55 protein-coding genes and 1 CRISPR repeat array (2 of these 56 running past the window's edge) are annotated in these 57,671 nt (G+C 47.1%); of the genes, 11 read left to right on the forward strand and 44 right to left on the reverse strand.

The features are described 5' to 3' along the window. The 5 genes from AC0THY_RS16850 to AC0THY_RS16870 all read right to left on the reverse strand — a co-directional run. Window positions 1-890 carry the 5' portion of a branched-chain amino acid aminotransferase gene (locus AC0THY_RS16850; RefSeq protein ID WP_489991751.1) on the reverse strand. It extends 136 nt beyond the left edge of the window, so only the first 890 of its 1,026 coding nucleotides appear in the window; it begins with the start codon at window positions 888-890; its stop codon lies off the left edge, out of view. Between the two features lie 149 nt (window positions 891-1,039). Further along, window positions 1,040-1,534 carry a dihydrofolate reductase gene (locus tag AC0THY_RS16855; protein WP_489991752.1) on the reverse strand — a complete coding sequence of 165 codons (495 nt, stop codon included), beginning with the start codon at window positions 1,532-1,534 and terminating at the stop codon, window positions 1,040-1,042. Window positions 1,535-1,545: 11 nt separating this feature from the next. Continuing rightward, entirely contained in the window at window positions 1,546-2,397 is an 852-nt protein-coding gene (gene thyA / locus AC0THY_RS16860) for a thymidylate synthase (protein WP_489991753.1), read from the reverse strand. 66 nt (window positions 2,398-2,463) lie between these two features. Next, the gene (locus AC0THY_RS16865) at window positions 2,464-3,603 is read right to left on the reverse strand and encodes a DHHW family protein (protein ID WP_489991754.1); all 1,140 of its coding nucleotides are present in this window, start codon (window positions 3,601-3,603) and stop codon (window positions 2,464-2,466) included. A gap of 17 nt (window positions 3,604-3,620) precedes the next feature. Further along, window positions 3,621-5,042, reverse strand: coding sequence for an MBOAT family O-acyltransferase (locus AC0THY_RS16870; RefSeq protein WP_489991755.1), 1,422 nt, complete (start codon window positions 5,040-5,042; stop codon window positions 3,621-3,623). Window positions 5,043-5,170: 128 nt separating this feature from the next. Here AC0THY_RS16870 and AC0THY_RS16875 point away from each other — a divergent pair, with 128 nt between their 5' ends. Both AC0THY_RS16875 and AC0THY_RS16880 read left to right on the forward strand, forming a co-directional pair. After that, window positions 5,171-6,157, forward strand: coding sequence for a GDSL-type esterase/lipase family protein (locus AC0THY_RS16875; RefSeq protein ID WP_489991756.1), 987 nt, complete (start codon window positions 5,171-5,173; stop codon window positions 6,155-6,157). 28 nt (window positions 6,158-6,185) lie between these two features. Next, the gene (locus tag AC0THY_RS16880) at window positions 6,186-6,662 is read left to right on the forward strand and encodes a DUF4358 domain-containing protein (RefSeq protein ID WP_489991757.1); all 477 of its coding nucleotides are present in this window, start codon (window positions 6,186-6,188) and stop codon (window positions 6,660-6,662) included. A gap of 99 nt (window positions 6,663-6,761) precedes the next feature. Here the strand turns inward: AC0THY_RS16880 and AC0THY_RS16885 are convergent, their stop codons facing one another. From AC0THY_RS16885 to AC0THY_RS16930, 10 genes are all read right to left on the reverse strand, one after another. Further along, window positions 6,762-7,370, reverse strand: coding sequence for an ABC transporter ATP-binding protein (locus tag AC0THY_RS16885; RefSeq protein WP_489991758.1), 609 nt, complete (start codon window positions 7,368-7,370; stop codon window positions 6,762-6,764). Then, the gene (locus AC0THY_RS16890) at window positions 7,367-8,362 is read right to left on the reverse strand and encodes an ABC transporter ATP-binding protein (protein WP_489991759.1); all 996 of its coding nucleotides are present in this window, start codon (window positions 8,360-8,362) and stop codon (window positions 7,367-7,369) included. The genes AC0THY_RS16885 and AC0THY_RS16890 overlap by 4 nt, the downstream gene beginning before the upstream one ends. A 17-nt stretch (window positions 8,363-8,379) precedes the next feature. Beyond that, on the reverse strand, window positions 8,380-9,195 hold the full coding sequence (locus AC0THY_RS16895; protein WP_489991760.1) for an ABC transporter permease: 816 nt from the start codon (window positions 9,193-9,195) through the stop codon (window positions 8,380-8,382). Next, window positions 9,192-10,184: an ABC transporter permease gene (locus tag AC0THY_RS16900; RefSeq protein ID WP_489991761.1), complete on the reverse strand. Its 993-nt coding sequence runs from the start codon at window positions 10,182-10,184 to the stop codon at window positions 9,192-9,194. Before AC0THY_RS16900 ends, AC0THY_RS16895 begins: the two co-directional genes overlap by 4 nt. 10 nt (window positions 10,185-10,194) lie before the next feature. After that, the gene (locus tag AC0THY_RS16905; protein WP_489991762.1) at window positions 10,195-11,832 is read right to left on the reverse strand and encodes an ABC transporter substrate-binding protein; all 1,638 of its coding nucleotides are present in this window, start codon (window positions 11,830-11,832) and stop codon (window positions 10,195-10,197) included. Between the two features lie 121 nt (window positions 11,833-11,953). Next, window positions 11,954-13,153, reverse strand: coding sequence for a [FeFe] hydrogenase H-cluster maturation GTPase HydF (gene hydF, locus AC0THY_RS16910; RefSeq protein WP_489991763.1), 1,200 nt, complete (start codon window positions 13,151-13,153; stop codon window positions 11,954-11,956). A 17-nt stretch (window positions 13,154-13,170) separates the two neighbouring features. After that, on the reverse strand, window positions 13,171-14,589 hold the full coding sequence (gene hydG, locus AC0THY_RS16915) for a [FeFe] hydrogenase H-cluster radical SAM maturase HydG (RefSeq protein WP_489991764.1): 1,419 nt from the start codon (window positions 14,587-14,589) through the stop codon (window positions 13,171-13,173). A 62-nt stretch (window positions 14,590-14,651) separates the two neighbouring features. Then, window positions 14,652-15,752: a [FeFe] hydrogenase H-cluster radical SAM maturase HydE gene (hydE, locus tag AC0THY_RS16920; protein ID WP_489991765.1), complete on the reverse strand. Its 1,101-nt coding sequence runs from the start codon at window positions 15,750-15,752 to the stop codon at window positions 14,652-14,654. Window positions 15,753-15,774: 22 nt separating this feature from the next. After that, window positions 15,775-16,032, reverse strand: a complete 258-nt coding sequence (locus AC0THY_RS16925) for a TM1266 family iron-only hydrogenase system putative regulator (RefSeq protein ID WP_489991766.1) — start codon at window positions 16,030-16,032, stop codon at window positions 15,775-15,777. A 306-nt stretch (window positions 16,033-16,338) separates the two neighbouring features. Further along, on the reverse strand, window positions 16,339-17,277 hold the full coding sequence (locus AC0THY_RS16930; RefSeq protein WP_489991767.1) for a carbohydrate kinase family protein: 939 nt from the start codon (window positions 17,275-17,277) through the stop codon (window positions 16,339-16,341). A 482-nt stretch (window positions 17,278-17,759) separates the two neighbouring features. On the opposite strand from AC0THY_RS16930, the gene AC0THY_RS16935 reads away from it, so the two are divergent. The 5 genes from AC0THY_RS16935 (at window position 17,760) to AC0THY_RS16955 (ending at window position 21,041) form a co-directional block, all read left to right on the forward strand. Next, window positions 17,760-18,494, forward strand: a complete 735-nt coding sequence (locus AC0THY_RS16935) for a tRNA lysidine(34) synthetase (protein WP_489991768.1) — start codon at window positions 17,760-17,762, stop codon at window positions 18,492-18,494. A gap of 104 nt (window positions 18,495-18,598) precedes the next feature. Then, on the forward strand, window positions 18,599-19,120 hold the full coding sequence (bilS, locus tag AC0THY_RS16940; protein WP_489991769.1) for a flavodoxin family protein BilS: 522 nt from the start codon (window positions 18,599-18,601) through the stop codon (window positions 19,118-19,120). A 55-nt stretch (window positions 19,121-19,175) separates the two neighbouring features. Beyond that, window positions 19,176-19,571 (forward strand): hypothetical protein, encoded by a 396-nt coding sequence (locus AC0THY_RS16945; protein WP_489991770.1) that lies wholly within the window; start codon window positions 19,176-19,178, stop codon window positions 19,569-19,571. Between the two features lie 8 nt (window positions 19,572-19,579). Further along, a complete protein-coding gene (locus AC0THY_RS16950) occupies window positions 19,580-20,422 on the forward strand; it encodes a DUF5685 family protein (protein WP_489991771.1) in 843 nt (280 codons plus the stop codon). 1 nt (window position 20,423) lies between these two features. Beyond that, window positions 20,424-21,041 (forward strand): DnaJ domain-containing protein, encoded by a 618-nt coding sequence (locus AC0THY_RS16955; protein WP_489991772.1) that lies wholly within the window; start codon window positions 20,424-20,426, stop codon window positions 21,039-21,041. Here AC0THY_RS16955 and AC0THY_RS16960 read toward each other — a convergent pair. The 6 genes from AC0THY_RS16960 to AC0THY_RS16985 form a co-directional block, all read right to left on the reverse strand. Next, complete coding sequence (locus AC0THY_RS16960) at window positions 21,007-21,813, reverse strand: PHP domain-containing protein (RefSeq protein ID WP_489991773.1); 807 nt, start codon at window positions 21,811-21,813, stop codon at window positions 21,007-21,009. The genes AC0THY_RS16955 and AC0THY_RS16960 overlap by 35 nt on opposite strands. Before the next feature lie 25 nt (window positions 21,814-21,838). Next, complete coding sequence (locus AC0THY_RS16965) at window positions 21,839-23,653, reverse strand: DUF6320 domain-containing protein (RefSeq protein ID WP_489991774.1); 1,815 nt, start codon at window positions 23,651-23,653, stop codon at window positions 21,839-21,841. Window positions 23,654-23,656: 3 nt separating this feature from the next. Next, a complete protein-coding gene (locus AC0THY_RS16970; RefSeq protein WP_489991775.1) occupies window positions 23,657-24,589 on the reverse strand; it encodes an alpha/beta hydrolase in 933 nt (310 codons plus the stop codon). Window positions 24,590-24,596: 7 nt separating this feature from the next. Then, window positions 24,597-25,391: an SseB family protein gene (locus tag AC0THY_RS16975; protein WP_489991776.1), complete on the reverse strand. Its 795-nt coding sequence runs from the start codon at window positions 25,389-25,391 to the stop codon at window positions 24,597-24,599. Continuing rightward, complete coding sequence (locus AC0THY_RS16980; protein WP_489991777.1) at window positions 25,388-25,984, reverse strand: hypothetical protein; 597 nt, start codon at window positions 25,982-25,984, stop codon at window positions 25,388-25,390. The genes AC0THY_RS16975 and AC0THY_RS16980 overlap by 4 nt, the downstream gene beginning before the upstream one ends. Before the next feature lie 69 nt (window positions 25,985-26,053). Further along, complete coding sequence (locus tag AC0THY_RS16985; RefSeq protein WP_489991778.1) at window positions 26,054-27,409, reverse strand: MATE family efflux transporter; 1,356 nt, start codon at window positions 27,407-27,409, stop codon at window positions 26,054-26,056. Window positions 27,410-27,674: 265 nt separating this feature from the next. Between AC0THY_RS16985 and AC0THY_RS16990 the strand changes: the two genes are divergently transcribed. Then, complete coding sequence (locus AC0THY_RS16990) at window positions 27,675-28,523, forward strand: AraC family transcriptional regulator (protein WP_489991779.1); 849 nt, start codon at window positions 27,675-27,677, stop codon at window positions 28,521-28,523. Window positions 28,524-28,562: 39 nt separating this feature from the next. Here the strand turns inward: AC0THY_RS16990 and AC0THY_RS16995 are convergent, their stop codons facing one another. From AC0THY_RS16995 to AC0THY_RS17005, 3 genes are read right to left on the reverse strand one after another with little or no spacing between them, the layout of a single operon-like run. Further along, window positions 28,563-29,735: an NAD(P)-dependent malic enzyme gene (locus AC0THY_RS16995; RefSeq protein ID WP_489991780.1), complete on the reverse strand. Its 1,173-nt coding sequence runs from the start codon at window positions 29,733-29,735 to the stop codon at window positions 28,563-28,565. After that, the gene (locus tag AC0THY_RS17000) at window positions 29,732-30,700 is read right to left on the reverse strand and encodes an L-lactate dehydrogenase (protein ID WP_489991781.1); all 969 of its coding nucleotides are present in this window, start codon (window positions 30,698-30,700) and stop codon (window positions 29,732-29,734) included. Before AC0THY_RS17000 ends, AC0THY_RS16995 begins: the two co-directional genes overlap by 4 nt. A 39-nt stretch (window positions 30,701-30,739) precedes the next feature. Beyond that, window positions 30,740-31,135 (reverse strand): hypothetical protein, encoded by a 396-nt coding sequence (locus AC0THY_RS17005; protein ID WP_489991782.1) that lies wholly within the window; start codon window positions 31,133-31,135, stop codon window positions 30,740-30,742. Between the two features lie 190 nt (window positions 31,136-31,325). On the opposite strand from AC0THY_RS17005, the gene AC0THY_RS17010 reads away from it, so the two are divergent. The 3 genes from AC0THY_RS17010 to AC0THY_RS17020 are packed head-to-tail and all read left to right on the forward strand — an operon-like array spanning window position 31,326 to window position 32,584. After that, window positions 31,326-31,625 carry a BMC domain-containing protein gene (locus tag AC0THY_RS17010; RefSeq protein WP_489991783.1) on the forward strand — a complete coding sequence of 100 codons (300 nt, stop codon included), beginning with the start codon at window positions 31,326-31,328 and terminating at the stop codon, window positions 31,623-31,625. 21 nt (window positions 31,626-31,646) lie between these two features. Continuing rightward, complete coding sequence (locus tag AC0THY_RS17015; protein ID WP_489991784.1) at window positions 31,647-31,937, forward strand: BMC domain-containing protein; 291 nt, start codon at window positions 31,647-31,649, stop codon at window positions 31,935-31,937. Window positions 31,938-31,993: 56 nt separating this feature from the next. Beyond that, a complete protein-coding gene (locus AC0THY_RS17020) occupies window positions 31,994-32,584 on the forward strand; it encodes a cytidylate kinase-like family protein (protein ID WP_489991785.1) in 591 nt (196 codons plus the stop codon). Between the two features lie 159 nt (window positions 32,585-32,743). Here the strand turns inward: AC0THY_RS17020 and AC0THY_RS17025 are convergent, their stop codons facing one another. The 20 genes from AC0THY_RS17025 to recO all read right to left on the reverse strand — a co-directional run. After that, window positions 32,744-33,040: a DUF6465 family protein gene (locus AC0THY_RS17025; RefSeq protein ID WP_489991786.1), complete on the reverse strand. Its 297-nt coding sequence runs from the start codon at window positions 33,038-33,040 to the stop codon at window positions 32,744-32,746. Between the two features lie 287 nt (window positions 33,041-33,327). Next, window positions 33,328-33,963, reverse strand: coding sequence for a bifunctional 4-hydroxy-2-oxoglutarate aldolase/2-dehydro-3-deoxy-phosphogluconate aldolase (locus tag AC0THY_RS17030; RefSeq protein ID WP_489991787.1), 636 nt, complete (start codon window positions 33,961-33,963; stop codon window positions 33,328-33,330). Further along, window positions 33,960-35,363, reverse strand: a complete 1,404-nt coding sequence (gene uxaC / locus AC0THY_RS17035) for a glucuronate isomerase (protein WP_489991788.1) — start codon at window positions 35,361-35,363, stop codon at window positions 33,960-33,962. Before uxaC ends, AC0THY_RS17030 begins: the two co-directional genes overlap by 4 nt. Before the next feature lie 20 nt (window positions 35,364-35,383). After that, on the reverse strand, window positions 35,384-37,012 hold the full coding sequence (locus AC0THY_RS17040; protein WP_489991789.1) for a mannitol dehydrogenase family protein: 1,629 nt from the start codon (window positions 37,010-37,012) through the stop codon (window positions 35,384-35,386). A 328-nt stretch (window positions 37,013-37,340) separates the two neighbouring features. Next, window positions 37,341-38,063, reverse strand: coding sequence for a peptidylprolyl isomerase (locus tag AC0THY_RS17045; protein WP_489991790.1), 723 nt, complete (start codon window positions 38,061-38,063; stop codon window positions 37,341-37,343). A gap of 155 nt (window positions 38,064-38,218) precedes the next feature. Continuing rightward, a complete protein-coding gene (gene nudC / locus AC0THY_RS17050; protein ID WP_489991791.1) occupies window positions 38,219-38,956 on the reverse strand; it encodes an NAD(+) diphosphatase in 738 nt (245 codons plus the stop codon). A 261-nt stretch (window positions 38,957-39,217) separates the two neighbouring features. Further along, window positions 39,218-41,169: direct repeats of the CRISPR family, unit length 32 nt; unit sequence ATTTCAATCCACACTCCCGCGAAGGGAGTGAC. A gap of 170 nt (window positions 41,170-41,339) precedes the next feature. Then, window positions 41,340-41,630 (reverse strand): CRISPR-associated endonuclease Cas2, encoded by a 291-nt coding sequence (gene cas2, locus AC0THY_RS17055; protein ID WP_489994214.1) that lies wholly within the window; start codon window positions 41,628-41,630, stop codon window positions 41,340-41,342. Between the two features lie 9 nt (window positions 41,631-41,639). Next, window positions 41,640-42,671, reverse strand: coding sequence for a type I-C CRISPR-associated endonuclease Cas1c (cas1c, locus tag AC0THY_RS17060; RefSeq protein ID WP_489991792.1), 1,032 nt, complete (start codon window positions 42,669-42,671; stop codon window positions 41,640-41,642). 85 nt (window positions 42,672-42,756) lie between these two features. Continuing rightward, window positions 42,757-43,416, reverse strand: coding sequence for a CRISPR-associated protein Cas4 (gene cas4 / locus AC0THY_RS17065; RefSeq protein WP_489991793.1), 660 nt, complete (start codon window positions 43,414-43,416; stop codon window positions 42,757-42,759). Beyond that, window positions 43,416-44,306: a type I-C CRISPR-associated protein Cas7/Csd2 gene (cas7c, locus tag AC0THY_RS17070; RefSeq protein ID WP_489991794.1), complete on the reverse strand. Its 891-nt coding sequence runs from the start codon at window positions 44,304-44,306 to the stop codon at window positions 43,416-43,418. The genes cas4 and cas7c overlap by 1 nt, the downstream gene beginning before the upstream one ends. Further along, the gene (cas8c, locus tag AC0THY_RS17075; RefSeq protein WP_489991795.1) at window positions 44,307-46,028 is read right to left on the reverse strand and encodes a type I-C CRISPR-associated protein Cas8c/Csd1; all 1,722 of its coding nucleotides are present in this window, start codon (window positions 46,026-46,028) and stop codon (window positions 44,307-44,309) included. Beyond that, on the reverse strand, window positions 46,025-46,687 hold the full coding sequence (cas5c, locus tag AC0THY_RS17080) for a type I-C CRISPR-associated protein Cas5c (RefSeq protein WP_489991796.1): 663 nt from the start codon (window positions 46,685-46,687) through the stop codon (window positions 46,025-46,027). Before cas5c ends, cas8c begins: the two co-directional genes overlap by 4 nt. A 356-nt stretch (window positions 46,688-47,043) precedes the next feature. Next, on the reverse strand, window positions 47,044-49,179 hold the full coding sequence (cas3, locus tag AC0THY_RS17085; RefSeq protein ID WP_489991797.1) for a CRISPR-associated helicase Cas3': 2,136 nt from the start codon (window positions 49,177-49,179) through the stop codon (window positions 47,044-47,046). Between the two features lie 400 nt (window positions 49,180-49,579). Continuing rightward, window positions 49,580-52,204, reverse strand: coding sequence for a pyruvate, phosphate dikinase (gene ppdK, locus AC0THY_RS17090; RefSeq protein WP_489991798.1), 2,625 nt, complete (start codon window positions 52,202-52,204; stop codon window positions 49,580-49,582). A 159-nt stretch (window positions 52,205-52,363) separates the two neighbouring features. Then, window positions 52,364-52,837, reverse strand: coding sequence for an acyl-CoA thioesterase (locus AC0THY_RS17095; protein ID WP_489991799.1), 474 nt, complete (start codon window positions 52,835-52,837; stop codon window positions 52,364-52,366). Window positions 52,838-52,997: 160 nt separating this feature from the next. Continuing rightward, a complete protein-coding gene (locus AC0THY_RS17100; protein WP_489991800.1) occupies window positions 52,998-54,239 on the reverse strand; it encodes a 6-phosphofructokinase in 1,242 nt (413 codons plus the stop codon). 93 nt (window positions 54,240-54,332) lie between these two features. Next, the gene (locus AC0THY_RS17105; protein WP_489991801.1) at window positions 54,333-55,112 is read right to left on the reverse strand and encodes a transposase; all 780 of its coding nucleotides are present in this window, start codon (window positions 55,110-55,112) and stop codon (window positions 54,333-54,335) included. A 163-nt stretch (window positions 55,113-55,275) separates the two neighbouring features. Further along, window positions 55,276-56,667: a glycine--tRNA ligase gene (locus AC0THY_RS17110; RefSeq protein WP_489991802.1), complete on the reverse strand. Its 1,392-nt coding sequence runs from the start codon at window positions 56,665-56,667 to the stop codon at window positions 55,276-55,278. Between the two features lie 28 nt (window positions 56,668-56,695). Beyond that, the gene (locus AC0THY_RS17115) at window positions 56,696-57,421 is read right to left on the reverse strand and encodes a hypothetical protein (RefSeq protein WP_489991803.1); all 726 of its coding nucleotides are present in this window, start codon (window positions 57,419-57,421) and stop codon (window positions 56,696-56,698) included. Between the two features lie 97 nt (window positions 57,422-57,518). Further along, on the reverse strand, window positions 57,519-57,671 hold the final stretch of the coding sequence (gene recO, locus AC0THY_RS17120) for a DNA repair protein RecO (RefSeq protein WP_489991804.1). Its footprint extends 597 nt past the window's final position; 153 of the gene's 750 nt are visible here — the last part of the coding sequence; the start codon falls outside the window, past its right edge; the stop codon is at window positions 57,519-57,521.

Consider the following 57,671-nt stretch of genomic DNA (forward strand, 5'->3'; position numbering starts at 1 on the left):
TCTACAATCTTTCCCACAGGAGAAATAACCGCCGCTGTCCCGCACAGACCGCACTCCGCAAAGTCTTGTACCTCCTCAAAGAGCACTTCCCGCTCTTCCACTTCCAGACCCAGATACTCTTTTGCCACATACATCAGGGATCTTCTGGTGATAGAAGGCAGAATGCTGTCCGACTTGGGGGTAACCACTTTGTTGTCCCTGGTTACAAAGATAAAGTTGGCTCCTCCGGTCTCCTCCACCTTTGTTCTGGTTCCGGCATCCAGGTACATGTTCTCATCAAATCCCTCCTGGTGGGCATTCACGATGGCATACAGACTCATGGCATAGTTGAGTCCTGCCTTGATGTGGCCTGTTCCGTGTGGCGCTGCCCGGTCAAAATCACTCACCCGGATAGTCAGGGGCTTTACGCCGCCCTTAAAGTATGGGCCCACCGGAGTGGTAAACACGCGGAACTGATACTCATCCGCAGGCTTCACGCCAATGACGGGATTGCTTCCGAACATGTATGGACGGATGTATAAGGTTGCCCCTGAGCCATACGGCGGCACATAGTCAGTGTTGGCCGCTACGGTTCGATTGATGGATTCCACAAAACGCTCCTTTGGAAACACCGGCATCTCCAGACGTTTTGCGGAATCCATCATACGCTCTGCGTTCAGGTCCGGGCGGAAGGTGACAATGCGGCCATCTTCTGTGGTGTATGCCTTTAAGCCCTCAAAAATCGTCTGGGCATACTGCAGAACGCCTGCGCACTCGTTCAGGATTACATTCGCATCCTCTGTGAGGATGCCGTCGTCCCAACTTCCCTTTTTATAGTTAGATACGTATCTCTTGTCTGTCTGCACATAGGCAAAGCCCAGATTTGCCCAGTCAATGTCTTTCTTAGCCATGTCTCATTCCTCCATATTCCCTAGATTTACGGCTGCTCGGGCCGATTCACATACACTTCAGCGTATGTGCGGCGAAGCGCGCTTCTGCCGAGATAAATTTTTTCATATATCTCATTATACAACAATTTTTTATTCGTGCACAAAAAATTTCAACCTTTTTTTCTCTCATAGCGCACAAAGGTGTATTCCAAGTCAAAATACGTCTGCTCTTCGCTCTCCCCGGTAATCTCCCACTCCCCGGATTCATCCAGGTTGGCAAAATAGGTATCCGCCTCATAGGCATGCCGGATCTTTGTCACATGGGCCAGATCGCAGTACGGCAGCAGCAGCTGATATACACTGTCCCCGCCAATCACATAGATCTCCTGGCTTTCGTACTTTTTCAGCTCCTTCAAAAGCTCCTCCACTGTATGAACCACCACAGCATCCCTGACCTGATAATCCGGATTTCTGCTTAGCACAATGTTTGTCCTGTTCTTTAAAGGTAACCCATTTGGAAAACTCTCCAGAGTCTTCCTCCCCATAACCACCACATTTCCGGTGGTGGTCTGCCTGAAAAACTTCATATCCGCCGGAATGCTCACCAAAAGCTGGTTGTCCTTTCCAATGGCCCAGTTTTCATCAACTGCAACAATTACATTCATAGTAAATCCTCCTAAACCGCAATGGGTATATTTTTCATCTGTGGGCCTGTATGGTAATCCTCCACATGCAGATCATCCACTGTAAATTCATAGAAGTCTGTAATCTCCGGGTTCAGCCATACTCTGGGCGCCGGATAGGATTCCCTGCCTATGAGTTCCTCAATGAGCGGAATATGCCTGTCATAGATGTGGGCATCTGCGATCACATGTACCAGCTCTCCCACCTGCATCCCGCACACCTGGGCCATCATATGAACCAGAAGAGCATACTGGCATACGTTCCAGTTGTTGGCCGCGAGCACATCCTGAGACCTCTGATTCAAAATAGCGTTCAGAGTCAGCCTGCTGCTCCCCTTCTCCTGTGTCACATTAAAGGTCATACTGTAGGCGCAGGGATAGAGATGCATCTCGCTTAAATCAGCGTGAACGTAGATATTGGTCATGATCCTGCGGCTGTAGGGGTTATTCTTCAGGTCATAGAGCACCCGGTCCACTTGGTCCATCATCCCCTCTTTGTACTTGTGCTTGACTCCCAGCTGATAGCCGTAAGCCTTTCCAATGGACCCGCTTTCATCTGCCCAGGCATCCCATATGTGACTGTTCAGATCTTTTATATTGTTAGACTTTTTCTGCCAGATCCACAGAAGCTCGTCAAAGGCGCTCTTGATTCCGGTTCTGCGCAGTGTCAGCGCTGGAAACTCTTTTCTCAAATCATAACGGTTCACCACCCCAAACCGTTTGACGGTGTAAGCAGATTCCCCGGTATCTTCCCAGACAGGGCGCACCTTCTCCCCCTCTGTGCTCACTCCGTTCTCCAGAATATCCCTGCACATTCCTATAAAAATCTCATCTGCATAGCTCATTGCATCAACCTCCGTTTTCTAAGTTAATCACTGTGTCGTATACGCACAGACCTACTGAATATTTGCCTAATGATTCAGCTTCGCCACACTCGGGTCCTCGGCAAACCCGGATGCATTGTACAAGAACAGGATATCCGTATACTCCTTGGACTCCAAAAGCTCTTTTAAGCTCTCATTAAAATATCTCAAGTCCACAAAATCCACCTCTCCGAAATCATGAAAAGTAAAAGGAAGAAAACAGTGGGCATAAGAATCCTTGATCACCAGCAATCTGCGCTCATTTTCGTTTTGAATGTCCGCCTCCACAATCGGCTGGTTTCCGCCAAAGTACACGTTGTATTTTTCTCTGGTATCCAGCGCCTCCCTGTGGTAGAGATCATCGGTAGTGTCCTCCTGACGGTTATAGCGCAGCGTGTAGGGCGCCTCCTCCTTCAGACGAAGCGTCTGAATCGAATCCCTGACGGTTTCTCCCCCTACCTTAGCCTCAATGGTTCCCTGAAAGTCCTCCGTCACGGTCTCCACCTGATATTCCGTGACAGCGGGTGGTGTAAGTCCCACACTCTTTGCCCATGCCTCGTAGACATAGAAGGCAGCCAGGGTTTTCCAGTGATGGTCCGTCCGGTAATAAAGCTCTTCCTGGCTGTGTTTTTCCAGCACAGACAGGCTGTCAAACCAGGTTCCCCGGGGCAGAGCATCTCGAATCTCCCCCATATACGCCGCCTCATCAAAGGGGGAGGCAAAGGGCGGCAACTTGTCCTCTAAAACCTTTACCGCATTGGGCACCACCATGGCGGTGACATGTCCCTCGCCGTACTTCTCTTCACAGAACTGCATAAACTGCGCCAAGCTGGAGATATTGCGCTTTGCTGTATCTGTCGTAAAGCTGCCTGTGTGCTTTTCGATGAGATAATTGTCTTTTGCAAAATAGATGTCATTGATTTCCTGTTTCCCCACGGCCCGCTCCACCTTTGTCTTCATTCCGATCCATTCATCTCTCAGAATGAACTGGTCCGTAATGTAGGCTTCATAGTCCTTGGCAAAAGCACCGCTAAAGTAGTCCTCCACCGAGAGCATTGGACTCTGAGCCAGGGATCTGTTTTCTTTCTCCGAAAATTCCCTGTCCGGTTTTAGCAGGCTTACGCCTGTCATTCCAAAAATCAGGACCAGGAATAAGATAATGATTACCCAATTTTGTTTTTTATTCATAGTCTCCCCACATTTCATTAAAATCTAAAGTATAAGAATGGATTGTAAGTGGCATCCACCAAATAGGCGACTGAAATCACAAAGATACCTGCGTAGAATACGCACTGCAGAAAGGTCCAAACCCAGGTTTGCCTCTGGGCAGCTTCCTTTGCACGCTGTGCCAGCTTCCTGGGAAGCATGGTGGAGCCCAGAATCAGCACCACAAACAGCACGGCGTTGTTGTAGAGCAAATAGACGGTTTCGCTGTTGGCAAAACCCGCGCCAAAGCCGCCAAACATTGCCCTGAGATAGGAAATACAGAGACTTAAATCCTCGCACTTGAACAACACCCATCCAATCACTACAATAAACATGGTATAAAAGTTCTGGAAAAAGCCCGGCAGCTTCTGAATCCATTTCCCCACCACAAACTTTTCCAATATCAGGAAAATCCCATAGTAGATTCCCCAGAGTACATAGTTCCAATGTGCACCGTGCCAGATTCCGGTGAGCATCCACACAACAAGGATATTTCGGATCTGCTTTGCCATTCCCCTGCGGTTTCCTCCCAGTGGAATATACACGTACTCCCGGAACCAGGAGCTTAATGAGATATGCCATCTGCGCCAGAATTCCGTAATGCTTTTGGAAATGTATGGGTAGTTGAAGTTTTCCAAAAAGTGGAATCCAAACATTTTTCCCAAACCGATAGCCATATCTGAATAACCGGAGAAATCAAAATAAATCTGAAAGGTAAATGCCAGCGCTCCCAGCCAGGCGGTTGCCGCAGGCATCTGCTCCACAGGCATAGCCAGGATATAGTCGCAGAGGGCCCCAATGTTGTTGGCCAACAGCACCTTTTTCCCCACTCCGATCATAAAGCGGTGGATACCGGCCACAAAGTCATCCGCATTCTCCCGCCTCTCTTGCATCTGTTTCGCAATGGTCTTATACTGGACAATGGGTCCTGCGATCAGCTGTGGAAACATGGACACATAGGTTCCATAGTTGATCCAGTTTTTCTGGACTTTCGTAGCCCCCCGGTAAACATCTATTGCATAGGACATGGTCTGGAAGGTAAAAAAGGAGATTCCAATGGGAAGGGGAATTCCAAGAAGAGGAATATTGCTCCCCAGCACACCGTTGACGGAGGTGATGATAAAGTCCGCATATTTAAAAAATCCCAGGACGCTCAAGTTTACCACAACGGATACCATGAGGGCCCTCTTTGCCTTCTTTTGCTCGCCCGCGGCCTTATATCTATCGATAAAGCGCCCAACAGTGTAGTCCATGGTGATGGAAAAGAGCATCAAAAACACATATCTGGGTTCCCCCCAGGCGTAAAAAAAGAGACTGAACAAAAATAGAATGATATTCCGGATTTTTCTAGGTGCCAGGAAGTAAAGAACCAGCACTGCCGGAAGAAAACGAAATAAAAACAATAAACTACTGAATACCATAAACGTATACTCCCCTGTGATTCTTTAAGTTTTCTTTACGATTTCAAAAAACTATTTACAATTATCGCGTTTATTATATAATAGAGAGGAAGAAAAGACAAATTAATTTTTAAGTCAGGGGAGAACTTATGCCACAGCAGAAGAAACGGAAGCGACAGAAACCCGGCCGTTTCCTGAATATACTGATTTTGATCATCGCGGTATTGGTAGTATTTGAGGGGAAGCTGCTGATCAATATCTTTAAAGAGGAGAACATACAGACACAGGTAAATTCACAAGTGAGTGAACTTCTTGCCGAATCGATCACAGAGCCAGAAACAGAACCATCTACCAGCGCCGTTCCTGTAGAGACAGAACCGCAGACGGAGACTTCTCAACCGGAAACACAGCCCGCCAGCAAGGCGATTGTGCCGGAACAGTCTGTGCCCGTAGATGATTCTTATTTTTCAGACGCAGTATTTATTGGTGATTCCCGAATGCAGGGCTTCTACAACCAGTCAGGCATTTCTCAGGGAACTTTTTTAACGGGTGTGGGTATGAATGCCGCAAATATTTTTGACACTCCGTATATCACCATGTACGAGGAACAGATCACGGTCTTCCAGGCCCTGTACAATACCGATTATAAAAAAATGTACGTTCTAATCGGTACTAACGACCTGGGCGAACCGGATTTTGAAGATTTCAAGGAGCAGTACCGGATCTGTCTTGCGGAACTGCAGAAACAGGCTCCCAATGCCATCATGTATGTACTCAGTGTTCCCTATGTGGAGGAATCCAAGGTTACCACCGGAGACTATGTGAATAATACAAATATTGAGATTGTAAATGAAAAAATCCTGGAAATCTGCGAGGAGTACAACTATAATTATATAAATCTAAATGAAGTTCTCTCAGACGGCAACCAGTCTCTAATAGAGGGGAGCACTGCAGACGGAATTCATATGTATGACACCTACTTAAAAATATGGCTGGACTACTTGAAGACTCACTATGTGGAGCCAGACTCCACATCCGGCAGTACAGACAGCAAAGGAAACACCCAGGGACAGACCGGTTCCCAGGAATCTACGGAATCCTCCACATCTGCTCAGCCAGATGGAGTAAATGAATAAATTATGAAAGTTAAAGGAGATTAAAGCAATGAAGAAGTATTTATGTATCGCATTAGCTGCAGTCATGATGGTATTCTCACTTACCGCCTGCGGAGGAAAAGGGTCCGCAAAGGAAGTGACTGCTTCCGCAGATGAGCTGGCAAAAAAGCTGGCCGAAGAAACGGTTACCAGTGACAAGCTTTCCGCCGTATCTTCAGATATACTGGCCTCCACTTATTTTGTGGACATGGATCAGGTGGAAGACAGCGCTGCTTATCTAAGCACAGGAGCCTCTTCCTGTGAGGCTGTAGTGATCAAATGCAAGGAAAGCTCCTATACCTCCGAAGTGGAACAGCTTCTCAAAAAGCGCGTGGAAAGCCAGTCCACTCTCTATGCATCCTATGCTCCGGACGAGGCGGCGAAACTAGATTCCGCTATCATCAAGGTTTCCGGCAGCTATGTGGTGCTCAGCGTGGCAGATGATACAGAAAAGGCATCCAGTATATTGTCAGATGCAGGTTTTTAAGTGTCAAAAACGACCGGGTCATTTTTCAAAAGTGACCCGGTCGTTTTTCAATTTTGACCAGGTCATTTCCGGAAATGACCTGGTCGTTTTTGACATTTTTTATTCTTTTCCAAGCATTACCTGTCTGGTGCAGACCTGATCCAGCAGCCCGGCGCTGTGACTCACTGCGATCAGGCCAATCCCACGTCTTCCTGCCTCCTCCAGCAGAAAGTTCCAGATCTGACTCTGTGTGATGAGGTCCAGCATGGTACTGATCTCATCACACAGCAGAAATTGGGTGCTCTTTCCCAAAGCCCTTGCAATACAAAATCTCTGCAGTTCCCCTCCGGACAACTCCGCCGGATACCGTCCCATCCACTCTTCCTCGATCCCTAACTGCCGGACAATGCGTTCCTCCACCTGATCTCCCTCTGCAATCACTTCCCTCATCCTCAGTCTGGGATTTACCGCCTGCTCCGGGTGCTGCCAGATCATCTGTACCGGACAGCAGCCCTTAATATCTCTCAAAGGCTTTCCATCCAGGAGAACTTCGCCCCCGTCGGGTTTCTGGTATCCACCCAGAATTTTACACAGAGTGGTTTTCCCATAACCGCTGGGCGCGATCAATCCCACCACCTCGCTGCTGTCCACCTCCAGGTCAAAATGCTCCAGAATCTGCCTGCCATCGTTAGTGTATTTGAAGGAGAGATCCTTTGCCTGCAGCTTCATGCGCTCTCCTCCCTCTCCATCCCTGTTTCCAATTGCTTCTTTCTGTCCGCATCCTGATAGTGAATGCAACGTACATATCCATCCCCGGCCTTTCGATAGGGAACCGCATCGGCGCACGCCTCGGTAAACTGGCTGCACCTGGGTCCAAAGGGGCAGCCCTTGGGCATGTCCTTTGCGTAGGGCTGTATTCCCTTTATAAACTGAAATCCATTTTTGGGCATAGCACGCCAAAGAGCCTTAGTGTAGGGATGCTTCAAGGTCGCTTCCTGCGCAAAGTCCTCTGCCCTGGCATCCTCCAGGGTGGTACCGGCATAGAACACAACGATCCTGTCCGCCACCTGGGCGGCCAGCTCCAGATCATGGGTAATCAGCAGTACGCCGGCCCCTTCATCTGCCAGCTGTCTGAAATGGCCCAGAGCCCGTTTTGCTACATCAATATGCAGCCCTGGTGTGGGTTCATCAGCTATGATCAGCTTCGGCTGTTCCATTAGAGCTGTGGAGATCAGGACTCTTCTTGTCATCCCCCCTGAAAGCTCAAAGGGATACTGCTCCTCCACCTCTTTTTTGAGATGGTAGTGGTGAAAAATGGAATCATTCTTCTCCCTCAGTTTCCTGTCCCGTCTGCCTTTGCGCACCTGGGAACCGATCTTCATCAGGGGATCCAAATAGGAGGTGCTCTGGGGCACCAGTACAATTTCACCGCCTCTAAGTTGCTCTGCCCGTCTCTGATCCAGGATTTCCCCCCGATACCGAATCTCACCGCTCATCGAACTGTTGTAGGGAAGGATACCCAATACCGCATGGGCCAGCAGGCTCTTCCCAGAACCGCTAGAGCCCACCACAGCCACCATCTCTCCCCGGTGGACTGTTACATCCAGATCCCGGATCACCTGAAGGTCCGACTGACGGAGCCCCTGCTCGTACTGCCGAAAGCTGATAGATAAATTTTTAATCTGTAAAAGTGTATTTTTTTCGCATCTCTTTTCAATCATATCTGCCTCTCTCTTTCTCATCTGTGGGCGCTGGAAGGGTCCAGGAGTTTTCTGAGGCTCTCCCCAGTCACGTCAAACAACACCACGGTCAGCACCAGCATTGCCCCTGGAAACAGAGCCAGCCACCACTTTCCGGTCACCAGGTACTTCATGCTCTCAGAGAGAATGATTCCAATGGCCGGCTGTTCCGTGGAAAGGCCAAATCCCAGAAACGTAATGCTGGACTCATGGAGAATCGCATGTGGAAACAACAGGATCAGTCCCACCATGAACTGTGGCAGCAAGTGGGGAAGCATATGCTTTACCGCAATCTTACACTTGCTGTGTCCCAGGCGCTGAGCAATCTTAATGAACTGGCTCTCCTTTAACTGGAGTACCTCTCCTCTTATTACTCTGGCCAGGGAGGTCCAATGGGTGATGGCGACTCCCACAATCACTCCCTTGAGCCCTTTTCCAAGAGCCACGCAGATTAAAATCAGCAGCAGCAGATGGGGCACGCCCATGACCAGGTCAATGACCCAACTGATGACAGCATCCGCCTTCTTTCCTAAGGTAGCGGCTGCAATTCCCAAAACCAGCGCAACCAGGGCGCTGATTCCCGCTGCCAGCACCCCGATCAGGATACTCAGGGACAGACCGCGCAGCGTGCGCACAAACATGTCTCTGCCCAGCCAGTCTGTGCCAAAGAGATAGGGCCAGGAGGGCGGCAGGTTTTTCCTGGAAAAATCCGTCGCCTGCGCAGCCTCCTGACAGAACAGGCCCCCAATAGTCACTGACACAAGAAAAGCCAGGGACAGTGTCAGATAAATCATTGTCTTTTTTCTCTGGTTCATCTCTTCCCGCCTCCTCTCCGGATACGCGGGTCAATCACCCCATAGAGCACATTTGCGATAAAGTTCCCTCCGAACACAAAAAGAGCGCTTATGATGGTAATCGCCATCAAAAGCGGAACATCACTTCCCAGGCCTGCTGTCACTGCAGCCTGTCCCAGCCCCGGATAGGAGAACACCTGTTCCACCAGCACAGAACCGCCAAAAATCTCACTTATGGATGCAAACTGAAGCGTCATGGCAGGAAGGGCGATGTTGCGCAGGCCATGATTTTTAATAATCTGAAGGGTGCTTTCCCCCCTGGCCCGGGCAAACAGTACATAGTCACTTTCCATGACATCAATCATCTTTTCTCTGGTATGCAGGGTGATATTGGAAATTCCAGTGATACTTAGAGCCAGGGCAGGCAAAATAGCGTGCTGCACCCTGTCCAAGAAGGTGACGCCGCTGGCTTCCACCCCGATGGGCACACTCAAGCCCACAGGCAGTACCTTAAGCCACACTCCAAAAATCATCAGAAGCATCAGAGCCAGCCAGAATGCCGGGGTGCTGGCCACCACCAGGGAGTATCCCTTGATTACCTTGTCCGCCGTCTTCCCCCTGTTGACCCCTGCAATGATTCCCAGAAGAAATCCCAGAAGACCTGAGATAAGCCAGGCAATGACCATCAAAAACAGGGAGTTTCCCAGCTTTACCGCAATCACGCTGGCTACACTCTGGCGGTAAAGCAGCGAAGTCCCCATGTCCCCGCGGATAAAGTCCTTCGCCCATGCCAGATACCGCTCCAATGGCGGCTGGCCCACTCCCCAATATTCCTGAAGCTTGGCAATCTGCTCCTGACTCATGCTGCCCAGTGCAGCCTGCCCCACATTGGCCTGGAGAGGATCAATGGGTGAAGCGGAGATCAGCACAAAAGCAACTATGCTGACCCCCACCAGGAGCAGAATCATTCTTATGAAATTTTTACCGATGAATACTGCATTTTGTCTCAAAGTATACCCCTTACTCCCAGTTCCACTGGTCTACATTATTTACGATAGACCATCCATGTCCATGGGGATGAATTTTTTGTTCTGCCACCTGAAGACCGGCCCGCACAAAGTACAGATGGTCCACATTGCACAACCAGATCCAGGGAATATCTCCCTCCTGGGTGATTCCTGTGCTTCCATCCCACTGAGCCTTCTGCCACAGTTCATAGGATTCCTCCAGGCTGGATGCCTTCAAAGCCTGGTCCATATAGCTGTCCACCGTCTCGTTGGCGTAAGGGGAATACTGGGCAGTGCCCGTATCCTTTATAGTATGATAAATATTGTAGAGCTCCATGGGGGTGTGCGCTCCCCATCCCCACATGAGGGGCTGTGACTGCGCATTGTCATAGGCCACATCCCAACCGGCTCCCTCTGTTGTCACCTCGATCCCCAGCTCTTTCAGCTGGTTCTTAACCGCTTCTGCAAGCGCCTGGCGGACAGAGTCCTCGGGATTAAACATCAGGGTAAAGGCTGCCTTCACATCATCCTTTTCCCGGATACCGTCGCTTCCTTCCTTCCATCCCGCATCTTCCAGAAGTTTTTTGGCTCCTTCCAGGTCATACTCCACCTGGGCCTCTGCATTATACCAGGGCATTTTGTCACACACGCTGTAGGCAGGCGTTCCGTGTCCGCTCAGCACATTGTCAATCATCTCCTGGCGGTTAATCCCGATATTGATGGCGCGCCGCACCTGCACATCCTTCAGGAAATCATTTCCATACGTAATTCCATCCTTCTCCTCTGCAGCTATCGCGGGAAGGTTGAACCCCCGGTTATCTACAGAGGCTACAGAGAGCAGTCCAAAGCCATCCACCGCCTGATCCGCATAGGAAGCTGCCGTGTGGGCCACATCCACCTGCCCCGCCTGGGCTGCGGCCAGGGCTGCCTCCTCCTCCATAAAGAGTACAGTCAGCTTTTTGATTTTAGGAGCCTCCCCGTAATAATCCGGATTTGCTTCAAAAATCACCTGCTGTCCTTTATCCCACTGCTTCATAATATATCTTCCGGAGCCAACCGGATGCTGTCCATAATTCTCATCATAGGCGTGCTCCGGTACAATTCCCACAATCGCCATGGTATAGGGCCAAATAGAAAACGGCGTTTCCATATGAAACTCTACGGTGGTGTCATCTACAGCAACCGCTTCTTTCAACATAGTGAAGTCATTGACTGTACTCTTCTCCTTCACATTATTATAGGTAAAAGCCACATCCGCAGCGGTCAGAGGCTCTCCGTCCGTAAATTTCACATTATCCCGGATCTTAACCGTCCAGATAAGGCCGTCCTCACTGCTGGAATAATCCGTGGCCAAATCTTTCTCAATCTTCAAATCTGTGGTGGTCGTAGTCAAAGTGCTCTGAATCAGAGGCTCATGTACATGCTCCCCTGCCCCCCAACCGTATGCGGGATCAAATCCGGACTCAGGCTCAGAGCTGGTGGGCATGGTCACCACCACGGAATCCTTCTCGGTAACCGTCTTTCCGCCGCTCGCCGCCTCACTGTTCTGTGCTGTCTCTGTCGTTTTATCCGTGCCTGACTGCGAACATCCTGAGAGCAAGCCCACTGCCAGACATCCTGCACATAATATACTGATAATTTTTCTCTTCATAAGTACTCTCCTTAGATTTGTCGAAACTTTAACAAGCGCTTATGAGTAAGAGTATACCAGCTGATTTTCACGGGCACAAGCCGGTCGGGGGGTTATTTTTTCTTTTCTTTCACATAAAAAATCAGAGCAGTCTGTAGACCTCAGGAAATGCCTGCACACTCCTCCTTAAGATTCCCTGGACATAGGCAATCAGGATTCCGTAGTTTGTCATGGGAATACCGGCATCCCTGGCACAGGCAATCCGATACTTTACTTCCCGCTCATTCAGGGTACATGCCCCGCAGTGGACAATGAGCCGGTACCTTGACAGATCCTCCGGGAACTCCACACCGCTGGTAAAGGTAAACCTCAGCTTTTTCCCGGTATGCGCCTGCAGCCACCCAGGCAGCTTCACGGTTCCGATATCCTCACACTGCCGGTGATGGGTACATCCTTCACAGATCAGCACCTGATCCCCGTCCGTCAGCTCTTCCACTGCCCGCACCCCTTCCACAAATGTCTGAAGCTCCCCCTTGTAACGCGCAAACAGTATTGAAAAAGAGGTGAGCATAATATCCTCCGGAGTATTCCTGGAGACCTGTGCAAAAACCTGGCTGTCCGTAATCACCATACGCGGCTTTTTTGCCAGATCTTCCAGGGTTTGTCCTAGTTCTCTCTCTCTCACCACGATAGCTGTCCCGCCGGACTCCAGTATATCGCGAATCGTCTGCTGTTGGGGCAGGATCAGACGCCCCTTGGGGGCCGCCTTGTCGATGGGCACCACCAGCACTGCGAAGTCAGAGGGTGAGAGCAGATCCCCCACAATCCTGCGCTCTGTAACTTCCTCCGGCCTTTGTGCTGCAATCAGCTCTTTCAATTCCCGTACATTTTCCCCTGTCTCACTGCTGACAGCAATGCTGTTTTTTTGGGGACAGACAAAATCTTGAACCAAATCCTTCTTATTATATACCAACACATAGGGGATCTGCTTGTCCCGGATGCGCTCCAGCAATGCCTCATCCTCCTGTGTCATCCCGGTAACTGCATCCACCACCAGCACCGCGATATCTGTCTTGTTGAGTACCTGATAGCTTTTCTTAACGCGCAGAGCGCCCAGCTCCCCCTCATCATCGATCCCCGGAGTATCGATCATTACCACCGGTCCTAAGGGAAGGAGTTCCATGGCCTTGGAAACCGGATCTGTGGTGGTCCCCTTCACATCCGAGACAATCGCCAGGCTCTGTCCCGTCATTGCATTTATCACACTGGATTTCCCGGCATTCCTCTTTCCGAAAATACCGATATGTACCCTCTCTGCCGAGGGTGTGCTGTTCAATCCCATCCTGTTCCTCCTCAATGTTAAAACCGGAAATCCCGCTTGCCCTGTTCTATATCCCGCAGATTTCTCTTGGCAATCTCTCTGATCTTATCTCTGGGCACCTTATCAATCTCCCTGGCAATCAAAGCCTCCCCGATCTTCTTCGTATCCTCAGAGGCATAGTCCATGAGATATTCTTTAAGCGTCATCAGGGCGTTTGGATGGCAGCAGTTTTGAATCTGACCGCTCTTGCAAAGGCTCATAAACCGGTCCCCTGTTCGCCCCTCCCGGTAGCATGCTGTGCAGAAGCTGGGTATGTAACCGAGGCGCATCAGCCAGTTTACCACCTCATCCAGGGTCCTGGTATCGCTCACATCAAACTGGGCTGAATTGTCCTCCTCCGGCTCCGGTTCCACATAACCTCCCACGCTGGTGCGGGACCCGCCGCTGATCTGGGAGATCCCAAGGTGAAGCACCCGCTCCCTGCATTTCTGACTCTCTCTGGTGGACACAATCATGCCGGTATAGGGTACCGCGATACGGATACAGGCCACCAGCTTCGCAAAGGTATCGTCGTCAATTCCGTTGTCAAACGCGTCCGGATCAATGTCATCCGCATGGCGGATACGTGGAACGCTGATGGTATGCGGTCCTACACCAAAGGCTGCCTCCAGATGCTCCGCATGCATCAACAAGCCTGCGAACTCATAGCGGTAAAGCTCCAGTCCAAAGAGCACTCCGATCCCCACATCGTCGATCCCCCCCTCCATTGCCCGGTCCATTGCCTCTGTGTGGTAGGCATAGTCATGCTTAGGTCCTGTGGGGTGCAGCTTTAAATAGCTTTCTCTGTGGTAGGTCTCCTGAAACAGGATATAGGTTCCGATTCCAGCATCCTTTAGCTTCCGGTAATTTTCTACAGTAGTAGCCGCAATATTCACATTTACTCTGCGGATCGCCCCGTTCTTGTGTTTAATGCTGTAGATGGTCTGAATACTCTCCAGTACATATTCGATGGGATTGTTCACCGGGTCTTCCCCTGTCTCCAGCGCCAGCCTCTTGTGCCCCATATCCTGAAGCGCGATGACTTCCCTGCGTATTTCCTCCTGGGTCAGCTTCTTGCGCACAATATGCTTGTTTTTTGCGTGGTACGGACAGTACACACAGCCATTGACACAGTAATTTGACAGATACAGGGGTGCAAACATCACAATCCGATTGCCGTAAAAGTCCTTTTTAATCTGCTCTGCCAGAGCATAGATCTCCTGGTTTTTCTCCTCAATATCACAGTCCAGAAGCACCATGGCCTCTCTGTGGGAGAGTCCCTTCCTCAGTCTTGCCTTCTCAAGTATTTTTTCAATAAGTACCTCATTGTGCCTGTTGGCTCGGGCGTACTCCAAGGTATCCAGTATCTCCTGATGGTCAATAAATTCTTCTGCCTTTCCAGATTTTACATTATACATTGTTTTTCCTCACTCTCTTCTTTTGCTTTTATGTAGTTTTTTTACAGCCTTTTCGTCTGACACTATCCTTCCCGCACAGCTTCACAGGCTTTGCACAGACCGCTTTGCAGTGGCTTTACCGGATCTCCCCTTGTGACTGCCACCTGGTAACCGATGGTGCGAACGCGCTCTCTGAGCTCCTCAAGGGTCTCCGCCGCCTCCGCGCCTGTGCTGATCTTATTGTCATAGAGCATATATTTATCCCTCACCTCCACTGGGGAGAGATTGGGCATAACCACATTGGCGCCTGCCAGGATACCCAGCTCACGTCCTCTGGGATGGATGGTTCCCAGGGCGGTCGTGGCCGGAATCAAAGCCTCCGGCAGCATCAGGCGCAGTAGTCCCACCATAAACAGGGTCAGTTCCAGAGTTCCACTCTGCATTTTACAAAACGGCGTGTCCCTGTGGGAGATAAAAGGGCCAATCCCCACCATCTGGGGGGAGAGCTCTTTGATAAAGGCCATATCCTCTGCCAGATACTCCGGCGTCTGCCAGGGTGACTCCACCATGAAGCCAGTCCCCACCTGATAGCCTATCTCCTTTAAATCATAAAGGCAGCGTATACGCTCTTTCAGACTCAGGTTCGGGGGATGCAGCCTCCGGTAGTGGACTTCGTTGGCTGTCTCGTGGCGCAGCAGATACCGGTCCGCCCCTGCGTCAAAGTATTTCTGGTAACTCTGTCTGGACCGCTCCCCAACCGAAAGGGTAATGGCGCAGTCCGGATGCGCCTGTCTGATACTGCGTATCAAATACGCAAGACGTTCGTCCGTAAAATACTCATCCTCCCCGCCCTGGAGGACAAAGGTGCGGAATCCCAGCTCATATCCACTCTTGCATCTCTCCAGAATCTCCTCAAAATGCAGACGGTATCTGGGGATGTTTTCATTTCCCATCCGGATACCGCAATAATAGCAGTCATTGCGGCAGTAGTTGGTAAACTCAATCAATCCCCTTATGTAGACTTCTTTTCCGTAACAGCTCTGCTGTACTTCCCTGGCTTTTTCAAACAGATATTCGGCGGAATCCCGGGTTCTCTGTGCAATCAGTGCCGCAAATTCTTCTCTTCTTAAGTTCTGAGTCTCATACAGCTTATCAATCAATGTCTTCTGCTGTACAGGCATCATATTCTTCCACCTCCCTTTTCCATCATTCTGCCTGGGGCAGTTTGGAATAGACCGTCTTGCTGCTGACTCCCGAAAGCATTCCCAGCTTTCCGGAAAGGGCACTGATCTCTGCCTGGGGCGCATCCAAAATCACGCTGATCACAGAAACCTTTTTGGGGTGGTAGGGAACCCCCATGCGCCCCACCACATAGTGTGCATACTGATGAAGGATGGCATTCAGCTCCTCCACCGAACCGCTGTCCTCCACAATAATGGCAATTACTGCTATCCTTGTCTCCAAATCATTACCTCCCTATTGAATATGAAAAGAATTCCGCTAGCTCTGCATTTAGTTACATCTACGTTATTAAAAAAGAATCCTGCGCGCAGGATTCTCCGCCTGCGGCGGGGCTGTCCCGGCAGCCATCTTCCACTCCGCCGCAGTGCGATCCCGCCCGGAGGGCTTTTTATATCATAGGGAATTCCGAAGGACTTTCCTATGATACAAAAAAAGTGCGCTCTATAGGCGCACTTCTGGTGTCTTTTATACATCAGCAAGCAGCCCATCCCCCTCAGGTGTAACCCTTTAAAGTCCGGAAACTTTACTTTATCTGTAACTGTTCACATATGCCTCAATGTCCTCTTTGTACGGAAGAGCGGGAATTCCTCCCATCTTTTGTACGCAGAGTCCGCCGGATGCATTGCCGTACTCCAGGGACCTCCTGACAATTTCCTCTGTCAGGTCCTTCACGGTATCTACACCACTCATAAGGATTTTGGATAGGAATCCACCCCAAAAGGCATCCCCCGCTCCTGTGGCATCCACTGCCTTTACTTTATGTCCGTAAATCCGTCCCTCGCTGCCGTTGTAGAAATACTTGGCTCCGTCTGAACCCAGCGTTTCTATTACTACAGTAATCCCATGCTCTTTCATAAACGCAGGAATGTTCGTCTCCCCGCCCACAAAGTTCAACTCTTCCTCTGAAATCTTTAAGAAATCTATGTACGGGAGCACCTGATTCACCACTGCCTTGGCTGCCTCCTCACTCTCCCAGACCGTATCCCGGTAATTCACGTCATAGCTCACCATCCTGCCCTTCTCCTTTGCCAGCTTTAGGGCAAACAGGGTTGCCTCCCTGGCCGGTTCCCGGGACATTCCAAAGGAGCCTGCCTGTATCAGACGGGTATTCTTTATATGCTCTTCCTTTACATCCGCCTTTTCAAGCAGCATATCCGCTCCCGGCTTCCTCGCAAACGTAAAGGAGCGCTCCCCGTTCTCATACAGGGTGACAAAGGCCAGTGTTGTGATCGCTTCATCCGTCAGGTCGGGGCAAAGCACCGCCACCTTTTCCTTCTCCAGTGTGTCCTTTAAAAAACGTCCAAAGTCATCATTTCCCAGTTTTCCTAAGAAGCCCACATCCAGACCGTTTCTGGCCATGGCAATACAGGCATTGGCTGGGGCGCCGCCGGCATTTCTTTTGTAAACCCCAGGTTCACTTCCAGGTGTAAAGTCAATCAGCATTTCACCAACACATATCGCATCCATTCCTGATCCTCCACTATTTTGCTAGATTTGTGGTAACTGTTCAGTACCTTCACAGTTACATGCAAAAATCCATTTCAAATCACCTTCGGTGATGGGATTTTTGCACTCCTGAATCATTTTCTTACGGTCTGCGTAAAAAATGTGCAGACCTGCTGAATAGTTATGATTTGTCTCTATTATATAATAGAACACTACAAAAATGCAATTCACTTCTTGACTTTTTACTTTATATCGGGAATAATAGTAACAGTTCAGACGGAGCAGAGCTGTTACTTGTGTTACCGCCCGGGTGACTGTGTTCCGCAACCGAGAACTTCCCAAAAACTTGTTGGGAAATCGCCTGGATAGCATGTTCTTTCGCCTAAGAGAAACAGCTTCCTGCGCCGGAGGATGCGTCCGCCTCAACCAGTAACGAACCTCCCCCGTCTGCACTGTTACGAATAATAAGTGCCGATACCGATTTACATAAAGAGGAGCATTTCATGAAACTACAACAATTATTAAGCTTTACCAGAAAGGCTGTTGATGAATACCAGATGATTGAAGATGGAGACAAAATTGCTGTGGGCATCTCCGGTGGCAAGGACAGCCTGACTATGCTGCATGCCCTGCGGGGCCTACAGCGCTTTTACCCAAAGCACTTTGAACTACAAGCCATTACCGTCAGCCTGGGATATGAGGACTTCAACCTAGACCCTATCAGAGAGCTCTGCCGCAGTCTTGAAGTCCCTTATCAGGTAGTGGACACAAAGATCGCCCGGATCATCTTTGATGAGCGCAGGGAACCCAACCCCTGCTCTCTCTGCGCCAAGATGCGCAAGGGGGCTTTTAATGAGGAGGCCAAACGCCTGGGGTGCAACAAGGTTGCCTATGCCCACCACAGGGATGACATCATTGAGACCATGCTGCTCTCCCTGATCTTTGAGGGGCGCTTTCACTCTTTCTCTCCCCGGACTTATCTGGACCGGATGGATCTCACAGTGATACGCCCGCTGATGTTTGTCAGTGAGGCGGATGTGATCGGATTTAAAAACAAATACGGCCTTCCCGTAGTCAAAAGTCCCTGCCCGGCGGACGGTTATACAAAGCGTCAGTATGCCAAAGATCTGATCCGCCAGTTAAACCAGGAACATCCGGGCGTAAAAGAGCGCATGTTTACCGCTGTCTTAAACGGAAATATTCAGGGATGGCCGGAGCGTAGCCCTCACAAACGCTAGGCGGATTTTGAAGTATTTATAAATACTTCATACTTTTTTAGATTCCATATATTTTATTTTCCGCACCAGTATGCTATTCTTATACAAGAATAGGAAGTGATGAAATGAAAGTACAAGTACTCTACGTCAGCGGTACGGGAAACACGGAAAAAATTGCGGAAAGCATCTACCGTGCAATCCCTGAAGCCGCAAAGGATATTAAACGCCTGGACTCCTGCTCTGAGAAACGCAGTGCAGACACATATTTTATAGGATTCTGGGCTAACCGTGGCTCTGCCAGCATGGAGGTGCTGGACTATCTGTCCGAACTGCACGGCAAAAACATCGCTCTCTTTTGCACCTGCGGCATGGGCTGTGATCCAGCTTATTACAAAAAGATTGAAAACAGCGTAGCTGCCTTTATCCCGGACGATAACCAATATCTGGGGGCCTTCTTCTGTCAGGGAAAGATGCCCATGCGCATCCGTGAAAAGTATGAGCATATGATGACAGCTGAAAATGAGGCCCAGGTTCAGAAACTGATTCACAATTTTGATGCAGCCTTGCTGCATCCCAATGCAGAAGACTTTGCAAATGCTGCACGTTTTACCGATTCTGTATTTGAGCAGATGCCAACTACAAGGTAAATGGCCATGTCCACAGATGTGGACACTACAATAAAGGAAAGCAGGAAGAAAACCTATGAAAGAAAAGTTTCAAAGATTTATGACAGGACGCTATGGAGTGGATGATCTGTCAAAATTTATGCTCTACGCTCTGCTGGCGCTGTGCATTATCAGTATTTTTGTCCGCAGCTCCATCCTCAATGTGATATTGCTGCTTGGTCTGCTGCTCATCTATTTCCGTATGCTTTCCAAAAACCATACAAAGCGCTACCAGGAAAATGTAAAATTCCTGCAGATAAAGGATAAAGTGCTGCACTCCTTTCGGCGAGAGAAAAATATCGCCATCCAGAAAAAGGACTTCCGCATTTATACCTGCCCCTCCTGCAAACAAAAAATCCGAATTCCCAAGGGAAAGGGGAAAGTATGCGTTACCTGCCCCAAATGCCAGACGGAATTTATCAAAAGAAGCTAGAGGAAACCATGTTTGGATATATCACCGTTAACCAACCGGAACTAAAAATAAAACATTACAACCGCTACCGCTCTTACTACTGCGGCCTGTGCCAGGCCCTGGGGGAGCGGTACGGACGTATTGGGCAGGCTACGCTCACCTACGATATGACTTTTCTGGTAATCCTGCTCACAGGTCTCTATGAAACACCGGGCACACCCCAGGAACACCGCTGCATCGCCCATCCTGCGAAAAAGCATACCATGTTCCGCAATGCCTGTTCAGACTATGCGGCGGATATGAACATTCTGCTGGCATACCACAACTGTATGGACGACTGGTTTGACGACAAAAGCCTTGTAAAGCTCTCCACTGCCAAACTCCTGGAGAAAAAGTATAACAGCCTGGAGCAGACCTATCCCCGGCAGGTTCGGGCTATGGAGTCCTATATCCAAAATGTACATAAAAGCGAGAAGGCAAACCTGGACGATCTGGACCAGGTTTCCGGGTATACAGGAAAACTGTTGGGTGAGTTGTTTGTTTGGAAAGAGGACGAGTGGAGCGGTGTACTCAGGCGAATGGGGTTCTTTCTGGGAAAGTTCATCTATCTGATGGATGCCTATGATGACCTGAACAGAGACGAAAAGAAGCGCCATTACAACCCCTGGAGCTTTTATAAAGACCGGCCAGATTTTCAGGAGTACTGCAAAAGTGTACTTACCATGATGATGGCGGAATGTGCCGGAGAATTTGAACGCCTTCCCATACTGCTGGACGCAGAGATACTTCGTAATATTTTGTATTCCGGTATTTGGACAAAGTATGATATACTGGTAAAGAACAAAAAAAAGAAGCAGGAGAACGAAAAATAAAATGATGTCAGATCCATACGAGATACTGGGAATCAGCAGAAACGCCACGGATGAAGAGGTCAAAAAAGCCTACCGCCAGCTCAGCCGCAAGTATCATCCGGACGCAAATGTAAATGCACCCAATCTTGAGCAGATAGAAGAAAAATTTAAAGAAATCCAGCAGGCTTACCATCAGATCATGGATGAGCGGGAACACGGATATTCCTCCAGTGCCTATGGCTCTTACGGTTCCTACGGATCAGGAGGCGGCAGCCAGTCTTACTCCACCGAGAGTTCCGTCAAGATGCAGGCTGCGGCCAACTTCATCAACTCACGTCACTTTCGGGAGGCTTTAAACGTTCTGAACGATATCTCTGACCACTCCTCACAGTGGTATTTTTTGAGTGCTGTGGCAAATGCCGGACTCGGTAACAATATAAAAGCCCAGGAGCTGATCTCCCAGGCTGTGGCTATGGAGCCTAATAATATGCAATACCGCCAGTTCCAGCAGCAGTTAGAGTTTGGGGGCAGTTGGTACAATACCATGGGACGAACTTACGAAAGCCCCCTCTCCGGAAACAACTGGTGTCTGAACATTTGTCTGCTTAACTTGTTTTGTAGCTGCTGTCGTCCTTGTTGAGCACCAGATATTTGGCCTTATTATGCCGCTTTCTGACCCTCATCAGGCCTGCGGTTTTGTTGTATAGCCAAAAGGAATAGACAAGTAAGCTGTTGATCTTTCCGATCTTTTCCTTTGTAGTGCCCCTGTAATAATCGCCCCCGCTTCTGATGGGGGCTTTTTCTTTTACCGCTTTGATCAGCTGGGTTTCGGTAGTAATCTTATCCGCGAATTTCGTATAAGCCATACCCACACACTCTGCCTTGTGGGCATCGCTTCCACCAAACCCTGGCAGGAAGAATTCCCTGGCAAGCTCTTTTGCCCTCCGGTTGCTCTCCGGGGATTCGCAGGCGTTAAAGGTCTCCACAAAGTCAAACCTCTTCATAATATCCTTATTTTTCCGGTACAGCCTGGTATTTGCATAGCTCATATACTTTTCTCCGCAGGGATGGGCCGGTCCCAGGATTCCTCCGTAGGCGTGCACCACTGTGATAAGCAACGCCAGCGGCATTCCCCTCACCTCCAGAATACGCGGCTTTACGCCCTCCGGCATCACCACCAGGATATGTCCCGCATTGATGGTATCATACTCTATACCCTTTAACACCACAAAATCCTTATACTTCTGTTCCTTAATCTCATTTTTCCAGAACCGGTATCCATTGTAGGAATTGTGGTCCGTCACCAGCATTCCGTCAAATCCCTTTTCCTTTAGGATACAGATATACTCCTCAATACTTACCTTGCCGTCTATGGACCCCTCTTTTGTATGACAATGCATATCAAATTTCATTAGATCCCACCCTTTCTATCTTTACCTAGACGTGAAACTTTTTGTGCAGCTCTGCAGCCAGCTCTCTTCTCCGAAAAATAGACAGAGCTGCCAGAGATAAGAAAGATATGCCGATGCAGACCACACTTGGCGCCGTAACCTGTACCAATCCAAGCAGCACAAACAGAACAGGAACCAGACCGGTCACTCCTGAAATCAGGAAATAAATCATATAGTCCTTTGCCTTTAGGCCTCCTGCCTTGGTAACTACCGTCAGTGTTGCCAGTGTCAAAAGCACTGTCAGCGGAAACACATATTCCAGTGACCATCCTCTCCAGCCCATGACCGCATCCCAGGCTGCGCAGACACCAATGATCAGCATCTGCTGCCAGACAATATTTTTCAACAGATTGCGCCTTTTATAATAACCCACACTCACAGCCAGCCACATGCACAGGATTCCTCCTGCCCCAAAGAACGACCACCAGACATGTGGCGTAAATATCATATTTACCATTACCCCGGCAACAGCCAGTGCAACGCACACAAAAGAGAACCACTGCAGAAACAGAACACTACCAAGCTTCTGTGGAGCAGGTTCTGGTAATTTCTGCTCATACAGACTGACCTTTACTCCCAGCTGTTCCAAAATGCGGAAAAAGTTCCGCTGAATATTCATATTCTCAAAGCGTGAGGTGAAGCTTAGCATTGTTTTATCCTGAAAAGAACACATACAAAGCTCGATCTTGGGTGTGCTGGTGTACACATGAAACAGCTCAATATATCTCTGGTATTCCTCTGGCATATTGATTACACCCATATTGGAGAAAATAGCGCTCACATCTTTTTCCGCCAGTTTTGCCCCTGCCTGCAGACAGAGATTCTTCAGCTCCAGGGGAGCCAGACGAAGCAGCAGATTGTGCTCCAGACTGATTAGCTCATCCATCCTGGCAGCTATTTTTTCTCTGGTGAGCTCTTCCTCAAAGAACTTCTTTGTATGATCCAGGACATCCTCAAAGGAATCCTCCCCCTCACCAAACTGGTATCCTGGATCGATCCAGCTAAAAAAATTCAGCATGGATGCGGATGGAAAATATTTTCTCAGATTCACAGGAACCATCAAAACCACCGGATGCCTCTCCTGCCTGGGGCTCATCTCCCCGTGGACAGAACAGAGAAACACTGCAGTCAAAAGCACAGTAATTGAGACACCTCTGCTGCGCGCCGCAGATACCAGTTCCCTTGCTGACACCTGGCCTTCAGTGATCTTCAGTTCCCCATATTCTGTCTTGGGCGACCTGATCTGGAAAGAGCGAACCTTCTTCTTCCTCTTTCCCCTGGTTCCGGTATAGTACTTGGAAAAACTGTCATCCTCCCGGTCATGAACCGTGACTGCTTCATCCCCAATGGGAGTCTCACACTCAAAGTCCTCCGGATGGGCCAGCAGAAGGTAGTTTTTGACAAGCTCTTTCAAAAACAGGGTGGCCCCTGTGCCGTCGGTAAGGGCATGATAAACCTCAAAGTTTATTCTCTGCCTGTAATACGTCACCTCAAATAAAAGGTTTTTTTTATCGTGAATGTAGATGCTGCTGCACGGAAGTCTGGACTCCTCCCCCACCACAGGGTCAAGCTCGCTCTTCTCCAGATAATACCAAAACATCCCTTTGCGCATCACAGAGCAGAACATTGGATAGACCTGCACCGTTTTATCCAATGCCTTCTGTAATAGCATCCCATCAATCGTCTCTTTTAATTCACAGGAAAACCGAAAAACTCTTGTATCCCGTTTTCCGCTGGTGGCAGGAAATATCTTAGCCGCATTGTCCAGCTTACGCCAGCGCGAAGATCCCGCATTCAGCATTTTCTAGACCCCTTTCAAAAAATCATTGATCAGCCGGAAACTTTCTTCCACATAAAAATGTTTGATACCCAGGGCAAAATACCCATGCAGAGCATCCGCAATCCGGTGCACTTCCACCTGATTTCCTGCACTTCGCAGCTTTTCCCCGTACGCCTCCCCCTCATCCCTGAGGGGATCAAATTCAGCGGTGAGAATCAGTGTTCTTGGCATACCAGTCACATCCTCCGCCAGCATGGGGGCAAACAGAGGATTTTGAAAATCTTCCGGAGCCCCTGCATAGAGCTTTAGATAGTCGTTCATTTTCCGGGCAGTCAGCAGATATCCCGAACCATTTTCATGGACAGAGGGAAAGGGTGACTGTTCCGAATAGTCATTGTATGTGGCCGGGTAGATGAGAATCTGCCTGGAGGGCATAAACTCTCCCCTCTCCTTTGCCAACAAACAGAGGGCTGCTGCCAGGTTTCCCCCTGCACTGTCTCCAATCAGAGTGATACGCTCCGGCGCGGTGTGCATGAATAGCTCATTCATAAAGATAGCCCTGGCCGCTGCATAGCAGTCCATTAGCCCCGTGGGAAAGGGGTACTCCGGCGCCAGTCTGTAGTCCACAGACACAACCACATGGCCAGTACTCTGCGCCATTCTGGCACAGACCCGGTCATAGTTTTCAGCCTGCTCCGTAACCCAGCCGCCCCCGTGAAAGAACAGCATCACCGGATAGGTGTTGCCTATCGTCCCGGGGCCTTTGAGCGCCTCCGCATTGGGCAGATAAATCCTCAGCGGCACCTCATGCTCCCCATTGTAAACCTTTTCGTCTATGGTCTTGTAAAAGATCTTCATAGGGTCCAAGGCCTTTAAATTGGCCAAATGTCTGGAAGCCTCCACCTCAATTCCGCCGTAGGACAGGGCTTTTAAGACCGCCCTTACGGCTTTGCTCATAGGCATCCTATTTCAGCTGTTCTTTCATCAGTACCACATGAACACCCAGAGGATTGATCACAATTCCCTTGGCCTGGGGAACCACCACCTCATGCAGCTTGGCAAACGGGACAACCGCTGGGCGGAAATTTTTGTCCCTGTTAAATTTGTTGAATTCTCCAATGTCTGAACACACTGGCTGAAACATATTTTCATCGGATAGCTTCATCAGAGGCACTTGCTTGTCATCCTGCACCGGCACAATAAATGTGCCCTTACGCATATTGGCAAGCATCTCCTCCTCCATCTCCTTCATTTCCTGATTGGGCTTAACCCCCTTTTCTCTGCGCAGCATCTGCATGAGATAGATGGCCGTCAGCTGAAATTGAGGATTGTCCACGCGCACCTTACCCTCCGGCAGGCTGCTGTAATCCGGAGGAATCACCAGTTCACGGACCTGAATCCGCATCTCATCCTCCCCTTTATCCACAACCATGGCATTCACCCCAATAAAATAAAGACTGGAGTAAAAGGATAAAAAGTTCTCCTTGGGGAATTTCACCACCTGAACGGGAATCTTTGCCTCCTGAAACACCTTGGCCGTCTCCAGCGCGTTCTCCTCTTTCCGGAAGATATAGATCTGGTCGTCAAAGCTCTCCTCATCGCATTGGATATAGGGCATTCTTGTGCATCTTGAAAAAAGCACAAACACCTCATCCATATTCTTCAGCTGCTCCAGTAAAAATCTCTTTTTTGTGTTTACCTCTGTCATCTCTTTTTCCTCTCGTTTTTCTAAATTGTCCAAAAAGCCATACTTCTTCAAGTATGGCTCCTCTTATCTCTCTTCGCGGAATTCTCCCGCTTATTATTTAAGAACTGGAATATCATACCCAATATACCCACAATCACTCCAGTGATGATGAGGACTCTGCTCTGTTCAATGTGCAGCATAGTCAGCACTAAGGTGCTCAGCTGAACCCCTCCCTGCAGGGAGGACACCACAATGATCACCGGTTTCACAAACCAAACAGCAAAAATCCCTGTGACAATCCCAATCCCGACGCACAACAGATACATCCATCCCGTATCCGCCTGAATCAGCAGTACAGAGATCGCAAATGCCATCAGAGCGCCCACCAGAAACACCCCGGCAAGATAGGCTTTGAACGCCAGAGCCGCAAACAGGGCTGCCGTCAAAAGGCCAACCGTCACTGGTATCCAGGGCGAGTCCACAAACTGTTCCGAGATATAACTGCCCAGATAAAATCCAGCCGCAAATCCAATGAGTGTGGTCCACACCTTCAAAAACCGGTAGCCAAAGAAACAGCCAACCAGCGCAAACAGAATCCCCGCTGCTCCTGCAATCCATGCAAAACCACCTGGTAAATTTCCTGTCAGACTCTGCACTGTCTCCATCCGCAACTACCCCCTCACTGAAGTCGCTACTATTATAGCACAGATTCGCACAAAATCCTAGTTCCAAATTTACGGCACCTGGGGTTTTACTTTCATTTTTACTTCCATCTTTCTCACAGTGGCAAAGAACGCGATGGTCAGTGGGATACAGGCTCCCAGCCAGGCCAGGGGATTGGACCAGCATGCCCCCGCAAATCCGAAATATTGCGCTAAAAACACAGCGGAAAATGTCCTCATGACCAATTCCATCACCCCAGCAACTGTGGGCATCACGCCTTTTCCCAGCCCCTGCAGGGTAAAGCGGAAGATAAAGAGCATCGCCAGCAGAAAATACATGCTTCCATTGATGATCAGATAGGTCTGTGCCAGGGAGGCCACTTCAGGCTCCCCCGGTCCCACAAAGATTCCTGCCAGCTGATATCCTGCAAAAATATTCACCAGTCCCATCACAACGGCAAACCCCACAGAAATCAGGCTGCACTGGAGCACACCTCTGCGGATGCGCTCTGTTTTCCCTGCTCCGTAATTCTGGGCAGCGTAGGTGGCCATTGTGGTTCCGAAAGAATTCATGGGCTGGGTTGCAATCTGGTCAATCTTCTGCGCTGCTGTAAACGCTGCCACGGCCACAGCTCCCAGACCGTTCAGGGCAAACTGCAGCACTACAGCCCCAATGGCAATGATTGACATCTGAAACGCCATGGGAAAGGCTACCTTTGCATGCTGGATTAGTTCCCACTTGGTTACCCTCCATTCCTCCCGGGTCAGATGCAGGATCGGAAGCCGTCTCTTTATGTAAAAAAGACATAAGACCCCGGACACCATCTGCGCGATAATCGTTGCCCAGGCAGCTCCGGCCACGCCCATTTTAAAAACCAAGATACAGACAAAATCCAGGGCAATATTCAGAACACAGGCTACTACCAGGAAGAACAGCGGAGTCTTGCTGTCCCCCAGGGCACGGATGATATTTGAGAGCAGATTAAACAGCATACTGGCCACAATCCCTCCGAAAATCACAATTACATACCGGCAGGCATCGTCAATGATCTCAGGAGGTGTCCGCATGAGCTCCAAAATGGGCCTGGTCAGCGGTACCGCCAGCGCCGTCAACGCAACGGTTACCCCCGCACTGAGCCATACACCGGCCGCCACACTTTTTCGCACTCCCTTCTCGTCACCAGCACCGAACCGCTGGGCCGTCAGAATCGACAGGCCGGAAGTGAGTCCCATGGCAAATCCCAAAATTAAAAACGTGATACTGCCAGTACATCCCACCGCGGCCAGTGCATTCACCCCAATGGTTCTCCCCACAATCAAAGTGTCCGCCATACTGTAAAACTGCTGAAATATATTCCCGATCAACAGGGGAATGGTAAAGAGTACAATCAGTTTTGCAGGGCTTCCCTCTGTTAGATTTTTTGTCATTTCATCTCCTCCTTATTTTTTAGTCACGCTGTAAATGCGCAGATCTGTTGAATAATTACATCACGCTATATTATAATCTTTTGACAAAAAAGTAGAATGTCATTTCTTGCACTCTTTATGTATTATTTTGGTGTACGTTCCTGTTTATACATTCACAGTAACAGGCTTATATTTTTCTCGCAATTCTCGTGGGAAAGAGATATAATACCTGTAGTAATCTATACTGTTTTAGCGGACACATTAAAAATGAAAGGAAGGTACATCTATGTCCAGCCAGCAATACGATATCACCTACGATGACTTAAATCCCACCTTTCTGTTCACCTGCTGTACAAAACGCACGGAATCTGAGGACAATTATCACTGTCACGACCATCTGGAGCTCTGCATCATCTCCAGCGGGCAGGGCATTTTTCATATTGATGGGCAAGACCTCCCCGTCAAAGCGGGAGATCTGATTATTCTGAATCCCGGGACTTATCACCAAAGTCTGGTCTCCCATCCCCAAAACTGTACGGTGGAGTACTACATAGGATTCTGTGATATCCATATACGGGATCTGGAGCGGGACAGACTGCCTCTGCTGGGCGGCAGCGTAATACTTCCAATGGCTGACGGCATTAAACAGGACGTTTTCAAGATCTGTTCATCTATGGCAAAAGAATTTCAGACCTGTCAGCCTGGACGCTACTTTATGCTCAAGGCTTATCTGATCCAGATCATCCTGCTGCTTCTGAGAGAACAAAAAAATACAGCCGAGGCATGCGGGGGCTGTATCTTTGAGTCAACCAACAAAAAATATGTGGTTCGCCGCATGATCACCTACTTTGAGGAGCATTACCGGGAGAAGATTTCCCTCGATCAGGTCGCCCGCAATATGTATTTAAGTCCCTTTTACATCTCCAAAATATTTAAGAGTGAAACCGGGGACACCCCCATCAATTATCTGATCCGACTGCGCATGGAGCGGGCCAGGGATCTGATGGAAAGCCGTCGGTCCCTAACCATACAGGACGTGGCTTCACAGGTGGGATACGAGGATGTGAGTCATTTCAGCAAACTATTTAAAAAGCTCTACGGAACAGCCCCTTCCAGATACCGCAGCAGTATCTGAAAGGGGCTGCTCTATTTTTATATGTCAGATTCTCGTATATCAGATTCTGTTAACTCCCGTCTTTGTGGCAGCTTCGGCCACTGCCTTTGCCACCGCTTTTGCCACTCTCTTGTCAAAGGGATTCGGGATAATGTAATCCGGTGTCAGTTCTTTCTCGTCAATAAGATCAGCAATGGCATATGCAGCAGCCACCTTCATCTCATCATTGATATCTCTTGCGCGGACATCCAGTGCTCCCCTGAAGATACCCGGGAATGCCAGTACATTGTTAATCTGATTGGGGAAATCACTGCGGCCTGTGCCCACAACTGCCGCACCGGCTGCCTTTGCCAGATCCGGCATAATCTCCGGAACCGGATTCGCCATGGGGAAGAGAATAGGGTTGGGTGCCATGGACTTCACCATCTCCTCCGTCACAGTCCCCGGAGCAGACACGCCGATAAAGACGTCAGCCCCTTTGAGCACCTCTGCCAGACTTCCCTTTTTCTGGCTCTTATTGCTGATCTTGGCCATCTCGGCTTTCTCCTCATTCAAGCCTTCCCTGCCCTCATAGATCGCGCCCTGGCGGTCACACATGATCACGTCCTTAAGTCCAAGGCTTACCAGCAGCTTGATAATTGCAATACCCGCTGCTCCTGCGCCTGAAGTAACCACTGTGATATCTTCCAGCTTTCTTCCTGTCAGCTTCAATGCGTTCAGGAGCGCAGCTGTGGTCACCACCGCGGTTCCGTGCTGGTCATCGTGGAAGATAGGGATGTCACAGCATTCTTTTAGTTTTCTCTCGATCTCAAAACAGCGGGGCGCAGAGATATCCTCCAGGTTCACGCCCCCAAAGCTGCCTGCCAGCAGACGGACCGTGTTGACAATCTCATCCACATCCTTGGTTCTCACGCACAGCGGGAAGGCATCCACATCCCCAAAGCTTTTAAACAGTACACATTTCCCCTCCATCACCGGCATGCCGGCTTCCGGTCCGATATCGCCAAGTCCCAGCACTGCGGTTCCGTCCGTTACCACAGCAACCATATTGTGACGCCTTGTATATACATAGGACAGATCCACATCCTCTGAGATTTTCAGGCAGGGTTCCGCTACTCCCGGGGTATAGGCAATGGACAAATCCTCCGGAGTCTTAAGCTCTGCTCTGCTGATCACTTCAATCTTTCCCTGCCATTCTTCGTGTTTCTTCAGTGCTATCTCTTTTTTATTCATGCGATACTTTCTCCTCTCTTTTCATCAGTTACTTTATCCCAAAATTCCCGCAGTGTGCGGGCTGATTGGTCCATAGCTTGTTTTTCCTGCTCGTTCAGCGGAAGGCTGATTGCCCTTGAAACGCCCCGGCTGTTCAGCACACATGGGAGGCTGATGGCAACTCCCTGCCAGTCACCAAACTGTCTATCCAGGACATGTGCAACCGGCAGAATCGCGTTCTCATTTCCGGATATTGCCTCCACGATTCTAGATGTGGTCATCGCAATGCCGTAGAAGGTGGCGCCCTTTAGAGAGATAATCTCAGCGCCTGCGTCCTTTGCCTTATGGGCAATCATCTCCTTATCCAGGTCAATCCGGCTGTTTTCCAGAAAATCTTCAATGTTTTCCCCGCCCACAGTGGCTCTGCTCCATATGGGTACCTGGCTGTCTCCGTGTTCGCCCAGAATATAGGCATTGATATCGCACACATCCACTTTGCACACATCGCTGAGCAGAGACCTAAAACGCGCCGTATCCAGCGAAGTTCCGGTTCCGATCACCTGGCTGGCCGCAAGACCTGACTCCTGAAGGACCGCCATGGTCAGGATATCCACAGGATTGGACACTACCACCAGAATCGGGTCCTTGGCGTACTCCATAATCTTTTGGGTTATGCTCCTGGCAATGGATACATTGGTTTGTGCCAGCTCCAGCCTGGTCTGCCCCGGCTTTCTGGAAATACCCGCGGTGATAATAATAATCTTGGCATCCGCACACTCCTCATATCCACCCTTTCGAATCTGAGTCTGCCGGAAAAATGCAGTTCCGTGTGAGATATCCAGCGCGCTGCCCATGGCCCTCTCCTCATTTAAATCCACCAGAACAATATCCCTCGCCTGTTTTCGGAGCATCAGCGTATAGCTGATTGCCTCCCCTACATTGCCCGCGCCGATTACCACTATTTTATTTTTTTTATAAGCTGTCAATTTTTTGCTCCTCTCTGCTTTTTCTTAGTTTCATTTAATCTAAAAAGCTGCTGCCGGAGGAGCCCTTCTGCCCAGGTTGGAATCCGGAAAACGGTATACTCTAATCTGTATTCTTTTTAACGAAATCCATCCCAGAAGCATTTCATAAGCCCTGAAAAAGAAATACCCCAGAGCCATTGCCAGACGTATGGATGCGCTTCTCTGCCTTTGCAGGCGGTTGAAAATATGTCCGGCGCCCTGCTTCCCGCTGAACACAGCCTGGAATTCTCTGTCCTTGCTGTGCACAGATGAATAACCGTAATCCTGTGCCCTGCTCATCTTTCCTGAGAGATTGATAAGCAAAACTGAATTTACCGTTCCTGAAAAAATTTGCAGCACAAAAAAGAAAAAAATCAGAATTGCTGCTACTTTACTGCGTTTGCAATATTTCCCCATTTTTTCTCCTTTTTCTGCGTTAAAACTTTGACAAATTCGAATTCATTATATCGTAAAAAGCCGCAAATATCAATCATTTTTGCCATACTTTGTTTTGCTTAGTTTTTTGTTGTTTTATGCTTGCTTTTCCCTGTTTTTCCTATTATAATAGAGATAAGAATATGTAGAATTTTAGAGATCGGAGGACAATATGGCTGGAAAATATGAGGGACAGGCAATTGGTATTTTTGAATTAGATAATCTATGCGCCTGCTTTGTTGCCCTGGATGCAGCTTCCAAGGCTGCCAATGTGAGTATTCAAAGTGTTGAGAGAAACCGTTTAAAATGGGGGGCCTGTGTAAAAATGAGGGGCAGTGTATCTGATGTACACGCTGCTATGGACGCTGCTCTTCAGACTGCCAGACCCATGGCCCAGATCGTTCACCATACCATCATCGCTGCTCCTGCCGCAGGTACGGAGCGAGCAATTGAAATGACCATCAACAAATAAACATGGAGAAGGGGAAATAAGATGATATACGGAGCACTCGGATTAGTAGAAGTACTGGGCACCGCCAACGCCATACTGGCAGTGGACCATATGCTGAAGGCGGCAGACGTAAGGTTTCAGACCTGGCACACCAAATGCGGCGGTCACACACTGATATTTATGAGCGGAGATGTATCCGCTGTATCAGCCGCTGTAGACAGCGTTAAAGGAAACGCTCCCTGCGAAATTTTCAACACTGCTGTAATCTCAAGTCCCTCTCGGGAAACCAAACGCCTGGTAGAGGAGTTTACCGCAAAGCAGAAAAAGAACTAAAGTGTTACTTTAATTATATGCCATATCATATCTGGCTGTGAAAAGGAGGGATTTTAATGGCAGACCATAAAATCATTACGATCTCCAGGACTTTCGGAAGTGGAGGACGGGCCATCGGAGAAAAACTGGCCAAAGAACTGGGCATTTCCTTTTATGACAAGAACCTGCTGCATCTCATGTCGGAAAAAACCGGCATCAGCGAGGACGGTCTGGAAAATGCAGATGAAAAGCTTCTGAACCGCTTCATCGATCCCTACGCTATAATCAGCGGACAGGACCACAGCACCAACCTCTATCTCTACCGTATTGAGAAGAAGATTATCTTAGATCTGGTTGAAAAGGAGTCCTGTGTCATTGTGGGACGTCTGGCTGACTGGATCTTAAAAGACGATCCACGTGTCCTGAAGGTCTTCATCACTGCACCGGAAAAAGACCGCATCTCCCGCATTATGGAGTGTGAAAATGTAACCCAGCGTGAAGCCGAAAAACTTATGCGCCAGGTGGACAAGCTGCGACGCAATTACTACTCTTTCTTCACAGACGGAAAATGGATGGACTTTGGGAATCGGGATGTTATTCTCAACAGCTCATTGAAAGGAATTGACGGATCCGTGGAAATATTAAAGTACATAACACAGATGCCATAATATTCAAGAAGTGTGTCATCAAACACTACTCCGGATTCCAGGCATATGCAAAAATTTTACTGTCTGCATAATGATACAGAACAAGAGACAGCCGCATGGACAATGTCAAGCGGCTGTCTCCTCTATTTTTCGTAACAGTTCAGCCAAGCTGCCCTATTACTATTTTTCCTCTCCTTCAAATAGGCTGATGCTTCCTGTCACATCTCCATTTAGTACATAGAATACCTTATCCTCTTCCGGTTTGATATAGAGGTCCATATTCTTCAAATTTTTCACATCATGTCCCAAATGCTCCCACTCGCTGTTTACTCTATGTACAATTTCATCCGTTTTTACTTCATTTCCGCTGTGCTGGATAAAAAGAGCGGTCTGCACCTCGGCCTTTGTGACGGTCTGCTCTACCGTTGCTTCCTTAGCAGAAGCTGCCTGCTTTTTTAAAATTCGTTTTTTTGCCATATCAAGATCCCCTTTCATTTATACGGAATCTATTATAATGCTTTTGCCACGGATTGTCAAAAACCTGAAGGATTTTCTCTTCTCAGACAAGGAGCAGGCGTAACAGTTCAGACGGGGCAGGTTCGTTATTGGCTAGGGGGACGCTTCCTCCGGCGCAGGGCTATGCTTCGTGGATACGTCCGCGAAGCATAGCCCTGCGCCGGAGGAAGCTGTTTCTTTTAGCCGGAAGAACGCACTACCCAGGCGATTTACAAACAAACTTTGGGGAAGTTCTATTTTCCTGAGCCTTATATACTTTCTGCAATCCGGGCTGCCTCTCTGGCCAGCCTTTCTATCTCGTCAAAGTCCTCTTTTTCAATCAATTCCGGCCTTACCATCCAACTTCCTCCGCAGGCAACCACTGAGGGACACCTCAGATAATCTCCCACATTTTCTGCACTGATTCCGCCGGTGGGCATAAAGCGCACCATGTGAAAAGGTGCGGAGAGCGCCTTAATCATGGTCAGTCCTCCCGACGGTTCGGACGGAAAAAATTTTACCACTTTCAAACCAAACTCTAAAGCCTGTTCAATATCCCCGGGATTGCTGCAGCCTGGCAATATGGGGATCTGCCTCTCCATACAGTGTCGAACTGTACGCGGATTCAGGCCGGGACTAACGATAAATTCTGCTCCTGCCGATACGGCCTCCTCCACCTGCTGGACTGTGAGGACCGTCCCTGCTCCCACCAGCATTTTAGGCTGGGCTTTTCTCATAAGGCGGATGCCCTCTTTAGCAGCCTCAGTCCGAAAGGTCACCTCCGCACACGGTAGGCCTCCTCTGCAGAGCGCATCTGCCAGAGGCGCTGCTTTTGTCTCATCGTGTAATACCACAACGGGAATAATCTTAATTCCTTCAATTTTCTTTATCACATCCTGTGTCATGACTCCTCCAATCCGAAATACCTGACTGCATTTCTATAGCAAATATTCTCTATCATTGATTTTATATACCCCTCATCCATTGGATATTCTCCGTTCTCCACCCAACAGGCAATTCGGTTGCATATAATACGCCTAAAATATTCATGTCTGGGAAAGGAGAGGAAGCTCCTGGAATCCGTCACCATACCAATAAAGGTGCTGATCAGTCCCTGGCTGGCCAGAATCTCCAGGTGTTCTTCCATTCCCCTCCTGTGGTCATTAAACCACCAGGCAGAGCCCAACTGAACTTTCCCTTTTATCCCATCTCCCTGAAAGCAGCCTGCCAGGCAGGCCAGCATTGGGGTATCCTTGGGATTCAGACAATACAGCACGGTTTTGGGAAGGTGCCCCAAGTTCTCCGCAACACTAAGCAGCCCGCCAACCTGGGATGCGTAGTTTTCATCATTCATACTGTCAAAACCGGCATCGGCTCCCAGACGCGCAAACCCTTTTTTTGAGTTATTCCGCAGCGCTCCAATATGCAGCTGCATGACAATTCCCCTGGAAGCATAGGAGCGGGCCAGGCGGCAGAGTATATACCCCTCATACATTCCCCTCTCCTGGTCCGACAAAGCCTCTCCCCTCATCCGTCTCTGCAGTGCAGCATCCGCCTCCTGCCTCCCAGCCTCCGGGCAGATGAGCCTTTCAAGGCTGTGATCTGATACGAGACATCCATTCTGTACAAAGAAATCTAATCTCTGTTCCAAACAGTTCATCAAGTCCTCCGTATTCAGAATATCGATTCCAGCCGCATTTTGCAAGGAATGGAGGTAGTCCGGAAAATCAGTTCTCCCGATCTGTAATATGCGGTCAGGCCGAAAAGTAGGCAGTATCTTGACGGAAAAGGTCTCTCTCAGCTTTTTGTGGTATGCTAAATCATCTACAGGGTCATCCGTGGTACATAGGGCCATTACATTCTGGTCCTTCAAAAGGCTTTGGGGTGTAAACGCTCTTTCCTTTAGTATCCGGCTGCTTTTATCCCAGATCTCCCGGGCGTTTTCCTTTGTAAGAGGCTGACAAATCCCAAAATATCTCTGAAGTTCCAGATGCGTCCAATGATAAAGCGGATTTCCCATGCAGTTTTGAACCACCTTGGCCCATGCCTGAAACTGTTCAAAGCTCCCAGTATTCTCTGTAACCAGTTCTTCCGAAATGCCATAGGCCCGCATTGCCCTCCATTTATAATGGTCATGGGCAAGCCACAGCTCTCCCAGATTCAGACATCTCTTATTTTCATAAATCTCTCTTGCTGATAAATGATTGTGAAAGTCAAAAATTGGCATGGGTTCAGCCCACTGGTGATAGAGTTTTCTGGCTGTGGGAGTCTGCAACAAAAAATCTTCGTCCATAAATGGCTTCATATACGTTCGTACCTCCTCCCCTACCACTCCATATCTTTTAATGTTTTATCCACCGCATGGGGTCCGGCGATCATTTTTTCAAAAAATTGTTCCACTTTTTCTCCCAAACCTGCTTCATACAGATCAACACCAAAGATATCCTGTCTCTTGAGGATTTCTCTCACTCCATTCAGATCTTTAAGACCCCGGGCTTGGCTTTTTTCGCCTAACCGGATTCCCGCCAATTTGGGACAAAGCTCCTCAATCAGAGGGTCCGGGCTCAATTTCATGGGTTTTCCACAGTCATCTATCCCCAGGAGATAGCGTAGCCAGCCGGCAAATACGAGAGGAATCCCTTCCAGATCCCCCGCATTTTTGTCCGGGTCCTTTTCATAGGCTTTGATGGTCTCTCCAAAACGGATGGACAGCTTTTGTGAGGTGTCTGTGGCAATTCTCTGGGGAGAATCCGGGATAAAGGGATTGGGCAGCCGTGTGTAAATTACCTGGTCCAGGAACTCCTTTGGCTCAAGAATTCCCGGGTGTACCACCACTGGAAGGCCCTCCTGGTATCCAATCCTCTCTATCAGCCTCTTCAAATCTCTATTTTCCATCTCCTCATAAATTAGCTGATATCCCAGCAGACACCCAAAAACTGCCAAAGCGGTGTGAAGCGGATTTAGGCATGTGCAGACCTTCATCCTCTCCGCCTTCTCTACTGTATCCCTGGTGGTAAAGATGATTCCCGCCTTTTCCAGAGGCGGTCTTCCAGCAGGAAAAGCGTCCTCCACCACCAGGTAACGGCACTCCTCCGCATTGACAAACACTGCAGTGTAAGTGTTTTTTCCTGTTACAACCGTTTCTGTTTGCTTTAGCCCATCCTCTCTCAGCATATCCCCCACCGTATCATCCGGCCTGGGGGTAATCTTGTCAATCATAGTCCATGGAAAAGCTGTCTTTTCCCTGTTTCGGATATAATCAGAAAATCCCTTTTGTATCAATTCTCTTTTCTCCCATTCCTCTGCAAAAGAGCAAACTGCCTCGCAAAGCCGGTCCCCATTGTGGGAACAGTTATCCATGCTCACCATAGAGATGGGCTTTTCACCTGAGCAGTACCGCTCATAAAGGAGTGCACATACCTTCCCCATATAGCTCTGGGCATGTTTCGGCCCGGCTTCCATGTCCTTTTGTACTTGGGGAAGCAGTTGACCTTCACTATTTGTCAGGCAGTATCCCTTTTCCGTTATGGTAAAGCTGGCCATCTGCAGGGAGTCTGACCGGAAGATCTCTGTCAACCTTCCATAGTCCTCCGTGTCCTCTCTGTCCAACTTAAGCGCTTCCGTAACGCTTCCCACCACTTCCTTCTCCACTGATCCGTCTGTCCTCAGTGTGACAGAGATTCCCAAGTTGTCACAGGGCTTAAATACTCTGTCTATGATTTCATAGTCAAAGCCCTCTGCCACTACAATGCCCTTATCTGTTTCCCCCATATTTAATACTTCCTGCAATGCCTTGGCCTGAAATGCGCGAAAGAGATTACCCGCTCCGAAGTGAACCCACACTGGAGCCTTGTGCGTGTTTTTCCGAATCTTCTCCCTGTCGTACTCCGGAAGCTTATAGCCTTTCTCCACCCATAATGCCCTGTTCTCTAATTCTTTGTCATTGAGCCGCATCCTCTGTTTCCTTTCTCTACTGTTTACTCATTTATTGCTACCCACAGTGGACAAGAAAATCCACGTCTTTTTGTCCTCTTAGGGTAGCATTTCCAGACAAAGAAAAAAGTATCCATATATGGATACTTTTCATGGCTGCATAACCTGCATATTCAATGTATTTTTTCTGATGATTCTGGTAAACCTCTGTACGGACAGCAAACTTGTCAGCAAACTATCCAGTCAATGGACAGTCTTCAGAATTCACAGTGGTGCCTCCACCCGGAATCCAGCTTTCGGCAGCAGGCCTGTCATCCTGTTTACTGCCGTTTGCTGCGTCTGTTGTCCATCAGTCCGTCACGGTAATGCTCTCAATCACCGGCTGGTTTTCAGAAAGAACCGTTCCGTTGTCATCCTCCGTCTGCGTGTCCTCACAGATCTTGTCCACAATCTCCATTCCTTCCGTCACCTGTCCAAATGCGGCATACTGCCCATCCAGAAATGTGTTGTCCTCATGAACAATAAAAAACTGGGAACTTGCGCTGTCCATATCCTGGGAACGAGCCATAGAAATGGTTCCCCTTGTATGGGATAAAGAATTTTCAATTCCATTCTGAGTAAACTCTCCCTTGATGGTCTCATCCGACCCGCCAGTTCCATTCCCCAGTGGATCTCCTCCCTGAATCATAAATCCGCTGATAATTCTATGAAAGGTCAGCCCATCATAAAACCCTTCTTTTGCCAGCTTTACAAAATTTGTCACAGTGATCGGCGCTATATCTGCATCCAACTCCGCTTTAATGGTACCGTAATCCTTTACGTTGATCTCCACATGATGCTTCCCGCTCAAAAGATCCTCCGAGGATGCCTGCACTTGATCCGTGCTGTTCTCACTCTCTCCCGTATCGGTATCTGCTGCCTCTGGAACCTCTTTCGTTTCCGCAACGCTGTTCTCTGTTGCCTTCAAGCTCTCTGCGCCTGCACTTTCAGTCTGCTGAGTTTTACCTCCACAGCCTGCAAGCCCCATCACAGTCAGGCCTGCGATCAATATCATACATACTACTCTTTTCATTTGTTTCCTACCCTTTCTGTCCGTTATTATACTCTGTGTATTATAATCTATTTTCTGCTGTCCGTACAGAATATAAGGAAAATTTTCACAAAAATTTCAATATTCCCTTTACTGTTACTCCCTGACTAGCACTCTAGATTCCGCTTTCGTGCCACTCAAACCTGCCCCTTCTTAAAGCTGAGTATCATTTCATTCGTCAGGCTTCCAGTGATTTCACTCACTGGGATCTCACTGCGGTCAAACCACTGTGCCATTGCCAGTTCCTTATGATCCAGAGTAATTTCCTCGCTGCCATCCAGGTCCGCATAAAATCCCATAAGAAGTGAATCCGAGAAGGACCAAGGCTGACTCTTGTAATATCGAATATTCTTTACCCGAAGTCCAACCTCCTCCATCACTTCCCTCTGTACAGTCTGCTCTATGGTCTCTCCAATCTCTGAAAAGCCTGCAATCAGAGCATATCTCTTGTGTTCTCTATTCGCATACTGTGAAAGCAGAAGACGATTTTCATTCACAATCCCCACAATCACTGCAGGCATAATCTTCGGATACTCTATATTACCGCATTCTGAACAAAAAAGCATCCGCTCCTTTTCCCCTAAACTCATAGGATTTCCGCACCTGCCGCAGAATCTATGGTTTTCATACCACCGATACAATTGTGCTCCTGTAATTCCTGCATAAGCCAAATGTTTTGGTAAGGCCACTCGAAATGTCTCTAAATTTTCCATAGCAAACCTGGAGAGCTTCGGACAGCTTATATTGCATCCCAAATAATACCGATCCTTATCGATAGAGAACAGATAGATCGCATCCTCATAGATCCCATCATCATAAATTTCCATATCTTTAAAAGTCGGAAAAACCAATTCATCCCTTTCATTTCTGCCCACCAGCACCTCACGTTTACTGAAGCACAAAATATAACTATTCCTCTCGGGCTTCTGTGGACAATACTCATTCCTAAAACAATGTGGTTCGATATCTTGTATCATTTTTCTACTCTCTCCTGTATCTTTTACTGTTCTCATCATTATACAAAAATACACTGTAAATTGCAACTATTCAGAGCATTTATTCTGCCATATTCTTGATTCTACCTGTGTTCTCATAAAGGGAATGACTATCGGGCGTCAGGGCAAACTACGATTTTTATTTCAATACACATATCCACGAAGGGAGTGACTACTTCTGGTCATTAAATACACTGTGGTACTTTGATTTCAATCCACACTCCCGCGAAGGGAGTGACTATTGGCCAGCTGGATATCCGTCTCAGCTATGTAGATTTCAATCCACACTCCCGCGAAGGGAGTGACTCTCACCGCAGGTGATTGCTTCAGGAATATCTGGATTTCAATCCACACTCCCGCGAAGGGAGTGACGACCGTAAACATCGATTGCAAGAAAGCATTGGACATTTCAATCCACACTCCCGCGAAGGGAGTGACTTGTTCTGAAAGGTCCAGAAAACCCACCTGAAATAATTTCAATCCACACTCCCGCGAAGGGAGTGACCTAACTCTTCATGGAATGCTGGAGACTCACGTATATTTCAATCCACACTCCCGCGAAGGGAGTGACATTAACGGCCAGGAGATTGTGGCAGCTCCAGCAGAATTTCAATCCACACTCCCGCGAAGGGAGTGACACACCGGAACCGCCCAGGTACAGGCCGTACAAGCTATTTCAATCCACACTCCCGCGAAGGGAGTGACCATGGCACAACCTTCCACTTTTTTCTCCAATAAATTTCAATCCACACTCCCGCGAAGGGAGTGACGGAAGACTCAACGTGGAGCAGCCTGATAATAAATATTTCAATCCACACTCCCACGAAGGGAGTGACTACCAGGCAGAACAGAAGCAAAGGAGCCTTGAAAGATTTCAATCCACACTCCCGCGAAGGGAGTGACCATATGGCAGCAGACAAATTTATCAGGCAGGGTAATTTCAATCCACACTCCCGCGAAGGGAGTGACCATATGGCAGCAGACAAATTTATCAGGCAGGGTAATTTCAATCCACACTCCCGCGAAGGGAGTGACATATAAGGCCCGCTTGTGCATCAGTAGACATTGGATTTCAATCCACACTCCCGCGAAGGGAGTGACAAAAATAACAGCCTGTCTATTGCAGGCCGTCACCATTTCAATCCACACTCCCGCGAAGGGAGTGACAATTACGCATAAATAAAAAGGAGGAAATTAAAATATTTCAATCCACACTCCCGCGAAGGGAGTGACAGCTTGCGTTGGAGATCTGGTATACATTCCGGGGATTTCAATCCACACTCCCGCGAAGGGAGTGACGAGATCCATCTTGCGTTCAATTACTATCCTTTTTATTTCAATCCACACTCCCGCGAAGGGAGTGACGGTGTACTATTTTTAATATCTGCATTTTCTGATATTTCAATCCACACTCCCGCGAAGGGAGTGACCGGGGCGGCAGAACCAACCGCCACCACATCAGATATTTCAATCCACACTCCCGCGAAGGGAGTGACACAGATGCATGAACACGGGAGGGAAACGTGATGATTTCAATCCACACTCCCGCGAAGGGAGTGACCCGTCCTCTCCATCCCAAAATGGATCAAGAGCAAGATTTCAATCCACACTCCCGCGAAGGGAGTGACAACTTGTCCCGCTTTAGCTACAGCATTGACAGAGATTTCAATCCACACTCCCGCGAAGGGAGTGACAGACGGGGATTTCTGCTTTCCTGTATCCCTGCCGATTTCAATCCACACTCCCGCGAAGGGAGTGACAGCTGGATCAGTATTTTAACAAAGAATACCTGATAATTTCAATCCACACTCCCGCGAAGGGAGTGACGTGCCATTTGTCATGCTCTTTACCATGTTCTACAAAATTTCAATCCACACTCCCGCGAAGGGAGTGACGATAAAGATATCCTATTTTATCAATGCCATATAATTTCAATCCACACTCCCGCGAAGGGAGTGACCACGTCATTTCCAATATCATAATATTCACTAATAATTTCAATCCACACTCCCGCGAAGGGAGTGACATCAATGCTAAAGGAAGGTGCAAAGAATGCGAAGAATTTCAATCCACACTCCCGCGAAGGGAGTGACAGCAAAAACAACCAAAAATATAGTCTCATTTTTGTCTATATAGATACCATTATCTATATGCGCTGAAATTATTCCTATATTTTTTCTAAAGTTATCTATATTGTACCATTAATTATAAATTTTTCAAGGTGCGAATCCCCCAGTATTTTTATGTGTACATATGATTCGCACTATAAAATTAAAGTCTGATCAGCAGGTATCCCTCTATCTACACCAACATGCTCCACTTTTGTCTTATAATGATTGCCCAAATAATAGAATCGCAAACTATCTACTTCTTCATCAATCAATTCTACTAATACAGACTTCAATGAGAGACATTGCGCGTTGTCCAAGATGCATTCAAATACAGAGTTCTGTACTCTCCTGCCATAATTTACACACTGTTTTGCCACCTTTCTCAGCCTGCTTTTGCCTGCCGCTGTCTCTGTATTAACATCATAGGTAATTAAAACAAGCATCATTGCACCTCATTTCCACAAAAATACAGGATAACCATCCAAATCCCCTCGAATATGCCGTGCAAGAAGCATTGCCTGCACATATGGAACCATTCCCCACTCTACCTTTTCATTTAAATATGGATGTGTTATCACCTCTTTCTTTTTATTTTGCCATTCCGTTAGCACAACTTTACGCAGTTCGTCACTCATCAACACTGCGCCGTTTTCTTTCTTTTTAAACTGCTTCCCATTGACCATCTTCTTGTTTATCAAAGACAGCACAAATCGATCCGCCAAAACGGCTCTCAACTCTTCAATTAAGTCTAATGATAAAGATACCCTTCCCGGACGTTCGGTGTGCAGGTATCCCACATAAGGGTCAAGTCCCACGCACTCTAAGGCGGCTGTGATCGTATTGGTCAACAAGGTATAGACAAAGGAAAGCAATGCATTCATATTATCCATTGGAGGTCTTTTGTTTCTCCCGCAAAAGGTAAAGTCTTTTTTCTGTTGAAGAATTAATTCGTCAAAAACGCCAAAATAAGTGCTTGCCGCTTCTCCCTCATATCCTCTGAGCTGCTCTTTGGATTCACAATTCCGAATGATCTTTATAGAATCTTTTAGCCTGGAGGATGCCTGTCTAACTTGCTCACTGTCAATCTGCATACCGTGATCTCTCAATGCCCGCTCAAGTACCCACCGGGCATTGTGCACTTTGCCAGCGATACAGTTTCTGGCAATTGTTATGCTCTGCTCCGGCTCTTGACTGATCTTATACTGCTGCTCCCTTAAAATTACGTTCCCCTTTATCTTGCCTGTGACTCTGGCCAGAAACTTTCCTTGCGGTGTCAGATAGCAAAGAGAAATATTTCTGTCTGCACAAGCCCCCATCAATGCAGGGCTTGTGCCTCTGTATCCAAAAGAAACGATTCCCTCCAGGTTATGGAGGGGGAGCCTTCCAACCTCCTTTTCTTTATCCAGGACAACAATATTTTCTCCATCCAATGCAAGGTAGCTGTCCTCTTTGGTCACATAAAGTGTATTAAGTAACTTCTTCATCTGAGCCTCCTGCCACGCCAAATGGACATGACTATTGATTTGTCTGATACTCTTTCCCATCCGTCTTACGCAAGTTAATGAAATTTCAGTCTTCCTCCAGCATTTTTTCCATATAAGCTTTTACGGAAACCGCCCTTCCTAATTTGGGCAGGCAACTATTTTTTAATGAACACGCATTGCAAGACTTAGTGTATTTTACCTTAGGGGTGTATTGACGTGCAAAGTATTGGTGCATTTCTTTAAACATATCTTCAACTTGTGCCCTGCGCTCATCTGTTATCGCAATGACCTCCCTCTGCCTCGTCTCCCCATAGAAAATAGCTCCTTCCGGTATAGCAGTCGAGAACATTTCTTCTAAGCACAGAGCTTGCGCAGTAAGCTGCAGAATATCCTCTTCACCTATTTTGGGGCTTCCCTTTTTATATTCAATCGGATAGATCTTATAGAGTCCTCTGTGTCCATACAATTGTATGCCATCCTCACATTTTTGAAATTCCACCACATCACATTCACCGCTAATCCCCAATTTTCTGGATGAGACAGGAAGCGCCCTGGTAATAATCAAGTCCTTTCGTTTTTCTTTCAGATAGGGGTCATGGACTTTTTTATGCATTAGTTCCCCAGCCACTGTATGTACATTTTCATCCCATTGCTGCTCAATATGTATCAAAGCCCATTGCCTTCTGCAAAACATAAAATGTTGAATCCCTGATATCATCAGGTAATCGTCCTCTTTGTATTCCATTATATTTTCCGCGTCATCTCCACTGTTTCCGGTATCCTTTCCTCATGTATCTCAACCACATAATCCTGATATTTTCTCGGATACGCCACATCCTCTTTTCTCTTCACTTCCACAGACTCAAACAGCTTATGCGCAGGGCAGTCTCCCAGTTCCTTACTGTGTTTAAAGACAATCAGTTCTCTCACTGCCATCTTTCCTCTGGCTGCTGAGTGGTCATGTTCAAACATGTTAATGATGGCCTCCCACAGCAATTCCAGATCTCCCTCCGAAAAACCGGTCACTTTTCTTGCCAGATTCGCAGACACATACCCCTCCGCACGATATAGGGCATAGGGCACAATATTTTTTCTTCCCATCTCGGTACTTTTGTTTTCCGCATCCTTTTCCGTTGTAATCGCAACACGGGTAATGGTCACTTCCTGGCTGACGATAGGATCAATACTTCTGGCAAATCCTAACTGAACTGGGCCCCGAACCTGTCCGCAGTTTAGAGCTGCCTTGACAAAGGTTGTCATCACAGCCCCAAATGTCCGGATATCGTAAAAATTTCCACACATAAAATCCCGAATTTTTTCATCGGCCTGCGGGTCTTTCTTTTTCAGGTCTTTCACGGTCTTATCCGTTACGCCCAAATGCTGATAAGCCTCGTTATCACTTCTGTTCAGGGGCACATCTTCCTTTATATAAATTCGGTATCCCTCCGCATCTTCTTTAACTGTCTCTACGTAATTTCGAATTTTTCTTTTCAGACACACATCTGTCACAAGCCCATATCCGCTCTCCGGATCTATCCTGGGCATGTTTCCAGCATCAGGGTCACCATTTGGATTTCCGTTCTCCACATCAAAAAGAACCACAAACTCATATCTGTTTTTAATTGCTTCTCCCATCTATTTGTCCTCCTTTTTTGTATACCTGGCCTGCGTTTGATGATAATACCCCAGATCAAAGAGCCCCTGCTCGTCCAAATTCAATCTCTTTGGAAAATCCTTCAGTTTCCCCATCTGCTTTGTAATTATTTTTTCATAATAGACCTTTAAGTCTTCCCTCAATTTTTTAATATGACTGTTTTTCAGACGCAGCAGTATAGGAAAAACGGTCCCCGGCGTGGTACTTGCTGAATTAAAGTATCTGTCGCGAATCGTTGCGTTGATCCCTGGGTTTGCATCCTCCTGGATAGCTTCCAGCACAGAAAACAGACTGCCCAGCACATAAGCCGTATCATTGCGTTCCTCATCTAATCCCATAAGTGTTTCTCCTTTCCCATAAGCGCGGTTTTGGATAAGAAAAGCTTTTATAATTGCAGCTCTTCCCCATGTTATTTTTCCTTGCTCCGCTCTTATTCGAATCATCAAATTGTTGTACAAGCTTTCCGGATATCTGGTATCTGATAACACCGCCTGCAGCACCATTGGGGCCATGTTCGGGATGGGCTTTTTTTCTCTGGCTTTTTGGTTTACGGTCTCAAAAACCATTCTTCCAATCCCCAGATATTCTCTTTTTTCATATGTCGGTTTTATGATTTCCATTCTCTCGTAATGGCTTTTTATATGCTTCAATATATTTCCAAAACTGTCTTGATAAAAAAATCGTACCGATAACCTGGCCGCATTTGGCGACAGTCCCAGAATATAAAAAGGCTGCTCCGGATTTAATACCATTCCATCCAGATCTATAGGTCTATTCTTCTCCAATGCGTCAAAAAAGCCCCGAATCAGTTCCTGATTATCAGGAGTTGGCTCTATCGAAATTTCGAACATATCCTGATAGGCTTCCTCTCCGTCCTCCGACCAAAATACAACTGTGGTATCCCCCAATTGGAATACATATTCTTTTTGTGACAACAAATAGTTTAAGGCTGTTGTATAGGCAAATGCCGCATATTTGCTCACTGGAGCATTATAGCTCTGTTCTTTCCCATAAGATTCAAATGCGGAGGCATTGAATGATACCAGCGCCGCCCCACTTGACTGCGCTCCTGGTACACCTTTTATCGTGCTGTGAATGCGAGCGATCTCTGCTCTTTGTCCGGTTACAAGGCAAATCTGTCCCTGCCCTGTGCTCTGCGTATGGGAATGCTCCTCCCAAGATTTACGTATCTCACTGTTTTCCTGGGCATACTCCGAGCCGACTTCAAAAATCAGATTTCCCCCTTCTGTTATCTCCTCAAGCATATCCTGAAGCACGACACTTTCCAGGGCCTGTTCCGGGTTCCAGTGCTCAAAAAACTGTTTGATTGCCACAGCGGTCTTATCAGACAGCCCCGATAGTATTTCCAAATGTTTTGCTTTTGCGGCTAAAAAGCAATCCTTTGTCCTGGTACTACACCCTTCCTGGTCAATCCCCAAAAAATATTTTGAGTTGTCACATAAAAAATTGGCCGATACCCCAGAGGACCTGGCCACCATCTCGGGAACCTCCATAATCGTGGGGACCCACACCGTCTTTTTCCCCTGCTGCCTCTCCTCTTTGAGTGGTATCACTGATTTTAAAACACCTTCCGACGAGATGTGTAGCGCAAAAGATACCTTAGCACGGCTCCATCCCTGCCCGGCAGCTTTGCCCTCCTGAACCAGGGTTTCATAATGCTTCACCAACGCCTGAAGTATCATCGAACCACCTCGCAATCCCGCAAGTCCAGAACTCCCCGTCTCATTATTGCCCGGAAAAACATTGGCACAATATTATTTCTGTCTGAGTAATCCATATCATACAGCATATATCCCAAATCCTTTTCCTCCGTATCCTCGTATGCAGTGACAATGGACTCTTTCTCACATAAACAAAAATGAGCCGGAAACTCTCTGCACCCAAAATACGGCATGTGAAAACACTCACCCTTTTTAAGACGCCTCATAATAATATCTTTGAACTTACCAGTATTGTCTGTCTTATTGGCTTGATCCGTCATAAGAAAATGCGCATCTATCACATATTCTACGTTGCACAGCAGCATTGACGCCCTCTGTACAATCTCTGCCCTGCTGCTTATATAAAGCGGCTTGTCCGCGCCATTGTACACTGGAAGTACATTATTGGCTGAGATCTTACTCTTTATCTCATTTCTTCGGACACTGGTAAACTGTATTGGCTTATTCACATAGATGCGGTCAATAACCCATCGCATTCCCGGATGCCAGTAAATTGCTTCTAATATTCCTCTGGCAGCAGACGGAGTCATCACATCGTAAGAACATCGCTCTACCTTCATCTCCGGCCTGGAAAAAAGGGCATAATCTCCCCAAACTTTTACTTTTACACCGATGGCCACAATTTTCCTCCCTTCTTATCAATATAATTTTTGACAATGTTTTAATCCACACTCGGTAATTTAACAGAGTCCCCCCACATCGTTCGATGTTTTGTTTAACTTCATGTCAGTAGGGGATACTGATTTCTCTCGCCCGCCACTGCCGTTAAGCTTGTTTTAGGCGATTCCTCACTTATTTTTGTCAAAGCACAAAATGTTTACTAACATTTTATCATATTTCGCCTTAATTCGCACCATATTTTTACATATTCACCATATATTTCTATTTTACAATAATATTTTACACAAAAACATACTTTTTAGAATTTATTTATTTAATCATGTAAAATTATGTATTATAAAGTCCTCTGTTACTTTCACCACATAACAGCCTGTCCATAATCCACATCCATTTTCAGCCCAAACTCTTCGGAATACTGTTCCATTTCTTTTAATGCGTAAAATCCTTCACAAACTCCGTCGATCATTCCAGCTGCAAGAAGCTTCTGAAAATCATTTTCATAAAGATTGACACAATATTTTCCGGCCTCCCGCATATTTTTCTTTGTCAACCCCTTGATTCGAATTTCATTCAAAATTTCCTCAGAGCGTTTTTCTCTGTTTATAAAGACGGCTGTTGTATTGTTCTCAATGAGTTTAAAACTTTTGCTGACCTCAGCAAACGAAAAACGGTTCTTTTTAAATTTACCTATGATGTTCTTTTTATCCAGGCTCTCCCCTTTATAATGGTATAGCATCTCAAAATACCTTCGGATTGTCTCCAAGGTAGTGAGGTCTTCCTGCTCCTCAAGCAAAATATCGGTAACTGACATCTGTTGCCTTTGGCCTGGCATATATTCTTTCTCTTCCAGTTGAAATATGTAGGTAATACTTTCTTCGGGTTTTCTCTTTCCCTCCCGGTTGCATCGTCCGGCTGCCTGTATGATCGAATCTGCACCCGCCAGTTGTCTGTATACAGCTCCAAAGTCTAAATCTACTCCCGCTTCCACTAGGCTGGTAGACACCACAATACATCTTAATCCTTCTTTTAAACGGCTGCGTATTGTCTCCAGTATCCTTCTGCGATGCTCCGGATACATATAGGTGGACAAATGATAAACTCCCTCCCCCTGCATCTCCTGATAAAGGCTCTGAGCCCGCTTTTTTGTATTGACTATGCAAAGAGCCTGTTCTTCCGCCAATAACATCCCTCTCAATGATTCCACTGCTATTCTGCCAATGTGTTTCATGTTGACTCTTCTGAAAAACCGAAACTGCTCCTCAAGCCTTGGGCATAATTCAATTCCGGCTGTATTGTCCGAAAAAAAGGACTGAAGTGCTGGCTGTGTGGCTGTACACAAAACAATAGTAGAACGATATCGTTTTATTAGCTCCTCCATAGCAGCAATGCACGGCTTGAGATAATCATTTGGGAGCATCTGTGCTTCGTCAAATACAATCACACTGTTGGCTATATTATGCAGTTTTCTGCATTTTGAAGATTTATTGGAGAATAGGGACTCGAAAAACTGTACATTTGTTGTGACGACAACAGGCTTATCCCAGTTTTCCGTCGCCAGCTGCATTGGTTTTGACTCTTCCTCACTCTCATAGTCCACATTGCAGTGATCCTCTAAAACATTTTCTTTCCCCAGCATTTGACCAAATATTGCTGCATTTTGCTCTATAATGCTCGTATATGGAATTACATAAATGATACGGTCCATTTTATTCTCCACAGCATGGTTTATGGCAAATGCTAAGGAAGCAACCGTCTTTCCACCTCCAGTGGGAACGGTAAGCCGAAATAGACCACGGGGTTTCCTGCCCATTGCTAGACAGTTCTTTAGAATTTCCGTTCTTCTGCCATTGACTGTATCGGGCTGGTCATTGGCCAGCCATTTTGAGATTCTGTATTCCAATTTGCTTTGCAAAATCTCCATTGGTTCCCCTTTTTCTCTCTCACATTTTCCATCTGTCATAAACCACTCTGTATCTAAAAAATCCGCATCAACCAAGCAGGAATACAACATACGGATAAAAAAGCTGAAGGTAAAGTCTCTATTTTGTATATCTCTTATGTCAAAAGGCAGAGATTGTACTGTAGGAATCTCAATTTCCTCTTTATAGAACTGATAATCTTCTATTTTCTTTTTTAAACGCCCCAGGAGAGTGGCAGAGTCACCTGTATTAACTCCCTCTCCCGTATCCGGAAGCCCTGCATGGTGGCCTGCTATGCAATAGCTTAAAAAGCTATATAACCCCTTCATGCTCCAACAAAGTTGGGCTCCTGCTGTGGAGTGATCCACCTTTATTTCTTTACCATGTAGTCTATCCTGAAATTTCTCAGAATATTTTCCTATGTCATGCAGCATACCGCAGCAATAGCCCCATTCCTTACCTAAAAATGCACCCGCAAACTCTCCACAGATACGCGCTGTTCCCACCAAATGTTCCTTTAGGCTTTGTTCTCTTTCGCCTTCTATATGTGCCAGATATTTCATTTCACTCATCCTCTCCTATTCTTTAACTTGTTGTTTATGTCCCTCTATTTTACATCTTTTTCTAAGTTCCATTATAAATCTAAAAATGCGGCTGCACAATGTAAAAAGAAATGTACCTATTCAGTAGAAACCATTGAAAAAGTCTAAAAAATGATACAAATATACAAAAGCCGAATGTTAAAGGGGATTTTCATGCCTAAGTATGCAGAAAAGCTGCCAGTAGTAGGTTTCCTGTGTAGGTAGTGAAAAATTATGAATGAATGAAAAAGAATCCCGCCCGGAGGGCTTTTTATATCATAGGGAATTCCGAAGGACTTTCCTATGATATAAAAAATAAGCGTACCACTATCTCTAATGATACGCTTATAATTATTTAAATATAAAAATTCTAGTTAAATCAACCTATGGCCTATCTCTGATTGATCGCTGCCTGTGCTGCTGCCAGTCTTGCAATCGGCACACGGAACGGTGAGCAGGATACATAGTCGAGGCCAAGTTTATTGCAGAACTCTACAGAACTTGGATCTCCACCGTGCTCTCCACAGATACCAAAGTGCAGATGTGTATTAGCCGGTTTACCCAGTTTGATAGTCATTTCCATCAGTTTGCCTACGCCGACCTGATCCAATTTTGCAAACGGATCGTTCTCAAAGATCTTGGCATCATAGTAAGCATCCAGGAATTTACCTGCATCATCACGTGAGAAGCCGTAAGCCATCTGAGTTAAGTCGTTTGTTCCGAAGCAGAAGAAGTCTGCCTCTTTTGCAATCTCGTCTGCAGTCAATGCTGCTCTGGGGATCTCAATCATAGTACCAACTTTGTATTTCAGAGTAGATCCTGCTGCTTCGATTTCAGCATCTGCTGTTTCAACAACCATTTTCTTTACGTATATGAATTCTTTTACATCGCCAACCAGCGGAATCATGATTTCCGGACGCACTTTCCAGTCTTTATGAGCGTACTGTACGTTGATTGCTGCGCGGATAACCGCTTTTGTCTGCATCTTGGCAATTTCCGGATAGGTTACAGCCAGACGGCAGCCACGGTGGCCCATCATGGGGTTAAACTCATGCAGAGAATCAATAATAATCTTAATCTGCTCAACTGTCTTGCCCTGAGCATCTGCCAGTTTCTTGATGTCATCTTCCTCTGTAGGAACGAACTCATGCAGAGGCGGATCCAGGAAACGAATGGTAACAGGCTTGCCCTCAAGTGCCTCGTAGAGAGCTTCGAAATCGCTCTGCTGCTCCGGAAGGATCTTTTCCAGGGCTGCCTCACGCTCTTCGAGTGTCTCTGAACAGATCATCTCACGGAATGCATCAATGCGGTTGCCTTCAAAGAACATATGCTCTGTACGGCAAAGACCGATACCCTCTGCGCCCAACTCTCTTGCTTTTCTTGCATCAGCAGGTGTATCTGCATTGGTGCGGACTTTCATGGTTCTGTATTTGTCAGCCCAGTTCATAATTCTTCCGAACTCGCCTGCGATAGAAGCATCTACAGTAGGAATTAGGCCGTCGTAAATCTTACCTGTGGAGCCATCGATGGAGATTTCATCTCCCTCATGATATTCTTTGCCTCCCAAGACAAATTTCTTGTTTGCCTCATCCATAGCAATATCAGAGCATCCGGATACACAGCAGGTTCCCATACCACGGGCAACTACAGCTGCATGAGATGTCATACCACCGCGTACGGTCAGGATACCCTGAGCAGCCTTCATACCCTCAATATCCTCCGGAGAGGTTTCCAGACGAACAAGGACAACCTTCTCGCCTCTTGCAGCCCACTCTTTTGCATCTTCTGCTGTGAAGACAATCTTACCGCAAGCAGCTCCCGGTGAAGCAGCGAGCGCTTTTGCAACCGGCTCTGCAGCCTTGATAGCAGCAGCGTCAAACTGAGGATGCAGCAGTGTATCTAAGTTTCTGGGGTCAATCATAGAAACTGCTTTTTCTTCTGTGATCATTTTCTCATCTACTAAATCGCAGGCAATCTTCAGAGCAGCCTGAGCTGTTCTCTTACCATTACGTGTCTGCAGCATGTACAGCTTTCTGTCCTCAATGGTAAACTCCATATCCTGCATATCTCTGTAGTGATCTTCCAATTTATCGCAGATCTTGATGAACTGATCATATACTTCAGGCATAACCTCTTTTAACTGATCAATTTTCTGCGGTGTACGAACACCAGCAACAACGTCTTCACCCTGAGCGTTCATCAGGAATTCACCCATCAGATGCTTCTCTCCTGTAGCCGGGTCACGTGTAAATGCAACACCGGTTCCGGATGTCTCACCCATGTTTCCGAATGCCATCATCTGTACGTTAACAGCGGTTCCCCATGAATATGGGATATCATTGTCGCGGCGGTAAACGTTAGCTCTTGGGTTGTCCCAGGAACGGAATACGGCTTTGATTGCTTCCATCAACTGCACCTTGGGATCTGTCGGGAAGTCTACGCCAATTTTTTCTTTATATTCAGCCTTGAACTGGTTGGCCAGCTCTTTTAAGTCATCTGCTGTCAGGTCAACGTCCTGTGAAACGCCTTTTTCTTCTTTCATCTTGTCGATGAGTTCTTCGAAGTACTTTTTACCAACTTCCATAACTACATCGGAGAACATCTGAATAAATCTTCTGTAGCAGTCCCAAGCCCAACGAGGATTTCCGGATTTTGCAGCGAGTACTTCTACTACTTCCTCATTCAGTCCCAGGTTCAGGATGGTGTCCATCATACCAGGCATAGAAGCTCTTGCACCTGAACGAACAGATACGAGAAGTGGATTTTCTTTGTCGCCGAATTTCTTTCCGGTAACTGCCTCCATCTTTGTAATTGCTTCCATAATCTGTCCCATGATTTCATCGTTGATCTTTCTGCCATCATCGTAGTACTGGGTACAAGCTTCTGTTGTAATTGTGAAGCCCTGAGGTACCGGAAGCCCTAAGTTTGTCATCTCAGCCAGGTTCGCACCTTTTCCGCCAAGAAGGTTTCTCATGGTTGCGTTACCTTCGGTAAACATATAAACCCATTTTGCCATTTTTACCATTTCCTCCTAAAATATATTTGTTATGTTAGTATGAGTCGTAAAACCCATAAAACTACCCTTTTGCGTTTTGTGCTTTGGTCGCACATCATTATTTTATCATAAATCTTGTCCTAGTCAAGGAAAAAAACTCCTGCATTCGAGGTTTTTTGGTCAATAACCCTCTATTCTTCTCTGCTTCCGCAAATTGTATCTCTTTTCCCCGCTGTCCCATTCTGCTTTTTGTGCCTCGGTCTCCACAATCAGCCCCGGTACTCTTTGGGGATTTCCCTGTGTATCAATGGATACCATCACCACGTAAGCACGGTTGATCATCCGCCTTGTGCCGTCCAATGCCTCTACATAGGTATCCACCCGCACCTCCATGGAACTGCTGCCCACATAGGTGAGACGCCCGATCAGCACTACCGTATCATTTAAATAGGCTCCTGCTTTGAAGTTCAAATTGTCAATTGCCGCTGTGGTCACTTCTGTCCCTGCATGGCGCTTGCTAACAATACCGGCTATCTCATCAATCCACTGCATAAGCTGACCTCCAAAAAGACGTCCATAGCCATTGATATGGCGGTGCATTATCAGATAGGTCTGCTCTGTTCTGGAATCCTCCGCCCGTTTTTCCACATTCATTGGTTATCCCTCCTTTTTCATATCTATCATAACATAATGTTGGAAGAAGGGGGGATTTATTATGTATAAATTCTAGGACATTCCTCTATAACAAAAGGGATGGCGCTTTTTTGTCGTCATCCCTTAGTTGTCGTATTACTCTATATTCTTTTGTAAGCTCTTATGCATGAAATCCCGGTTTGTACAGATGTCTGGGGATACCATCTACCATTACCGGAGACACATCTCCCTGTATCAATGGTTTTACATAGGTGACAAACTCGTCCGTTACGTAGGTTCCCTCTTTATTTACCCAACTTCTGGGTACCAGTTTTTCATCATTTGCAATCTTGTGTACATCCTTGACTGCGGTGGTACTCTGATATGGGTCATCGGACAGGCGTTCTAAAACAACCATTTTTCCACTGTCTCCCTCATCAGCTGCTTTTACGGCTGCACCTCCTACCTGGTAAGCTTCCAGAATATCAATTCTGGATGCGGAGTGGGAAGCTGAGCGCTGCAGGGTGCTCAGTTCAATTGCCCTTGTCTTACAGCCGATCTCTCCTGCTACAAAGCTGGCCAGATAAGATGCTGTTCCTGACAACTGCTTGTGTCCAAAAGCGTCCACAAAGTCAATACTGTTGCCAAGCTCACACACATATCTACCGTCTGCTGTGCGGATTCCCTCGGATACAGCTACTACCACAGAGGTTTTTTTCTCCAGCAGTTTTTTTATTTTTTCACTGAATTTTTGCAAGTCGAACTCCAGCTCAGGAAGATAGATAAGATCGGGTCCCTCACAGTCCTCCCCTTTCGCCAGTGCTGCTGATCCAGTCAGCCAGCCCGCATTGCGGCCCATGATCTCTACAATCGTTACCAGGCCTTTCTCATACTCAAGACAGAAACTGTCACGAATGATTTCTTTCACTGAAGTACCGATATATTTTGCCGCGCTTCCATACCCTGGAGTGTGGTCAGTCAGAGCCAAATCATTGTCAATTGTCTTTGGACATCCAATGCACTGAACTGGTTGTCCTGTTATAATAGCATAATCGGAAAGCTTTTTAATCGTATCCATGGAATCATTGCCACCTATATAGATAAAAGCCTCCACGTCCAATTTATTCAAAATCTCAAAGATTTTTTCATAAACTGCGGTATCCTCGTGGATTTCCGGAAGCTTATAACGACAAGACCCAAGATAAGCGGCAGGAGTCCGCTTCAGCAGCTCAGCATCCAGCTCATTGGTGATATGTTCTGAGAGATCAATATAGCGCTCCTGTAACAAACCTTGAATACCGTGAAGCATTCCGTACACTTTTTTGGCTCCGCGGTCCTTCGCTGTGCGGTAAACTCCAGCCAGGCTCGAATTAATTGCTGCTGTAGGACCGCCCGACTGTCCTACGATAATATTACGTTTCATACTAGCACCTCCATGTTCGCATTTTGCACAAATTTATATTACACATTATATCAAACAAGTGCAATTCACACAAGTTTTTTATTTTCGACCAGGTCATTTTTCAAAACTGACCAGGTCATTTCCGGAAATTACCCGGTCGAAAATGAAATCTGCCATCCGCCGTGAAATTTTCAAAGAGTCCCTCATCATCTTTTTCAACTCATTTCTATATTTAGGCGTGCCTGTTACAATCTTATCTGAGTCAAGTGAATATTTATGCTGAATCTCCACTATATAATGAAGCATTATATCTCGATAATACAATAAATGATCCTCCTCCGTATCAAAAAACACTGAACTATCAAATTGGCTATGCATTTCAAGAAAATGTTCTCTATCTCCAAACCGCTTTTTATTTAGCAGAAATGCCTTTTTATGCAATATTTGTTGTTGTCCTGATATATATTCTCTGGCACTGCTGTATGCATATTGTTCAATTGCATCCACCATACCGGCTTTTACTGGATTCCTATGTATATATCTCATGCAGGACCAGAAATATTCTTCACTTTCTATGCATTCACTACGAAACCTGCCCTGGAACACATGACCAGTAGATTCGTATTTCCAGTTATAATAACTTGCATAGCTCAGAGAATAATCATGTACTAGATTAGACAGCTCTTTAATGTCCGATTTAATTAAAAGGTGAAGATGATTTCCCATTATACAATAGGCATAAATTTCTGAAGAGTAATTCATAAGATGTTCTGCGATAAACTTTCGGATCTGCCGTTTTTCATATTCTTTCTCGAAAATAAAATGTTTGTTATTTCCTCTTTGCATAACATGATAAATTCCGGTAGAACTTTCAATTCTTAGACGTGATGACATAGAAGGCTTCCTTTCTTTTTAGGATTTTTAATAGTGGATAATTGTTGTGAAATCAACGGAGTTTATAGAATTTTTAGAATTTTAACCATTTTGACCTGGTCATTTTTGAAAAATGACCAGGTCAATTTCGGAAATGACCTGGTCGAAAATGAGAAAATGAAATTTACATGAAATCAAATTTGTCTGCGAAGTATGCATCTAAATCTTCGATTTTGATGCGCTCCTGTGCCATGGAATCCCGGTCGCGCACAGTTACGGCTCCGTCTGTCTCTGAGTCGAAGTCATATGTCACACAGAATGGTGTGCCGATCTCGTCCTGCCTTCTGTACCGCTTTCCGATATTTCCTCTGTCATCAAATTCACAATTATATTTCCTGGCGAGTTTTGCAAATACTTTCTCTGCTCCCTCGTTTAATTTCTTAGACAGTGGCAGCACACCAATCTTTACTGGTGCCAGTGCAGGGTGGAAGTGGAGAACTGTCCTCACATCCCCTCCTTCTAACTCTTCCTCGTCATAAGCGCTGCATAGGAAGGCTAAAACCACTCTGTCTGCTCCCAGGGAGGGCTCTATTACATATGGTATATATTTTTCCTTTTTCTCATCGTCAAAGTAGGACATATCCTGTCCTGAGGTGTTCTGATGCTGGGTCAGATCATAGTCTGTACGGTCCGCAATCCCCCAAAGCTCACCCCAACCGAATGGGAAGAGGAACTCAAGGTCTGTGGTGGCCTTGCTGTAGAAGCAAAGTTCCTCGGCTGCATGATCTCTGGCGCGCATCTCATCTTCTTTCATCCCCAATGCTTTCAGCCAGTCAATGCAGTACTGCTTCCAGTAAGCAAACCACTCCAGGTCAGTTCCCGGTTTACAGAAAAATTCTAACTCCATCTGCTCAAATTCCCTTGTGCGGAAGGTGAAATTTCCTGGTGTGATCTCATTTCGGAAGGATTTACCGATTTGACCGATTCCAAAGGGAATCTTCTTTCTGGACGTTCTCTGTACATTCTTGAAATTTACAAAAATACCCTGTGCTGTCTCAGGTCGGAGGTAAACCGTATTCTTTGCATCCTCCGTTACTCCCTGAAAAGTCTTGAACATCAAGTTGAACTGACGGATGTCTGTAAAATTGTGCTTACCGCAGGTGGGACATGGGATCTCATGCTCGTCAATAAAGGTCTTCATATCCTCCTGAGACCAGGCATCCACACTTCCCTCCAGTGCAATCCCCTTTTCCTCACAATAATCCTCGATCAGCTTATCCGCACGGAACCTCTCATGGCACTCCTTACAGTCCATCAGAGGGTCTGAGAATCCTCCCAGGTGCCCGGATGCAACCCAGGTCTGAGGATTCATAAGAATGGCACAGTCCACACCAACATTGTAGGGATTCTCCGTCACAAATTTCTTCCACCACGCCTGTTTTACATTGTTTTTCAACTCCACACCCAGATTTCCGTAATCCCAAGTGTTCGCCAATCCCCCGTATATATCCGAACCCGGATAAACGAATCCTCTTGATTTTGCAAGTGCTACGATTTTTTCCATTGTCTTTTCCATGGTATTTCTCCTCACCTTCTATAAATGATTATTCGTAAATAATATAGGCCAGAGCAGCCTCCCTGCTGCTTTCAGGAGATCCCTCTTTCTCCTCCTGGGCAGGCGCAATTTCCATTACTTCCGTGCTTTTTTCAGACTGTGACTCCGACTCAGAAGCCTTCCCGCTCTCTGTCTCTGCAGGAGCATTAGGATCAGCCAGTTTTGCGGATTTGCTGCCTGTGACCTGAACATTGCTGCTCGCATACAAAATCTTACCCGGAACTTCCACTTCCATATACTCGTCAAACACCATCATAGGGTGATTGGAGCCCGCGAAAATATCCTCCCTGGTCACATTCTCGTCTGTCACTTTCCCCTTTTCTATCTTTTGAAATCCTGTTTCGAAGCGATAGCCTCCATTTTTATACGCATCCGTAATATCCCCAACATAGAAATCCACATTGTTGAACTCTTTATAGTCCTCAAAGGATGCATACTGCATAAAGAGCTTAACAGCCCCTTCTTTGATCTCAAATTTATCTATTGAAATGTGGTCCTCACCTGCAGTACTGTTGTAGGAAACCACGGATTCCTCCACATTTTTCTTCAGTTCCTCTGCGTCATAGTAGCTTTCATCCAGCGTATCAAATACAGCTGCCGTAATCTCTCCGTCTTTTCCAATGGAGACAGCCGTTTCATCTGGCGAAAATTTACTGCAGCCTCCCAGCAGTCCAATCACCACTGCCAAAACCGCACACATTTTTGCCTTTTTCATCAATTTCCTCCCGGTGTCCTCCTCAAATCCGTCTACCAACGGTATTCTATTAATTTGCGACTCATTTATTATACCTTTAAAAGAATAGATTTTCAACCTAATAATTCAGGATGCTCTGTAGAATATCCAATGTTTTAAACTCCTTCTCTATGTACTTTTTCCTAAAGCGCTCGACCACCTGCGCAAACTGCCCCATCACCTCCTCGGAGAGGGTAAAGGTATAGAGCTTTTCCACCGGTGTGGAGACTAC

Source organism: Ruminococcus sp. 8Y-12, from assembly GCF_058119865.1.

What these genes read in the sequence shown, in the direction of transcription:
- AC0THY_RS16855 (WP_489991752.1), bottom strand. Translation starts at nt 1,534, where the DNA reads ATGAATGTAATTGTTGCAGTTGATGAAAACTGGGCCATTGGAAAGGAC.
- thyA (WP_489991753.1), bottom strand. Translation starts at nt 2,397, where the DNA reads ATGAGCTATGCAGATGAGATTTTTATAGGAATGTGCAGGGATATTCTG.
- AC0THY_RS16865 (WP_489991754.1), bottom strand. Translation starts at nt 3,603, where the DNA reads ATGAATAAAAAACAAAATTGGGTAATCATTATCTTATTCCTGGTCCTG.
- AC0THY_RS16870 (WP_489991755.1), bottom strand. Translation starts at nt 5,042, where the DNA reads ATGGTATTCAGTAGTTTATTGTTTTTATTTCGTTTTCTTCCGGCAGTG.
- AC0THY_RS16875 (WP_489991756.1), top strand. Translation starts at nt 5,171, where the DNA reads ATGCCACAGCAGAAGAAACGGAAGCGACAGAAACCCGGCCGTTTCCTG.
- AC0THY_RS16880 (WP_489991757.1), top strand. Translation starts at nt 6,186, where the DNA reads ATGAAGAAGTATTTATGTATCGCATTAGCTGCAGTCATGATGGTATTC.
- AC0THY_RS16885 (WP_489991758.1), bottom strand. Translation starts at nt 7,370, where the DNA reads ATGAAGCTGCAGGCAAAGGATCTCTCCTTCAAATACACTAACGATGGC.
- AC0THY_RS16890 (WP_489991759.1), bottom strand. Translation starts at nt 8,362, where the DNA reads ATGATTGAAAAGAGATGCGAAAAAAATACACTTTTACAGATTAAAAAT.
- AC0THY_RS16895 (WP_489991760.1), bottom strand. Translation starts at nt 9,195, where the DNA reads ATGAACCAGAGAAAAAAGACAATGATTTATCTGACACTGTCCCTGGCT.
- AC0THY_RS16905 (WP_489991762.1), bottom strand. Translation starts at nt 11,832, where the DNA reads ATGAAGAGAAAAATTATCAGTATATTATGTGCAGGATGTCTGGCAGTG.
- hydF (WP_489991763.1), bottom strand. Translation starts at nt 13,153, where the DNA reads ATGGGATTGAACAGCACACCCTCGGCAGAGAGGGTACATATCGGTATT.
- hydG (WP_489991764.1), bottom strand. Translation starts at nt 14,589, where the DNA reads ATGTATAATGTAAAATCTGGAAAGGCAGAAGAATTTATTGACCATCAG.
- hydE (WP_489991765.1), bottom strand. Translation starts at nt 15,752, where the DNA reads ATGATGCCTGTACAGCAGAAGACATTGATTGATAAGCTGTATGAGACT.
- AC0THY_RS16930 (WP_489991767.1), bottom strand. Translation starts at nt 17,277, where the DNA reads ATGGATGCGATATGTGTTGGTGAAATGCTGATTGACTTTACACCTGGA.
- AC0THY_RS16935 (WP_489991768.1), top strand. Translation starts at nt 17,760, where the DNA reads ATGAAACTACAACAATTATTAAGCTTTACCAGAAAGGCTGTTGATGAA.
- bilS (WP_489991769.1), top strand. Translation starts at nt 18,599, where the DNA reads ATGAAAGTACAAGTACTCTACGTCAGCGGTACGGGAAACACGGAAAAA.
- AC0THY_RS16945 (WP_489991770.1), top strand. Translation starts at nt 19,176, where the DNA reads ATGAAAGAAAAGTTTCAAAGATTTATGACAGGACGCTATGGAGTGGAT.
- AC0THY_RS16950 (WP_489991771.1), top strand. Translation starts at nt 19,580, where the DNA reads ATGTTTGGATATATCACCGTTAACCAACCGGAACTAAAAATAAAACAT.
- AC0THY_RS16955 (WP_489991772.1), top strand. Translation starts at nt 20,424, where the DNA reads ATGATGTCAGATCCATACGAGATACTGGGAATCAGCAGAAACGCCACG.
- AC0THY_RS16960 (WP_489991773.1), bottom strand. Translation starts at nt 21,813, where the DNA reads ATGAAATTTGATATGCATTGTCATACAAAAGAGGGGTCCATAGACGGC.
- AC0THY_RS16965 (WP_489991774.1), bottom strand. Translation starts at nt 23,653, where the DNA reads ATGCTGAATGCGGGATCTTCGCGCTGGCGTAAGCTGGACAATGCGGCT.
- AC0THY_RS16970 (WP_489991775.1), bottom strand. Translation starts at nt 24,589, where the DNA reads ATGAGCAAAGCCGTAAGGGCGGTCTTAAAAGCCCTGTCCTACGGCGGA.
- AC0THY_RS16980 (WP_489991777.1), bottom strand. Translation starts at nt 25,984, where the DNA reads ATGGAGACAGTGCAGAGTCTGACAGGAAATTTACCAGGTGGTTTTGCA.
- AC0THY_RS16985 (WP_489991778.1), bottom strand. Translation starts at nt 27,409, where the DNA reads ATGACAAAAAATCTAACAGAGGGAAGCCCTGCAAAACTGATTGTACTC.
- AC0THY_RS16990 (WP_489991779.1), top strand. Translation starts at nt 27,675, where the DNA reads ATGTCCAGCCAGCAATACGATATCACCTACGATGACTTAAATCCCACC.
- AC0THY_RS16995 (WP_489991780.1), bottom strand. Translation starts at nt 29,735, where the DNA reads ATGAATAAAAAAGAGATAGCACTGAAGAAACACGAAGAATGGCAGGGA.
- AC0THY_RS17005 (WP_489991782.1), bottom strand. Translation starts at nt 31,135, where the DNA reads ATGGGGAAATATTGCAAACGCAGTAAAGTAGCAGCAATTCTGATTTTT.
- AC0THY_RS17010 (WP_489991783.1), top strand. Translation starts at nt 31,326, where the DNA reads ATGGCTGGAAAATATGAGGGACAGGCAATTGGTATTTTTGAATTAGAT.
- AC0THY_RS17015 (WP_489991784.1), top strand. Translation starts at nt 31,647, where the DNA reads ATGATATACGGAGCACTCGGATTAGTAGAAGTACTGGGCACCGCCAAC.
- AC0THY_RS17020 (WP_489991785.1), top strand. Translation starts at nt 31,994, where the DNA reads ATGGCAGACCATAAAATCATTACGATCTCCAGGACTTTCGGAAGTGGA.
- AC0THY_RS17025 (WP_489991786.1), bottom strand. Translation starts at nt 33,040, where the DNA reads ATGGCAAAAAAACGAATTTTAAAAAAGCAGGCAGCTTCTGCTAAGGAA.
- AC0THY_RS17030 (WP_489991787.1), bottom strand. Translation starts at nt 33,963, where the DNA reads ATGACACAGGATGTGATAAAGAAAATTGAAGGAATTAAGATTATTCCC.
- uxaC (WP_489991788.1), bottom strand. Translation starts at nt 35,363, where the DNA reads ATGAAGCCATTTATGGACGAAGATTTTTTGTTGCAGACTCCCACAGCC.
- AC0THY_RS17040 (WP_489991789.1), bottom strand. Translation starts at nt 37,012, where the DNA reads ATGCGGCTCAATGACAAAGAATTAGAGAACAGGGCATTATGGGTGGAG.
- AC0THY_RS17045 (WP_489991790.1), bottom strand. Translation starts at nt 38,063, where the DNA reads ATGAAAAGAGTAGTATGTATGATATTGATCGCAGGCCTGACTGTGATG.
- cas2 (WP_489994214.1), bottom strand. Translation starts at nt 41,630, where the DNA reads ATGCTTGTTTTAATTACCTATGATGTTAATACAGAGACAGCGGCAGGC.
- cas1c (WP_489991792.1), bottom strand. Translation starts at nt 42,671, where the DNA reads ATGAAGAAGTTACTTAATACACTTTATGTGACCAAAGAGGACAGCTAC.
- cas4 (WP_489991793.1), bottom strand. Translation starts at nt 43,416, where the DNA reads ATGGAATACAAAGAGGACGATTACCTGATGATATCAGGGATTCAACAT.
- cas7c (WP_489991794.1), bottom strand. Translation starts at nt 44,306, where the DNA reads ATGGGAGAAGCAATTAAAAACAGATATGAGTTTGTGGTTCTTTTTGAT.
- cas8c (WP_489991795.1), bottom strand. Translation starts at nt 46,028, where the DNA reads ATGATACTTCAGGCGTTGGTGAAGCATTATGAAACCCTGGTTCAGGAG.
- cas3 (WP_489991797.1), bottom strand. Translation starts at nt 49,179, where the DNA reads ATGAGTGAAATGAAATATCTGGCACATATAGAAGGCGAAAGAGAACAA.
- ppdK (WP_489991798.1), bottom strand. Translation starts at nt 52,204, where the DNA reads ATGGCAAAATGGGTTTATATGTTTACCGAAGGTAACGCAACCATGAGA.
- AC0THY_RS17095 (WP_489991799.1), bottom strand. Translation starts at nt 52,837, where the DNA reads ATGAATGTGGAAAAACGGGCGGAGGATTCCAGAACAGAGCAGACCTAT.
- AC0THY_RS17100 (WP_489991800.1), bottom strand. Translation starts at nt 54,239, where the DNA reads ATGAAACGTAATATTATCGTAGGACAGTCGGGCGGTCCTACAGCAGCA.
- AC0THY_RS17105 (WP_489991801.1), bottom strand. Translation starts at nt 55,112, where the DNA reads ATGTCATCACGTCTAAGAATTGAAAGTTCTACCGGAATTTATCATGTT.
- AC0THY_RS17110 (WP_489991802.1), bottom strand. Translation starts at nt 56,667, where the DNA reads ATGGAAAAGACAATGGAAAAAATCGTAGCACTTGCAAAATCAAGAGGA.
- AC0THY_RS17115 (WP_489991803.1), bottom strand. Translation starts at nt 57,421, where the DNA reads ATGAAAAAGGCAAAAATGTGTGCGGTTTTGGCAGTGGTGATTGGACTG.